This is a genomic window from Streptomyces adelaidensis, assembly GCF_016598475.1.
GTDB classification, from domain to species: Bacteria; Actinomycetota; Actinomycetes; order Streptomycetales; family Streptomycetaceae; genus Streptomyces; species Streptomyces adelaidensis.
Genome location: NZ_JAEMUX010000038.1, coordinates 1 through 57,671 on the forward strand (window position 1 = coordinate 1; position 57,671 = coordinate 57,671).

At 70.4% G+C, this 57,671-nt stretch carries 44 protein-coding genes and 6 pseudogenes (1 of these 50 running past the window's edge); 23 read left to right on the forward strand and 27 right to left on the reverse strand.

Annotated features, from left to right (window positions below; genetic code table 11):
• Nucleotides 1-81 precede the first annotated feature (81 nt).
• On the forward strand, nt 82-1,800 hold the full coding sequence (locus tag I8N67_RS22070) for a hypothetical protein (protein ID WP_307835315.1): 1,719 nt from the start codon (nt 82-84) through the stop codon (nt 1,798-1,800).
• A 36-nt stretch (nt 1,801-1,836) separates the two neighbouring features.
• Here I8N67_RS22070 and I8N67_RS22075 read toward each other — a convergent pair whose 3' ends face one another.
• Nucleotides 1,837-4,347 carry an NB-ARC domain-containing protein gene (locus I8N67_RS22075; protein WP_307835316.1) on the reverse strand — a complete coding sequence of 837 codons (2,511 nt, stop codon included), beginning with the start codon at nt 4,345-4,347 and terminating at the stop codon, nt 1,837-1,839.
• Between the two features lie 223 nt (nt 4,348-4,570).
• Here I8N67_RS22075 and I8N67_RS22080 point away from each other — a divergent pair, with 223 nt between their 5' ends.
• A complete protein-coding gene (locus I8N67_RS22080) occupies nt 4,571-6,562 on the forward strand; it encodes an SGNH/GDSL hydrolase family protein (RefSeq protein WP_200304905.1) in 1,992 nt (663 codons plus the stop codon).
• 140 nt (nt 6,563-6,702) lie between these two features.
• Here the strand turns inward: I8N67_RS22080 and I8N67_RS22085 are convergent.
• A pseudogene (locus tag I8N67_RS22085) lies at nt 6,703-6,828 on the reverse strand (LuxR C-terminal-related transcriptional regulator); the annotation flags it as partial.
• On the opposite strand from I8N67_RS22085, the gene I8N67_RS22090 reads away from it, so the two are divergent.
• From I8N67_RS22090 to I8N67_RS22100, 3 genes and pseudogenes are all read left to right on the forward strand, one after another.
• Complete coding sequence (locus tag I8N67_RS22090) at nt 6,812-7,678, forward strand: SCO6745 family protein (RefSeq protein ID WP_200304906.1); 867 nt, start codon at nt 6,812-6,814, stop codon at nt 7,676-7,678. The pseudogene I8N67_RS22085 and the gene I8N67_RS22090 overlap by 17 nt on opposite strands.
• A gap of 849 nt (nt 7,679-8,527) precedes the next feature.
• Nucleotides 8,528-8,827 (forward strand): annotated as a pseudogene (locus I8N67_RS22095) (DUF1731 domain-containing protein); the annotation flags it as partial.
• A 255-nt stretch (nt 8,828-9,082) separates the two neighbouring features.
• Nucleotides 9,083-9,943, forward strand: a complete 861-nt coding sequence (locus tag I8N67_RS22100) for a glycoside hydrolase family 16 protein (protein WP_234046092.1) — start codon at nt 9,083-9,085, stop codon at nt 9,941-9,943.
• Between the two features lie 35 nt (nt 9,944-9,978).
• Here the strand turns inward: I8N67_RS22100 and I8N67_RS22105 are convergent, their stop codons facing one another.
• The 9 genes from I8N67_RS22105 to I8N67_RS22145 form a co-directional block, all read right to left on the reverse strand.
• On the reverse strand, nt 9,979-11,199 hold the full coding sequence (locus I8N67_RS22105; RefSeq protein WP_200304908.1) for a glycosyltransferase family protein: 1,221 nt from the start codon (nt 11,197-11,199) through the stop codon (nt 9,979-9,981).
• Between the two features lie 494 nt (nt 11,200-11,693).
• On the reverse strand, nt 11,694-12,290 hold the full coding sequence (locus I8N67_RS22110; RefSeq protein ID WP_307835317.1) for a DUF2637 domain-containing protein: 597 nt from the start codon (nt 12,288-12,290) through the stop codon (nt 11,694-11,696).
• A gap of 121 nt (nt 12,291-12,411) precedes the next feature.
• Complete coding sequence (locus I8N67_RS22115) at nt 12,412-12,621, reverse strand: hypothetical protein (protein ID WP_200304910.1); 210 nt, start codon at nt 12,619-12,621, stop codon at nt 12,412-12,414.
• 196 nt (nt 12,622-12,817) lie between these two features.
• A complete protein-coding gene (locus I8N67_RS22120; RefSeq protein WP_200304911.1) occupies nt 12,818-13,453 on the reverse strand; it encodes a DUF4232 domain-containing protein in 636 nt (211 codons plus the stop codon).
• Between the two features lie 233 nt (nt 13,454-13,686).
• Nucleotides 13,687-14,931, reverse strand: a complete 1,245-nt coding sequence (locus I8N67_RS22125) for an ABC transporter substrate-binding protein (protein ID WP_200304912.1) — start codon at nt 14,929-14,931, stop codon at nt 13,687-13,689.
• Entirely contained in the window at nt 14,928-15,845 is a 918-nt protein-coding gene (locus tag I8N67_RS22130; RefSeq protein WP_200304913.1) for a GlnX family signal transduction membrane protein, read from the reverse strand. The genes I8N67_RS22125 and I8N67_RS22130 overlap by 4 nt, the downstream gene beginning before the upstream one ends.
• A complete protein-coding gene (locus tag I8N67_RS22135) occupies nt 15,842-17,302 on the reverse strand; it encodes a vWA domain-containing protein (protein WP_307835318.1) in 1,461 nt (486 codons plus the stop codon). The genes I8N67_RS22130 and I8N67_RS22135 overlap by 4 nt, the downstream gene beginning before the upstream one ends.
• 151 nt (nt 17,303-17,453) lie before the next feature.
• Nucleotides 17,454-19,694 carry a tetratricopeptide repeat protein gene (locus tag I8N67_RS22140; RefSeq protein ID WP_200304915.1) on the reverse strand — a complete coding sequence of 747 codons (2,241 nt, stop codon included), beginning with the start codon at nt 19,692-19,694 and terminating at the stop codon, nt 17,454-17,456.
• A gap of 47 nt (nt 19,695-19,741) precedes the next feature.
• Nucleotides 19,742-21,466 (reverse strand): S1 family peptidase, encoded by a 1,725-nt coding sequence (locus I8N67_RS22145; RefSeq protein ID WP_200304916.1) that lies wholly within the window; start codon nt 21,464-21,466, stop codon nt 19,742-19,744.
• An 85-nt stretch (nt 21,467-21,551) separates the two neighbouring features.
• Here I8N67_RS22145 and I8N67_RS22150 point away from each other — a divergent pair, with 85 nt between their 5' ends.
• Nucleotides 21,552-21,899, forward strand: coding sequence for a trypco2 family protein (locus tag I8N67_RS22150; protein WP_307835320.1), 348 nt, complete (start codon nt 21,552-21,554; stop codon nt 21,897-21,899).
• Between the two features lie 23 nt (nt 21,900-21,922).
• Here the strand turns inward: I8N67_RS22150 and I8N67_RS22155 are convergent, their stop codons facing one another.
• From I8N67_RS22155 to I8N67_RS22190, 8 genes are all read right to left on the reverse strand, one after another.
• On the reverse strand, nt 21,923-22,864 hold the full coding sequence (locus I8N67_RS22155) for an alpha/beta hydrolase (protein ID WP_200304918.1): 942 nt from the start codon (nt 22,862-22,864) through the stop codon (nt 21,923-21,925).
• The gene (locus I8N67_RS22160) at nt 22,861-25,179 is read right to left on the reverse strand and encodes a molybdopterin oxidoreductase family protein (RefSeq protein WP_200304919.1); all 2,319 of its coding nucleotides are present in this window, start codon (nt 25,177-25,179) and stop codon (nt 22,861-22,863) included. Before I8N67_RS22160 ends, I8N67_RS22155 begins: the two co-directional genes overlap by 4 nt.
• 112 nt (nt 25,180-25,291) lie before the next feature.
• Nucleotides 25,292-26,035 carry an SDR family NAD(P)-dependent oxidoreductase gene (locus I8N67_RS22165; protein ID WP_200304920.1) on the reverse strand — a complete coding sequence of 248 codons (744 nt, stop codon included), beginning with the start codon at nt 26,033-26,035 and terminating at the stop codon, nt 25,292-25,294.
• Nucleotides 26,032-27,393, reverse strand: a complete 1,362-nt coding sequence (locus I8N67_RS22170) for a B12-binding domain-containing radical SAM protein (protein WP_200304921.1) — start codon at nt 27,391-27,393, stop codon at nt 26,032-26,034. Before I8N67_RS22170 ends, I8N67_RS22165 begins: the two co-directional genes overlap by 4 nt.
• Nucleotides 27,394-27,420: 27 nt before the next feature.
• On the reverse strand, nt 27,421-27,597 hold the full coding sequence (locus tag I8N67_RS22175) for an acyl carrier protein (RefSeq protein ID WP_200304922.1): 177 nt from the start codon (nt 27,595-27,597) through the stop codon (nt 27,421-27,423).
• 294 nt (nt 27,598-27,891) lie between these two features.
• Complete coding sequence (locus I8N67_RS22180) at nt 27,892-28,824, reverse strand: hypothetical protein (protein ID WP_200304923.1); 933 nt, start codon at nt 28,822-28,824, stop codon at nt 27,892-27,894.
• Between the two features lie 688 nt (nt 28,825-29,512).
• Nucleotides 29,513-30,976 carry a flavin-containing monooxygenase gene (locus I8N67_RS22185; RefSeq protein ID WP_200304924.1) on the reverse strand — a complete coding sequence of 488 codons (1,464 nt, stop codon included), beginning with the start codon at nt 30,974-30,976 and terminating at the stop codon, nt 29,513-29,515.
• A gap of 101 nt (nt 30,977-31,077) precedes the next feature.
• Nucleotides 31,078-31,218: a hypothetical protein gene (locus tag I8N67_RS22190; RefSeq protein WP_200304925.1), complete on the reverse strand. Its 141-nt coding sequence runs from the start codon at nt 31,216-31,218 to the stop codon at nt 31,078-31,080.
• A 457-nt stretch (nt 31,219-31,675) separates the two neighbouring features.
• On the opposite strand from I8N67_RS22190, the gene I8N67_RS22195 reads away from it, so the two are divergent.
• From I8N67_RS22195 to I8N67_RS22215, 5 genes are all read left to right on the forward strand, one after another.
• Nucleotides 31,676-32,653 carry a carbohydrate ABC transporter permease gene (locus I8N67_RS22195; protein ID WP_200304926.1) on the forward strand — a complete coding sequence of 326 codons (978 nt, stop codon included), beginning with the start codon at nt 31,676-31,678 and terminating at the stop codon, nt 32,651-32,653.
• A 1-nt stretch (nt 32,654) separates the two neighbouring features.
• Nucleotides 32,655-33,545 (forward strand): carbohydrate ABC transporter permease, encoded by an 891-nt coding sequence (locus tag I8N67_RS22200; protein WP_307835319.1) that lies wholly within the window; start codon nt 32,655-32,657, stop codon nt 33,543-33,545.
• 64 nt (nt 33,546-33,609) lie between these two features.
• The gene (locus I8N67_RS22205; RefSeq protein WP_200304927.1) at nt 33,610-34,893 is read left to right on the forward strand and encodes an ABC transporter substrate-binding protein; all 1,284 of its coding nucleotides are present in this window, start codon (nt 33,610-33,612) and stop codon (nt 34,891-34,893) included.
• Between the two features lie 182 nt (nt 34,894-35,075).
• On the forward strand, nt 35,076-36,404 hold the full coding sequence (locus I8N67_RS22210) for a Gfo/Idh/MocA family protein (protein WP_200304928.1): 1,329 nt from the start codon (nt 35,076-35,078) through the stop codon (nt 36,402-36,404).
• A gap of 102 nt (nt 36,405-36,506) precedes the next feature.
• Nucleotides 36,507-37,217, forward strand: a complete 711-nt coding sequence (locus I8N67_RS22215; protein WP_200304929.1) for a GntR family transcriptional regulator — start codon at nt 36,507-36,509, stop codon at nt 37,215-37,217.
• An 81-nt stretch (nt 37,218-37,298) separates the two neighbouring features.
• Here I8N67_RS22215 and I8N67_RS22220 read toward each other — a convergent pair whose 3' ends face one another.
• On the reverse strand, nt 37,299-37,553 hold the full coding sequence (locus tag I8N67_RS22220; RefSeq protein WP_372443778.1) for a helix-turn-helix domain-containing protein: 255 nt from the start codon (nt 37,551-37,553) through the stop codon (nt 37,299-37,301).
• 190 nt (nt 37,554-37,743) lie between these two features.
• On the reverse strand, nt 37,744-38,166 hold the full coding sequence (locus I8N67_RS22225; RefSeq protein WP_200304930.1) for a secondary thiamine-phosphate synthase enzyme YjbQ: 423 nt from the start codon (nt 38,164-38,166) through the stop codon (nt 37,744-37,746).
• 136 nt (nt 38,167-38,302) lie between these two features.
• Here I8N67_RS22225 and I8N67_RS44660 point away from each other — a divergent pair, with 136 nt between their 5' ends.
• The 7 genes and pseudogenes from I8N67_RS44660 (at nt 38,303) to I8N67_RS22250 (ending at nt 42,601) form a co-directional block, all read left to right on the forward strand.
• Nucleotides 38,303-38,386: a putative leader peptide gene (locus I8N67_RS44660; RefSeq protein WP_372443779.1), complete on the forward strand. Its 84-nt coding sequence runs from the start codon at nt 38,303-38,305 to the stop codon at nt 38,384-38,386.
• Nucleotides 38,387-38,616: 230 nt separating this feature from the next.
• Nucleotides 38,617-38,910: pseudogene (locus tag I8N67_RS42820) on the forward strand (hypothetical protein); the annotation flags it as partial.
• Nucleotides 38,903-39,139: pseudogene (locus I8N67_RS22230) on the forward strand (ABC transporter ATP-binding protein); the annotation flags it as partial. The pseudogenes I8N67_RS42820 and I8N67_RS22230, both read left to right, overlap by 8 nt.
• A 1-nt stretch (nt 39,140) precedes the next feature.
• Nucleotides 39,141-39,695: pseudogene (locus I8N67_RS22235) on the forward strand (ABC transporter substrate-binding protein); the annotation flags it as partial.
• Nucleotides 39,696-39,826: 131 nt separating this feature from the next.
• Nucleotides 39,827-40,000 (forward strand): annotated as a pseudogene (locus tag I8N67_RS22240) (alkanesulfonate monooxygenase); the annotation flags it as partial.
• 57 nt (nt 40,001-40,057) lie between these two features.
• Nucleotides 40,058-41,137, forward strand: a complete 1,080-nt coding sequence (locus I8N67_RS22245) for an NAD(P)-binding domain-containing protein (RefSeq protein WP_200304931.1) — start codon at nt 40,058-40,060, stop codon at nt 41,135-41,137.
• A 237-nt stretch (nt 41,138-41,374) separates the two neighbouring features.
• Nucleotides 41,375-42,601: an IS110 family RNA-guided transposase gene (locus I8N67_RS22250; protein ID WP_200304932.1), complete on the forward strand. Its 1,227-nt coding sequence runs from the start codon at nt 41,375-41,377 to the stop codon at nt 42,599-42,601.
• A gap of 51 nt (nt 42,602-42,652) precedes the next feature.
• Here I8N67_RS22250 and mltG read toward each other — a convergent pair whose 3' ends face one another.
• Together mltG and I8N67_RS22260 are read right to left on the reverse strand one after the other, a co-directional pair.
• A complete protein-coding gene (gene mltG, locus I8N67_RS22255) occupies nt 42,653-43,537 on the reverse strand; it encodes an endolytic transglycosylase MltG (protein WP_200304933.1) in 885 nt (294 codons plus the stop codon).
• Nucleotides 43,538-43,580: 43 nt separating this feature from the next.
• On the reverse strand, nt 43,581-45,467 hold the full coding sequence (locus I8N67_RS22260) for an ABC transporter ATP-binding protein (RefSeq protein ID WP_200304934.1): 1,887 nt from the start codon (nt 45,465-45,467) through the stop codon (nt 43,581-43,583).
• A gap of 94 nt (nt 45,468-45,561) precedes the next feature.
• Between I8N67_RS22260 and I8N67_RS22265 the strand changes: the two genes are divergently transcribed.
• Nucleotides 45,562-46,020, forward strand: coding sequence for a MarR family winged helix-turn-helix transcriptional regulator (locus I8N67_RS22265; protein WP_200304935.1), 459 nt, complete (start codon nt 45,562-45,564; stop codon nt 46,018-46,020).
• Between the two features lie 148 nt (nt 46,021-46,168).
• On the opposite strand, the gene I8N67_RS22270 is transcribed toward I8N67_RS22265, so the two are convergent.
• The 3 genes from I8N67_RS22270 to I8N67_RS22280 all read right to left on the reverse strand — a co-directional run bounded on the left by I8N67_RS22270 (nt 46,169) and on the right by I8N67_RS22280 (nt 50,208).
• Complete coding sequence (locus tag I8N67_RS22270) at nt 46,169-47,608, reverse strand: cation:dicarboxylate symporter family transporter (RefSeq protein WP_200304936.1); 1,440 nt, start codon at nt 47,606-47,608, stop codon at nt 46,169-46,171.
• A 144-nt stretch (nt 47,609-47,752) separates the two neighbouring features.
• A complete protein-coding gene (locus I8N67_RS22275) occupies nt 47,753-49,414 on the reverse strand; it encodes a peptide-N4-asparagine amidase (RefSeq protein ID WP_200304937.1) in 1,662 nt (553 codons plus the stop codon).
• Between the two features lie 77 nt (nt 49,415-49,491).
• A complete protein-coding gene (locus I8N67_RS22280) occupies nt 49,492-50,208 on the reverse strand; it encodes a hypothetical protein (protein ID WP_200304962.1) in 717 nt (238 codons plus the stop codon).
• 314 nt (nt 50,209-50,522) lie between these two features.
• On the opposite strand from I8N67_RS22280, the gene I8N67_RS22285 reads away from it, so the two are divergent.
• From I8N67_RS22285 to I8N67_RS22295, 3 genes are all read left to right on the forward strand, one after another.
• Nucleotides 50,523-52,343, forward strand: coding sequence for an ABC transporter transmembrane domain-containing protein (locus I8N67_RS22285; RefSeq protein WP_200304938.1), 1,821 nt, complete (start codon nt 50,523-50,525; stop codon nt 52,341-52,343).
• Nucleotides 52,340-54,121: an ABC transporter ATP-binding protein gene (locus I8N67_RS22290; RefSeq protein ID WP_200304939.1), complete on the forward strand. Its 1,782-nt coding sequence runs from the start codon at nt 52,340-52,342 to the stop codon at nt 54,119-54,121. The genes I8N67_RS22285 and I8N67_RS22290 overlap by 4 nt, the downstream gene beginning before the upstream one ends.
• A 746-nt stretch (nt 54,122-54,867) precedes the next feature.
• Nucleotides 54,868-55,338 (forward strand): DUF5709 domain-containing protein, encoded by a 471-nt coding sequence (locus I8N67_RS22295; RefSeq protein WP_200304963.1) that lies wholly within the window; start codon nt 54,868-54,870, stop codon nt 55,336-55,338.
• 140 nt (nt 55,339-55,478) lie between these two features.
• On the opposite strand, the gene I8N67_RS22300 is transcribed toward I8N67_RS22295, so the two are convergent.
• The gene (locus I8N67_RS22300) at nt 55,479-56,273 is read right to left on the reverse strand and encodes a metal-dependent hydrolase (protein ID WP_200304940.1); all 795 of its coding nucleotides are present in this window, start codon (nt 56,271-56,273) and stop codon (nt 55,479-55,481) included.
• Between the two features lie 166 nt (nt 56,274-56,439).
• On the opposite strand from I8N67_RS22300, the gene I8N67_RS22305 reads away from it, so the two are divergent.
• On the forward strand, nt 56,440-57,671 hold the 5' portion of the coding sequence (locus I8N67_RS22305; RefSeq protein ID WP_200304941.1) for a DEAD/DEAH box helicase. 1,282 nt of this gene lie beyond the right edge of the window; the window shows 1,232 of its 2,514 coding nt (coding positions 1-1,232); its start codon is at nt 56,440-56,442; its stop codon lies off the right edge, out of view.

The window sequence follows — 57,671 nt, forward strand, 5'->3', positions numbered from 1 at the left end:
CCGCGAGCCGCGAGCCGCGAGCCGCGAGCCGCGAGCCGCTGACCGGCGCGGGAGGCCGGGTTGTTATCAGGGACGGCTGCCGTGTTCGGTAGTCAGCCGCTCCGGGTGCCGGTAGGGCACGACGCGCATCGGTGGAGCACCTTCCACGGCGAACGAACGCTGGTCGTCGCGGCCCGTACGGTCACCTCGACCGTACGGGTGCTCGAAACGCTGCCCGCCCTGCTCCGGGGCGACGGCCGGGTGACCGTCGTCTTCGCCCACGACCCCACGTCCGCGTTCGACGCCGGCGTGCTCGAACTCCTCCGCGACACGGGCTGCCGGGTCATGCCCTGGGAGCAGCTGGGGGACGTCTCCCCCGATCTGATCCTGTCCGCCAGCGAGAACATCGGCGTACCGGAGGGCGACTGCCCGGTGCTGGTGCTGCCGCACGGCGTGGGCTTCCAGAAGTTCGTCCCGGACTCGCGGAGCGCGCGGGACAGGCTCTCCGGTGTCGTACCGGACTCGCTGCTGGAGACGGGACGTGCCTGGCTGGCCGTCTCGCACCCGGCGCAGGAGGAGCAGTTGCTCACGGCCCATCCGAAGGCCGCGGGACGGACCCTGCTGGTCGGCGACCCATGCTTCGACGAGCTCGTCGGCAGCCGGTCACGCCGGGAGGCGTACCGGCGGGCGCTGGGTGTCGAGGATCATCAGCGGCTGGTCATGGTCAGTTCGACCTGGGGACCCACTTCGCTGCTGGGCAGCCACCCTGACCTACTCCCCCGGCTCCTCGCGCGGTTGCCCTGCGACGAGTACCGGGTCGGCGCGATCCTGCACCCCAATGTGTGGTCGGCCCATGGGGCATGGCAGGTCCGGACACTGCAGGCCGCCGCCCTGGACGCGGGCCTGCTGCTGATGCCGCCGGTGCACGCCTGGCGGCCCGCGCTGGTGGCGGCGGACGTCCTCGTGGGCGACCACGGATCGGTGACGCTGTACGGCGCGTCGGCCGGCACGCCGGTGCTGTTGGCCGCGTTCGGCGAGGACGCGGTGCCGGGAACGGCCGTGCACGACATGGCGGCCGTGACACCCCGGCTCGATCCACGCGGGCCGCTGCCGCAGCAGATCGAGAAGGTCACACGTGAACACACTCCCGAGCGGTACGCGGCGGTCGCCGAGCAGGCCTTCGCCGAACCGGGCCAGGCCCTCGCCCGGCTCCGCACCGCCCTCTACCGCCTGCTGAGGCTCCCGGAGCCGTCGTCCGCGCCACCGCCCACCCTGCTGCTCCCGGCGGCGGACCCGCCCGCCTCGCCGGTGAATTCATGGCACGTCACCACCGATGTCACGCTGGACGGCGGGGAACCGGCCGTCACCGTGCACCGCTTCCCGTCGGCCGTCTCGGCGTACGCCGCGGCACGACCGGACTCGGCCGCCTCCTTCACCCACCTGGCGTGTACGGACGACGAGCGCGACCACCGGCTGTTCGAGAGCGCCTCGGTGGTCGTCCGACGGCAGCCCGCGACCACCTCGGTCGGCGCTCTGCGCTGGATCGGGGACACGCTGGACCGGCTGCCCGGGAGCCTCCTCACGGCGTCGGCCGTGCGTGGTGGCGGCTGGCTGGTCGGGCTCAGGGACGGCCGGGTGGTGGAGGCGACGGCCACGGGCCCGGTGATGGAGCCCGGCCTGCCGTCCGCCGTCGTCTACGCCTGTCTGCTGGCGGGGCATCCGCTGGACGGCGCCAGGGTGGCGCTACGGGTGGGTGAGGCGCGGGACGAGGACGTCGTACTGCGTCTTCGCCCCGCCGCACCGGCGGGTTGGTCGCGCTGAAGCGACCGACCGGCGCACGTGGCGCGTCCGGCGGGATCAGCCGTCGAGGTCTTCCAGCCGACGACGGAGGCTCTCCGCCAGCCGGTTGCCCGTCGCCTCGTGGATCTCGACGGCCCGGCGGAGGGAGTCACGCACGAGAGCCTCGTGTCCTCCCGCGTGTTCCGCGATGTCGGCGAGCTGCACGAGGGCCTGTGCCTCGTAGTGGGTGGCCTCCTGCTCGCGCAGCGCGCGGGTCGCCTCGCGCAGTTCGCGGATGGCGTCCTCGGTCCCGCCGAGATGGCTGTGTACGACGCCGATGGCGGCGGTCACCCGGGCGGCCATCCGCAGGTCCGGCTCCGCGCCGGACGCCAGGTCCTGCCGTGCCCGGCACAGGGTGACCATGGCCTCCGTGTGGTCGCCCCGGGCGTCCAGGGCGCAGCCGAGGAAGTAGGCGGCGATGGCCGCTCCGCGAGGTTCCTCGGCGAGGGCGTTGAGTTCGAGGGAGTACCGGTACGCCTCGGCGGCGCGGGACGGCTCGAAGAGGTCCCGGTACCGTCCGAGGAACTCCTGCACGGAGGCGCGCAGGACGAGGTGACCGGCCGCCTCCGCACGGGCCACGGCGGTCTCCAGTTCCACTCGCGCCCGGTCGTTCTCCCCGAGGTCCAGCAGCGGGCGCGACAACAGGCTGCGGAGCCTGGCCTCGGCCGCGGTGGCCTCCGCGACCTCGCCCGCCGTCTGGGCCGAGCCCGCGGCGGCCGCGGCCGCGTCGGCACCCAGTTCCAGGGATTCCTTCCAGGCCCCGAGGTAGCGACGGTGCAGGAACAGGGCTGTGAACGCCTCGGCCAGTCGCCAGACCAGGGTGTGCAGCCCATGCCGGCCGGCCGTACGCAGTACCGCGAGGATGGCGTGGCGCTCCACGTCGAGCCAGTCCAGCGGGGGCGGGCCACCGACGGCCACGAAAGGGTCGGTGGCGTCCCGCAGCAGGTCGGACAGGTCGGCGATGCGCAACCGGTCCCGCCTGAGCGCCCGGTCGGCGAACGCGGTGAGGACGAGGTAGTGCGTGCCCACCCGTTCCGTGAGGGCCGCCTCCTCGCTCGCCGGCTCCTCCGCCACCGCACACTCCCGGGCGTGCAGGCGTACGAGGTCGTGCATGCGGTACCGGCCGTCGCCCACGGCCTCCACCAGGCTCGCCTTGGCCAGGACGCCCAGCAGGCGTTTCGCGATCCCGGTGTCGATGTCCGCGGCGACGGCGGCCACGCCGGCGTCGAACGTGCCGATCGGCAGCCACCCGAGCAGTCGGTGGAGCCGGGCGGCATCGGGCGGCAGCAGCCGGTAGGCGGAACCCAGCACAGCGGACACCGAGAACTCCTCTCCTTCGAGTGTCATCCGGGCCAGCCGGTCGGCCTCGTCGTCCAGCTCCGCGGTCAGCGCCGCCATGGTCAGGCCGTCCTCGGCGGCCAGCCGCGCCGCCACGATCTGCAGGGCGACGGGCAGTCCGCCGCACAGCTCGACCAGGCGTTCCGCGGCCCGTGGTTCGGCCTCGACCGCCTCCGCGCCGAGACGGTCCGTCAGCAGCGCCAGCCCGCCGTGCGCGTCAAACGGCCTGACCGGGATCAACCGGACCCCGTCCATGGCCAGTTCACCCAGCCGGCCCTGGCTCGTGACCAGTACGGCGCTGCCCGGTCCCTTGGGGATCAGCGCCCGCACCTGTGCGGGCTGGTCGACGTCGTCGAGGACCAGCAGGAAACGCCGGTTCGCCGAGCAGGACCGGTACAGGTTGGTCCGCTCCGCGAGCGAACCCGGAATGCCGTCGTCGCTGCCCAGCATCGTCCTCAGACACATGGCGAGGGCCTCGGACACATCCCCGCCGGCGGCGGCCACCTGCCCGAACTGGGCACGCAGGGCCGCGTAGTCCACGTACAACTGTCCGTCCGGGAACAGCCCCTGGGCCTGGTGCGCCCACTGCCGGGCCATGGTGCGCTTGCCGACGCCCGGAAGCCCGTGCAGTACGCCGACACCGACGGATCCGGAGGCACCGGCTCGCGCACCGAGCGCCCTGTCGAGCACAGCCAGGTCGGCTGTCCGGTTACTGAACGGGGCTGTCACGGAAGGGACTTGGTCGGGTCTGGCGGGAACGCCCGACGAGGACGGCGGTGCCGACGGGACGTTGAAGGTGATGTCACCGTGGATGTGCGATCCGTGGAAGGCCGGGCCGTGGTAGACGCCCCCGGCGACCAGGTTGACGAAGGTGCGGGACGCGTCCGGTGCCAGCTCGGACAGCAGTGCGGCCAGTTCCGCGGCGGCACCGGGATCGTCCCGGAACACCTCCTCCAGCCGCTGCCGCCAGCGGGCTCGGACCTCGGCCTGGGTGCTCGCGTCGCCCGCCGCCCGTGCGCTGCCCAACTCCTCGCTCGACGCCTGGAGTTCTCCCTCGACGCCGTCGCCCGAGGGCCGGCGTCCGAAGAACCGGGCCAGTCCGCGTTTCGCGCCCTCCCACGACTCCGACACCATCAGCCCGACCAGCGTCGTCGCCCCCGATGCGGCAAGTGCCGCCAACTCGGCTTCCACACAGACCCCTTCACGCGTCCAGCCCCGCAGGGCAGCCGGACACCAACCGTAGAGAGATCTTGAACGCTTGCCCAGCCCGGCTCGCTGGGCGTCCGGGGTCCGCTTCCCCCGACAACGGGTCTCGCGTCATGACCATGCCAGACCTCTTGACCGTGAATCGTTTCACTGCTTCTGTGGGAAGGCTGTCTGGGAGCGCTCCCACATCCGGTGAGAAAGGATCCCCATGCAGACCACCCCCCACATGGCCGCACGAGGCATCGCGGCCACCCTCACAGTCGTCCTCGTCGCCTGTCTGCTGTCCCTGGCCGGAGTCACCCGGGCCCATGCCGCGCCGGGCGACGGCTCGGTGTCCGACCCCCACCTCGCCTATGTCGGCCGCTGGGACACGAGTTCGGGCACGACGGCCGTGGCCGGCTGGACCGGCGCGTATGTACAGACCTCCTTCACCGGCACCACGGTGAAGGTGAAGGCCCGGGACGCGGTCAACTTCTACGTGAGCATCGACGGCGGCCCCGACGTGTTCCACGCGGGCGTGCGCGGCACCGTGAACCTCACGCCCCAGCCTCTGCCGTCGGGCACCCACACTCTGCGGATCGCCTACCGCTCCGGGGACACCGTCTTCCAGGGCCTGGTCCTGGACTCCGGTGCCCGAACGGTCGCGCCGAGTGCGGCGTCCGGCCTGATCGAGTTCGTCGGCGACTCCATCACCGCCGGCGCCCTCACCGACCGCCTGGCGCTGGACTCGTACGCCTGGAAGACCGGTGAGCGGCTGGGGATGCGGCACACACAGATCGCCCGGGCCGGCTACTGCCTGGTCGGGCAGTCCGGATGCACCGGTCTGGGCGGCCAGTTCTTCAAGTCGGCCAGCTCCGGTGGCACGGACTGGGACTTCTCCCGCTATCGGGCGAGCGCGGTCGTCGTCAACCTCGGCACCAACGACATCGGACACGGCGTGTCCGGCGCCGCGTTCCAGGCGGCGTACACCGCCTTCCTGCGCGACATCCGCGCCAAGTACCCGGACGCGGTCCTCTTCGCGGTGCAGACCCTCAAGAAGCGGTACGTCACCGAGACCAGGGCCGCCGTCGCCGCGCGCACCGGCGCCGGTGACACACGGGTCCGCTACGTCGACACGACCGGCTGGCTCACCGACGGCACCGACTACGAGGACGGCAACGGGCACCCCAACGAGGCCGGCCACACCAAGTTCGCGGCCCGCCTGGCCCCCGTGATCAGCGCCGCCCTGAACGGCAACACCACCCGTTCCGTCGAGGCCGCGGCCCCCGGCCAGCCCGGCGACCCGAACATCAAGTTCGTCGGACGCTGGGACACGGCCGCCTCCACCACCGCGTACACGCCCTACTGGGCGGGCGCGTACTACCGCGTCGGGTTCACCGGCCGGACGGTCCAGTTGAAGCAGCGCGGCACGATCGACTTCTGGGCGCGGATCGACGACGGGCCCGTGAAGTTCTACGACGACGTCAAGGGGACGGTGAACCTGACTCCGACCGCTCTGTCGGCCGGCCGTCACACGCTCCAGGTCACCTACCAGGTGGTCGCGGGCTCCTACCGTGGCGACGCCGTCTTCCAGGGCCTGGTCCTCGACAGCGGGGCGACCACCTTCGCACCGTCCGCGCCGGGCAGGCTGATCGAGTTCGTCGGCGACTCGATCACCGTGGGCACGACGACCTCGCAGAACGCCCGTACCGCCTACGGGTGGCTGATCGGGGAGCGGCTGGGCACCGAGCACACGCAGATCGCCCAGGGTGGCGCCTGTCTCGTCGCCGCGGCGGACGGCTGTGTGGGCCTGGAGCGGCAGTTCACCAAGCTCAACCCCAACGCGGCGACCCCCGACTGGGACGCCTCCCGCTACCGGGCCGACGCGGTCGTCATCAATCTCGGCACCAACGACGTGGGGCACGGGGTGAGTTCGGCGCAGTTCCAGTCGGCCTACAGCAGCCTGCTGCGCAAGGTCCGTGCCGCCCATCCACAGGCATGGATCTTCGCGTTGGAGACCTTCCGCGGACGGTATGTCCCGCAGACCGAGGCGGCCGTCCGGGTGGCGACCGAGGGCGGTGACTCCCGGGTCTCCTTCGTCGACACCACGGGCTGGCTGGCCTCCGGCGACCTCACCGACTCGGTCCACCCCAACGACCAGGGCCACCGCGCCATCGCCGACCGCCTCGCGCCGGTCATCGCCGCCAGGATCGGGGGCTGACCGGCGGCTGACCGGCGCAGGCACGGGCTCCGACGTCCGTCCCCGGCCCCCGGCTCCGGCTCCGGCTCCGCCCACCATGTGACGACCCGTACATGCGCTGTCCGCACCCACCGCTCGCCGGTCCGGGTGCGGGCAGCCTCTCACGGCAGCAGTCCCGTCCGGCGGGCCGCCGTGACGGCTTCGAAACGGGTGCGGGTGCCGAGCTTGCGCATCACCGAGCGCAGATAGCCCTTCACGGTCTCCAGGCCGATGTCGAGCCGGTCGGAGAGTGACCTCCTTGAGCCGTACCACGCGGTGCTCCATTACGCGCCCCAGGTGCGGGAGGCGTTCGGGGACATCGGCCTCAAGGGCGGCTGGCGCTGCTACTTCGCCGGACGCGCCGCCCCGCTCGGCCGTGTCCCGGCGGCCGTGGTCACCGCTCTCTTCCACCACTTCAAGCCGAGCCTGGTCGCACAGGCGATTCCCTCCGTATGGGAGACGGTGACCCCCGAGGAGGCGGTGGCCGCTCGGCTGGCCGGCGTGGACGCGGCGCTGCGCTCGCTGCTGGGCGACGCGGTCGACGGTCCGGAGCTCGCCGAGGCCGCGTCGCTCGCTGCGACCGCCGCCTCCGCCTGCGGCGCCCCGGGCCGGCCGCTCTGCGCGGCCAACTCCGCTCTGGAGCTCCCGGCGCCGCCCCACCTGGCGCTGTGGCAGGCGGCGACCACCCTGCGCGAGCACCGGGGCGACGGGCACGTCGCCGCCCTGACGCATGCCGGATTCGACGGGGTCGAGGCGCTTGTGACGATCACCGCGGCCGGGGGCGAGGTCCGCGAGAGCATCCAGGCGCGCCGTGGCTGGACGGACGAGGAGTGGGCCGCCGGCCAGCGGCGACTGCGCGAGCGCGGACTGCTGGACCAGGCCGGGGAACTCACGGTCGGGGGCCGCGCGGCCCGCGACCGGGTGGAGGAATACACCGACCGTCTCGCCGCGCCGCCCTGGAACGCCCTCGACGCACACGGCCCACACGGCACCCAGGGCACGGACCGGCTGTACGCGCTGCTCCAGCCGATCAGCGAACGCATCGTCCACGGGCTCGGAATTCCCTTACCCGTGGCCGCGAAGGCCTTCGACGACTGACTCCCGTGCCGCGCAGGAGGACGACACCCCCACCCACCCGCCCGGCGGAACACGTGACCCACCCGAACGACCCGGGCACCCCGGTCCCGTACGCCCTCGGTGCCTCGACCGATCCGTGCCGGCGCCATGCGTCGTCACCACGCACTTCGTCGGCAACCACACGGTCCGGCTGTCCGGAGACGACGCCACGGACAAGGAACGGACCGGGGTCGTCCTGGACACGGCCGCCCTGGCACTCCCGCACACCATGAGCAACCGCGTGCAGCGGCCGGTGCGGCATTCACCACACCGTTCGCCACCCACGCTCGCAGCGACAACGGCACGACTCCCGCACGAAGCCCGCGCAGTTGTCGGGCAGGGGCGCGGACAGGCCCCAGGTACACCAAGGAAGCCGTATGACAGCGAAATCTCCCCCCACTTCGGACGACGACCGCCAGGTCAGGCGTGCGATCACGGCGTTGCGGGACTCCACCGGCGTGGATCTCGCCTTCGGTGGCGTCGTGGTCAGAGGGCGGCACGCGCAGCTCACCGAGTTCACCGGGAACGCCACCGGTGCCCTGTTCGGGCTGACGCTGGGTTTCGGCATGGGGCTCGGCGGCAAAGCGGTCGCCCTGCACCGGCCCATCGCTGTCAATGACTACGCGAACTCCAAGCGGATCAGCCATCACTACGACTTCATGGTCGCCGCGGAGGGTATCCATGCCGTCATAGCGGCACCGGTGGTGGTGAACCGGACGGTGCGGGCGGTCATGTACGGCGCGGTCCGTCAGTCCGTCGGGCTGGGCGACCGGACGGTCGACGCCGTCATGCAGGCCGCCCGCGGACTGGAACAGACCCTGGCGGTGCGGGTTCCTGATCGACCGGGACGATGTCGCCGGCCCGGTGAATCTCGCCGCTCCCGCGCCCCTGCCGCAACGCGAACTCATGCGCGCCCTGCGCGCCGCACGGGGCATCCCCGTCGGGCTGCCCGCGACGAAGTGGATGGCCGAGATCGGCGCCCTCGTCCTGCGCACGGACACCGAGCTGCTCCTGAAAAGCCGCCGCGTCGTCCCCGGCCGCCTGCTCGAGGCCGGCTTCACCTTCGACCACCCCGGCTGGCCGGAAGCCGCTGGCGATCTCGTACGGCGCGTGCGGGACCGACGCGACTGAACCGGCCCGGCCGAGCGGCCGCCGCGTGACCGCGAGAGCGGAGTACTACAGTCCGGCGGAACGCCACAGTCCGACAGGCGACCTGTTCCGGGGATGGTGCCGCACCGGCCGTACGGCAAGGATGCTCCCTCGCACGACACACCACCGTGGATCGGAGGGGTCGTTCCGATGGGTTCGCACGTGGCACCGAACCGTCAGCGCCGCAGACACGCACTGCCCTTGCCCAACCGTCGCAGACGCGCACCGGCGGCGCCCATGGCCATAGGGCTCATGCTTCTGGCCGTGCTCCTCGGCGTCCCCCGCGCCGAGGGGGCGCCCGTGTCGGCCGACGCCTGCGGTGCCACCGGCACCGGACTGCCCCGCGGCGACTGCGGGCCCTTCTGGCAGGTCCTCGCGGAGGACTTCAACGGTGACCGGGTGCCGCTGGGAGCGTTCAGCGACTGCGACCACCGCGTCGATACGTCCGCCGCGTACTGCGGGGGCCTGAGCGGCATGTATCGCGACAACTGGTGGGCTTATCCCACCGGGTGGCGCGACACGGCCAACGACCGGGACCGGGACGTCGTGGGCGTCTACCACCCGGAGGACACCGTGAGCGTGGGCCCTGCGGAGAACGGCGACGGAAGGATGTACATCCGGATGTGGCGGCCCGCCGACGGAGGTCCCGTGCATGCTGCCGCAGTGGTACCCCGTGCCGTCATGCAGATGAAGTACGGCAAGTACAGCGCCCGTATCAAGGTGACGAAGCTGGCTCCGGGCTACAAGTCCGCTTGGCTGCACTACGGCGGGAGCTGCGAGATGGACCATCCCGAGGGCGAGTGGACGGGCGATCTCACCGCCTTCCATCATCCGTGCGGTGGAGGCGAGCAGGGCTACTTCCCGGGGAGCGACGAATGGACCAGGTGGCACACCGTCTCGACGGAGTGGACGCCCGGACACGTGCGGTTCTTCGTGGACGGCCGCCAGACAGGGCACGACACCCGCGATGTGCCGGACCAGCCCCTGTCCTGGGTACTGCAGAACGAAAGCGCCCTACAGGGACCGGGCGCGGCTCCGGGCAGCAGCGCCCAGCTCGACATCACCTGGGTCGCCGTCTACGCGTACGGCTGGAAGTGACGCGCGGCCGGCCGAAACTCAGGCGTCACCCGGATTCAACGAGTGGAACGGGTCGTGCGCAGCAACGAGGTGAGTGTCTCGGCGAAGGCGGTCTCCGAATGCTCCGCGTGGTCGCGTATCCGCGCGGCGACGGCATCCGCTCCGCCGCCTTCCACGAGGGATACGAGCAAATCGGTGCGGCGCTCGTGGGCTTCCCGGGTGTCGGGGAGGGAGGAGAGGTAGAAGTCCGTCGCGTCGTAAGCCATGTGGAACACATGCTTCTTCACATCGCTCAGCGTCAGGTAGTCGTCGTCGGTCGTCGGGACGGGTTCGGGGGCGCCGACACACAGCACCGGGGTACCGGCCCCCCATGCGTTGACACACAGGTGGTACGTGTCCGTGATGACCAGCCGGTATCGGGAGAGGACACTCAACAGGTCGCCGAGGGTGGGGTCACCCGGGCGTGCCGCGATGTGGCCGGCCGGGGAAGGGATGTCCCGGTCGAACCAAGGCAGCCATTCGAGCGGGGCTCCGAAGCGATCGGAAAGGTTGTCGCAGAAGGCTGGCAGCCAGCCGGGGATTTTGGCGCGGGCGCCGAGGAACACACCGATCGCACCGCCGTCCGGGACGTCTTGGAACCACTTTGTGGTCGGGAGGTGGTCGAGGTCGCCCGGGCGGGACAGCAGCGCCGCGTCCGAACCGAAGTATTCGGTCGTACGGTCCCCGCGTAAGTGCGCGACCTTGGCCGCCGAGAGCGGGTCACGCATCCAGACCCGGTGGCTTCCCGTCACGAGGCGTGAGAACAGCGGACCGTATTCCTTGTCCTCATAGTCGGACTGCGTGTTGTGCAGAATCGTTCCCCCGTAGCTGAGGGTCCGCGCGAGAAGCTCGTCCGGCTGATCCGCGAGCAGCAGGGTTCTGTTCAGCACGGCTCGGGCGGCGTCACGGTCCTCGGCCATGCCGAAGTCGAGCAGGCGATTCGTCGCGTCCTGTGCCAGATAGTGCCGGGTGTGAAGGAAATCGCCCCAGAAGACGACCGCGTCATGGTCACGGAGCGCGTCGAGGTGCTCGGCCAGCGGATGGAAGCGGAACGGGAAATCGATGCCCCGCGCACCCTCACGCAGTGGCACGGTCTCCGGCGGATGAAGGGTGTACCAGGTGGGGTCGATCGCGTTCCCCATACGCCGCCGCAGGGATTCGAACGCCAGGTCGACGGTCAACATTCCCGTGTTGCGGTACCCGATGTTCGGCGCGGTGATGACGGCGACGCGTGCCATGTTCGTTTCCCCCGCGCCCAGTTGGCGCCGTCGAAGTGTGGCGATGACCAGGTGTCAACGTACACGCCGACGTGGGCCTGAAGCGGGCCACCCCCTGGCCGACCGCTCCCGCTTCCGCCGCCCGCCCACCTCCGGCGCCACTCCTGCGGACTTCGCGATGACCTCATGGACCGCATGACGGCCGGCGCGCTGACGGCGCCACGACATGCGGGGCCCGGCGTCCGGACGACGCCGGCGGTCATCGGCCTCGACGACAGCCGGGTCGCCGCCGACACCGGCCGCAGCACACCTCGGTCCACGACCGCGTCGAGGAAATGGGCGCGAAGCCGCACGCTCCCGCTTTGCCCGCGGCACTGGCGGAGATCGTTCGTCCTCGGCGATCGGGCGACGTCCCGGCCCCGCCCGTGACGTCTCGCTCAGCTCAGGACCGGCGGTTCGGGCGGTGACGACAAGCCGGAGCACACCCCGCTTCCGCTTCCCATGGCGCCTCGGGTTCACGGGGTGCCGTACGGATTTCGCGGCTTGGAATGCTTCTGCGCGTGCAGGGCATGCCTGGGCCGGATCTTCGACGGGACCTGGCCGACGAGTTCCCAGAAACAGACCAGGGCGGTGATCGGCGGAATCCCGACGATCACCAGCGAAAGCAGAGTGTGTGATGAGTGCGTGACACTCAGGGCCACCGCCATGGCGGAAGCGGCCAGGATGACGCACCAGGACCGCACAGCGGTCCGGTTTTGAACGGTTGCCCTCAGGATGGACAGCGCCGCCACGAACCACGGCCCGTACACGGTGAGCGGCCACCAACCGGCCAACCGCGCGGGAAGCACCGACGAAGCGGCCGTACGCAGTTGGTCATAGGAATAGGCGATGGACCATCCCAGCATGGCGACCGCGCATACCGCGATCATCACGATCAAGATCGTGACATGGGTGATACGACGCCTGTCGTCACCGGAGTGCGATTCCGTGCGGCCCCGCCGTCGACTGCGCCGGCGGGGCGGCCCGTCCAGCGGGTCGGCGTCCGGGACCACTTCGGCGGCGGTGGACAGCAGTTGGGCCAGTTCCTCGGCCGGGTCCCAGCTGTCCGGCACGGTGCGCGGTCCAGGGAGGTCCCAGCCCTGTGGCGCCTCCAGCGATCCGACATCGAAAGGGTGCGTACTCTGCGTGTCGTTTTCGGCTCTCAGGGCGAACTGAAGGTCGTAGAAGTCGGCTTCATCGTGAAACCTGTCCATCCGACAACCCCTCCATACCCTGGTCCAGGACTCCCTCCAGTACGCGATTCCCCGGCCACGCCCCCATGGGGGAGGAGCTGCCGCAGCGCTCCGCCATGGCCCGAAGGTACTCGCCTTCCATCTGACTGATCTTTTTCAGAAAATCATCGAGCAGGTCTGAACAGTGTTCAGCAGGATGATTCTCGATCACGCTTCTTTCCATCCACGTCACAGCCACCTAACGAGCGTCACGGGGGGCGAGGTGTCGGTCATTCAGGGAAATATCCATCACCGAAGGGGGAATTTGAGGCACCGGAGAACAGAGTATGGTCGGCGGAATTATTAATGTGTAGGAAATTAAACTCCGAGAATACTGGAATTAAACACACCACTCGGCGTCATCGCGGCTACAGGCTGAGCGCGTCCTCCGCGTTGGTCACCCACGCCGTCACCGAGTTCTTGTCGGGCGAGACGTACAGACCGGGAGTCGATGCCTTGAGTGGCGTCTGCTCCAGGTCGGACTCGGTGTTCATGGTCATTTCGACCGAGTCGACGGTCTTCCCCGTTCCGTCGTCGACACCGCCCATGAGCCCGGCGTAGGCCGACTCGCCCGGCTCCAGCCTGATCGCGTCCTCGATACCGGGAGCCTTGCCCCGCTCCGTGGCCTGCCCGTCCAGACCGCCGAAGGTCACGACCGGGTGGCCCAGGGCCCTGCACGCCTTGGTTCCCTTGTTGGTGATCTTCAGTAGGTAACTGCTGGTCGTGGATTCCGCCAGGCTCGCGGTGAACTTCACGTCGTAGGTGCTGCAGGGAAAGACGTCGTAGTCGGGGTCGGGCGACGAGGTGTCCCCGCCGCCGGGCGAGCCCTCGCCCGCGGACGCCGACGGCGTCAGCGTCGGCGACTTCGACGGCGCCACGGACTCCGTCGGGCTCTCACTGCCTGTGGCCCCGCCCGCCGTGTCGTCCTCGGCGGGGCCACAGGCAGTGAGAGCCAGGGCGGATACGACGGCGAGGGCGATGACGGCTCCGCGAACAGTACTCATGGCGATGTTCCCCCCGAATGGGCAGCACGGAGTGTGCTGACGAAGCACAAGTTCCCACGGGAGTTTCACAGCCTTGTGACGGAGCCTTGCCGAATCCACCACGGTCGCCGCATGATCCCGGGCCCTCGCAGCCTCGCCGCCTCTGGTCCGGAACACGGCTGCGGAGGTGCCGTTCCAGGCTCATGCCGCTTCACCGGCGAGGTGAAGATCACCAACACACGGTGCCGGAAGGCTCAGCCCCCGCAGACAGGGAGTGTCGGGCCCCGGCCGTCGCGCAGGGCTTCGAGGCCCCGTAACTGGTCCTCCAGTTCGTCGGGCGAGACGAGGAAGTGCAGGACCGCCTGGTGGAAGGCGTTGCGCAGGGCCGGAGGCATGGTGTCCGAGGCGTCCCAGCAGAGCTTCTGCTCCGAGCCGTGCAGGATCGTACCGATCTTCCGCTTCATGGGGTCCTCGTCGCTGTCCGGTGAGGCGGCCTTCTTGTTGGCCGTGAAGTCCGGCAGCCCCGTACCGGGATCGGCCAGGAAGCGGATCAGCTTCCTGGCCTCCTCGGTGGCGTTCAGCATCGCCGCGAGGTCACCGGAGACCTCCCAGTGGTCGGAGTCCGGCCGAGCGCCCGGGATCACCTCGGCGGAGTGCACGAAGTCACCGTCGACGAGCTTCCAGGCGGTGCCGCGGAACGACCCCTGGTGCTCCAGCCGCTGTCGCGAGCAGTCCTGGTCGTAGGCGTCCTCCAGCATGCGCTCGACGCGCTCGCCGTCGCCCGCGCCCACCAGGTCGCCCCAGGTCTCCCATGCCTTCCGTACCCGGTCGTCCGTCCAGCTGAGGTCGCCGGTCGCCCACCGCTCGTAGACCTGCGGGCCGGCCTGCTGCAGGAGGATGTCCTCCACCCAGTCCGTGCCCGGCCAGCCGGAGGTCGCACCGGACTCCATGGCCACGCACCAGCGGCCGGGTTCGCCGGCGATCTCGGTGATGTCAGCGATATCGGTAGCCTCGGACATCTCGTCCTTCGGCAGATCTCCCGCGTGCCACACCATGCTCTTCAGGCCGGTCTTTATCGGCAGCCAGTACGTGCCTTGCCGGCCGTCCTCGCCCGCCACTTTCGGCACCCAGACGCGGTCGTAGTCACCGGCTTCGAACAGGCCGTCCAGCGGCTGGAGTCTGCCCTCGGCCGCGTAGGCCATCAGTTCGCCGGGCCCGGGCAGCACGGCGACGTCGGGTTGCGTACCGGCGGCCACATCGGCGGCCAGTACCTGGCTCAGGGCGGAGCTGCCCTGGTAGACGACGTCGATGCGCTGCTCCTCCTCGAACCGTCGGACGGCCCGCTCGAACTGTTCCCTCTCGCCGCCGCTCCAGTTGGCGAGAACGGTGACCGTTCCCGTCCAGCCCCGCGCCCACCGCACACCCGCGACCACCCCCGCCACGAGCAGGACCAGACAGACACAGACGATGCCGAGGGTCCGGGGTCGTGGTCGTCTCATCGCGGCACCCGGAACCGGTACTCGGAGATACGCGGCCACAGCCCCACCAACGTCAACGTCATCAGCAACACCCCTCCGAAAAGGACCCATTCGGACAGTGACGCCCAGAAACCGGCGTCCGCCAGGTACCGCTCCACGTTCGCTCCGGCTTCGGGGATCTCGTCGGCGCCCCGGGTCTCGCGGAGCTCGGCGAGCGAGTCGCCCATCGCCCTGTGCGCCCGCACGGTGAACCAGCCGAGGACCGCCACCCCGGCGGCGCACAGGACCGTGGCGGCGAGCAGGGGAGGGTGCACGGCGTGGTGGAAGCGGCGACGCGAGAACCACTGCGCCTCCACCAGCGCCGCGCACAGGGCGAGGCCCAACACCAGGGCCGCGCCCCAGCCCAGCCACAGCGGCCAGGGGAAGGACGCCTGCCCCCGGGCGACCTCCAGTTGCTCGTTGCGCAGGTCGTCGAGGCGGTCGAGGATGTCGTTCCGGCCCTGTTCCGCGTAGTGCAGATAGGCCCCGCGCAGCACCGCTTTCGGCTCCTGCCCGGCCCGCTCCACCCAGGCCGAGTAGACGGTGATCAGACCGGTGACGGTCTGCAGGGTGTGACGGTCCGCCGGGCCGGTGACGTTCTCCGAGGCCGCGACGGCGATGCTCTGGTGGGCGACCGAGATCTGGGTGTGGAACTCACCGGTCGTGTCACCCGTCGTATCGCCTGTCGGGCCGCTCCCGTCGACGACCCTGTGCGCCTGTTGCAGCGCGTTCTTCGCGGTGTCCACGGCCAGGATCCCCGGCGTGCTGGACGACGCCAGCGGGACGGTGTCGTCGTGCACACCCCGGTAGGCGACGAACAGTACGAGGGTGGCGGCTGCCCCGAGAGCCAGCAGCAGCCCCAGTCTGCGGGTCAGGTCCCGTCCGGTGGTGCTCACGGCCCCTCCCGGAGGCGGTGACCGCATTCGGGACGGTTGCAGAAGCGCGCGTCCGCCGGTATTTCCTCGTGACAGGCCGGGCACGGCCTGGTGGCCGTGGCCGCTCCGCCGATGTGCGTGCCGTCGGCGGAGCCCGACTCGGGGCCGTACGTGCTGTGGCTGCCGGCGGCGATCAGATGCTCGAAGTCGACCGCCGCCACGCCGGGACGGATCCTGACCCGTCCGGCTGCGGCGTCGACGATCTCCACGAGCTCTTCCAGTCGGCCGAGCAACTGGTCGGCGCCGATGGCATGGGCGAGGTGCGCGGCCCGGCCCAGGTGTTGTTCCGCCAGGTCACGGTCGCCGCGGCGGTGGGCGTCGGTGGCGGCGGCGACGGCTTCGCCGAGCCTGCGGTACTGCTCGAAGTGCTCGACCTGGATGTCGGTGTGGCGGGACAGGGCCGGGTCGTCGGTCCAGTGCACGACGCACGGCTGGGGCGACGGCAGCCGTACGCGGCCGTCGCCCGGCACGTCGAGGTCCACCACCGCGAGTTGCATGTCCTCGCCGCGAGGCCGCCCGGTGGGGTCGGCGGACAGGCACAGCTGGTAGCGGCGGGTCTCGTCGCCCCACGCGCGGGTGACGAACCGCCGCGCCCCGGCGCTCCGCCGTACCTCGTCGCTCCGCCCCGCGTCGTCGGGAGCGAGTTCCACCTCGGTCGGGAAGACCTGCTTGAGGTAGCGCACCTCGGCCCCGGCCATGGGGGTCACCGAGATCGCCAGCTCGGGAATGCTCTTGGCGAGGAGGCGTCGCATCACCTGCTCGTACTCCTGCGCAAGCGCCGTCTCCTCCTTGACCGAGGAGGTCTCGCCGTGCAGGCGGCTGGTGACGCGCAGAAGCTCCCGGGCGTCCCAGCCGTCGCCGATGCCCCAGGCGTCGCACACGAAACGGCCGGCACACGCCTCCAGCACGTCCGAGAGCGGCATCATCTCGTCGTGCTGGTTCTTCCCGTCGGTCAGCAGGAGGACGTGCCCGATGGGCTCGTCCTGCTCCGTCAGCAGCCGCCGGGACAGGTCGAGCCAGCTGCCGATGCAGGTGCCGCCTCCCGCGATCAGACGGTGCACGGCCTGCTCGGCGGCCGCCCGATGACGAGCGTCCGCGCGGGCCATGGTCTCGGTCCTCGGATAGACCATGGTCGCCGACTGGGTGCCCCGGACCACCGCGAAAGGGGTGCCGTCGGGCAGCATCCGCAGCGCCGCCACGGCCGCCTGGTGGGCGGCACGGAGCTTCTCCTGCGGATAGGCCATCGAGCTGGAGCAGTCCACGACCAGGATCTGGGCGAGCACCGGGCCCGCACGGCCGCCGCCGTTCGCCGTGCCGTCGGCCCGGACGGTCAGGATGGCGTGCATCTGCGGCTCACGCGCCTCGGCGGACAGGTACTTCCACTGGCTGATCTCCAGGTCGACCGCGGCGTTCCCCACCGCCCCACCTCCCGTCGCGTGCATGCCCTGTGCGTGACCGTTCACGGATGCCCCTGTGTCCCTGTCCACGGTGTCCGTGCTCCTCGCCCTAGTCAGCGGGCCCTCGGCCCGTTCACGGCCCGCCGGCGTCCCGCCCGCGGGCCCCGCACGTTCACGCCGTCCGCCGCCATCCCCGGAGCAGGTCCCGTAGGCCGACCGCCTCGGGGAGGACCGCGTAGGCCCGGTCGAGCAGGTCACCGCGCTCGGTGGCACTGCCGGCCTGGTCCGCGAGTCTCTTCAGCGAGCGGGACAGCAGTTCGCTCTGTGCCTTCGAGGTGTCCGCCGGCCCGAACAGCTCACCGGCCGGGAAGTCCGGTCCCCACCCGTCGGGTGGGCGGCAGGCGAACGCGCTCTCCCGGACCTCGGTGACCAGCCGTTCCCAGGCCGCGCCGCCCACGAGGTGCTGCGCGGGCCTCCTGAGCCGTGCCAGCCGCCGGTCCGCTTCGGCCAGCCGGTCCGCCGTGGGCCCGGAGTGGGGCAGCCGGGCGGTGAGCACCCGGATCGCCGCGATGCGCGCGGCGTCGTAGTGCCGTGAGGTGGTCGGCACCTCGTCGAGTACGGCGACGGCTCGCGGCCGGTCCTCCCGGCGCAGGTGGAGCCGGGCGAGCCCGAAGGCCGCGCTGCCCTGGGTCCTGTCCCGTCGCCAGACGGCCTCGTAGTACGCCTCGGTCTGCCGTTCCTCGGCGGAGAGGTATTCGGCGCAGTAGCCGAGGGCCAGTTTCGGCGCCGACTCTCCGGGCAGCGCGGCGTAGGCGGCGGCGAACTCGCCCTCCGCCTCCTGCACCCGGCCGTGCGTCAGCCACACCAGACCTTGGTGCCAGAAGATCCGCCAGTCGTACTCACGGCTCTGCGCGCGCGCCCTGCCGAGCCAGTGGTCGGCCTTGTCCGCGTCCCCCGCGTCGAGGTAGGCACGGCAGAGCCACAACGCGGTCTCCACCGTGCGCAGCACCGGGTCCCGTTCGGCCTGCTCCGCGATGCGCTCGGGATTGCCGGACGCGAGGCCGCCGAGCAGTACGGCGGCGTCGTCGTGGGGGTCGGGGATCGGGACGGGCAGTGCCGGTGCCGTGTCCCGGGGGTCCGGCGCCCCGATGGGCAGGTCCGGCATCTCGGCGCCGGCGCGCCCGGTCCAGTGGTCCAGGGACGGCACCGTGCCGAGTTCCGAGCCGAACACCGCCGCCGTCGGTTCGAACCGGGTGGAGCGCTCCGGGTACGGCTCGTGCCCGCTGAGGGCCTGGTGCTCGCGCAGTACCTCCCACAGCTGGCGTGACATCTCGGCGGCGGAGGTGAACCTGGCCGCCGGCTCCGGGTGGGTGGCGCGTCTGATCAGCGCGTCGAAGGAGCGGGCGGCGAGTCCGGCGGCCGGTTCGGCGCGGGCGGCGAGGGTCTCCAGGGTGCGGCCGACGGTGAACAGGTCGGTGTCGATGTGGAAGCCGCGCTGGTCGCGTTCCTGCTTGGGCGGCGCGTAGCCCGAGGTGTAGACGAGGCTGGAGGAGCGGTCGTCGGTCCGGCGGATGGCGCCGAGGTCGATGACCTTGATGTCGTTCCCGTAGTGGATGACGTTGTCGGGCTTCATGTCGCAGTACAGCAGGCCCTGGCCGTGCAGGTACTCCAGGGCGCCGAGGATCTTGCAGCCGTAGGTGATCACATGGCCGATGCCGAAGGAGCCGCCGAAGAGCTGGGTCAGTTCCTGGTCGGGGGCCCGCCGGATCCAGGCGAGCGAGCGGCCGCCGACGTACTCCATCACGATGTACCCGGTGGGTTCCGTCTCGCCGGGCTCCTCGTGCTGCTCGAAGGTGACGATGCGGACGATGTCCCGGTGGTGGAGCGTGGTGAGCGAGCGGCGTTCCTCGACGGCCGACCGCCGGGCGACGGCGTCGCCGGTGTTGATCAGCCCTTTGAGGACGACGTGGAGGTCCGGCACCCGGGTGTCCTCCGCGAGGTAGACCCAGCCGAGACCGCCGACCGCGAGGTAGCCGAGCACCCGGTAGTGGCCGCCGACCCGGTCGCCGGGGCGCAGCTTCGGCTGGAAGGAGTACGCCCGGCCGCACCGGGGGCAGAACCCGTGGTCGAGGGCGGGGCCTGCGACGTAGGCGACGCCGATGGTGCCGGTGCAGTTGTCGACGCCGCAGCGTCGGCCCCCGGTGGGTGGACTGGCGGTGGTGCTCGCGGCTTCCGACGGATCCGGGGAGGCGATGTGCGGGAGGATCAGCAGGCCGTCGTTGTCGAGCGCGTCGGCGGCCGGCGCGGGTGGTCGGCGCGGGGGCGGCACGGGCTCGACGGCGAGCCGTACGGGCACCGCCCGGGCCACGTCGGGGGCCTTGCGGTGGCAGGTGTCGCAGAAGTCGGTGGCCATGATGCGGCCGTCGCAACGGGGTCTCGGGCACGGCGTCGGTAAGGACGTCATGACGGGGAGGCACCCCCCTGCCCCTGTCTCTCGGGGTCCCGGCCGTCGACGCGGAGGGTGTAGGCGTGGACCGCGGCCTCGGCGGCCCGCACGTCGCACGGCCTGGCCTGCAGAAGGTCGTACGCGTGGAGATGGAGGGCGTCCAATGTCAGGTCCTCCTCCTTGCCTCGTAAGGAGTTCTGGTGGAGTAGGTGGTAGCTGCGCAGCCTGCCTTCCAGTTCGTCGCGCCGGTCGCGGAGCCTGTCGAGCGTGCCGACGGCCCTGGTCATCCGGCCGGTCACGCGTTCGACGAGCTGTTCGTACCGCGCCAGGTCCGGGCTCGGGCCGGGGCTGGGGCCGCCGTCAGCGGCGGCGCCCTCCGCGCGGTTGAGGTCCGCCAGCGCGGCATGGGCTCTCATCAGGTCCGCGTCGGCGGGGCGCAGGCCTTCGGCCCGCACGGCGGCCATGCGCCGGTACAGCGCGGTGGCGAGCGGGCCGGTGATCTTCTCCAGCCGCTCGACGAGTCGTGCGCGGCGTTCCCGCTCCGGCTCGGCCACCAGTTGGTGCCGGGCACGGTGGTAGGAGGCGTCCGCGGTGCGGAAGACCAGCAGCAGCCGGTTGCCCTTGGCGCGCAGGGTCTCCAGAAGGTCCAGGAGGGCCGGCGGGTCGGTGGCCTCGTCTACACCGACGACGACCAGGGTGAGCGTGATGTCGGCGGCCCTGATCCGCTCGGCCACCGGGTCGGCCGGGTGCTGCCACAGGCCCATGCGCTCGGCGATCCGCTCCGCGATCTCGGCTGAGGTGAGCCCGGTGGCGTCCACGGCGAGGTCGTGGCCTCCGGCCGACGGGACCGTGCCGGGCGGGTCGAGGGAGGCTCGGTCGACGGAGGCCGGGGTGCGTAACTCCCGGTCTGCCAGGGTGATGGCGCGGCGCAGCGTGGCGGCCCGCACCGCGTCGCCGGTGGGGACGAGGCTGATCTTCACCTGCTGTCCGTCGTCCTGGAGCCAGTCGGCGAGGCGCTGTGCGAACGGCTCGTCGAGCAGGGCTTCCGCGGCGTCGTCGCCCGTGGACCTGAGGCCGTGGTCGACGGCTGTCCGTCCCCGGGTCCATCGGGCGACCTCGCCGAGGTGGCGGACGATGGTCTCGGCCGGGGTCATGAAGGAGAACAGGTTTCCGTGACGGTCCCGGAGGCCGCTGAGGACCATCCCGATGACCTTGCCGGTCAGTGTGTCCACCACACCCGCGCCGCTGCATCCCGGGGTGGCGAGCTCCCCGGGGCTCGTCGGGCTCAGTTGTACCTGCCCGTCGCGTCCGCAGCCGCCGACGATGGTGGCGCGGAACCAGATGCCGCCGTTGTGGTCGTACGGGAAGCCGTACATCTGCACCGCGCGGTTCGGCGCGGAGAGCCGGTGCAGCGGGACCGTTTCTCCCACGGGCCTCGGGTGTTCGAGTCTCAGCAGTGCCACATCACCGCAGGGATCGCCGTCCGCGTCCCGGGTGTCCGGCACATAGGCGTCCCCGGCGACCCGGGCCGCCACCGAGGGCACCGCGAGGCCGGGCGCTCCGACGAATTCCGCGGTGACCCTGGCTCCCCTGTCCACCACATGGGCGCAGGTGAGAACCCGGTCGGGGCTCAGCAGAATGCCGGCGCCCGCGATCTCCCCGTCCGCCCGCCGGATACGCACCGCCCAGCAAGGCGTCCCCATCGACGAACCACCATGGACACCCCCGTGTGCCGCCATAGCACAACTATACGAGGGCCGGGTGCCGTCGCATACTGGGGCGACAACAGATCAACGGGCTTACGGGGGTATCGAGTTGACGGATGTGCCGGGGTTCGTGGGGCTGGCCGAGGTGATCCACCAGATCCGGGGCGAACTGGAAGAGGCGCGGGAGGAGGCGCGGGGCCGTGCCCTGGGCTTCACCGTGGAGAACGTGAGCCTGACCTTCACGGTGCAGGTCCACCACTCCGGCACCGGCCGCGGCGGGGTACGCATCGGCGTGGTGACGGCCGAACTCGGGGGGACGGTCGACCGCCAGACGACCCATCAGGTCCAGGTCGACCTGAAACCGGAGACGCGGGGAGGCGAACGGGTCATGGTCGGCCGAGGCGAGGCGTCCCGCGCCCCCGCGCCGCCGAACGACGGCCGGTCCGGTACGAATCGCGGGAAGTGACTCCGAGGGAGACGGGGCTCGGGTCAGGCCCCGTGGCTCCCCGCCTCGGCCTGTTCCCCGCGGGGCAGTGGGACGCCGTAGGCCTTCGCCAGAAAGTCGCTCACGCGCCGGGCGTACTCCCGCGGTGCCACCACGTGGTTGGCCAGATGCCGGCCCCTCGGCACCCGCCAGATCTCGGCGGGGCCCGCCCAGTGGTCCTCGACGAATCGTCGGCTGTCCCGCGCGTCGAACAGCGACTCCCGCTCGCCCACGATGTACAGCAGCGCCACCCCGGACTGCTGCCGGGCCGACCGGCGCGCGTGCCGGTACAGCGCCGGGGACCTCGTCCACGCCGATACGGCGGACGCCATCGCCCGGTCGGCCGCCGCGCGCGGCACGCGCCACCGCGCGCCCTGACGCTCCCGGCGCAACTGCTCGCCGAGCATGTCCTGCCAGCGCACCAGGGGCGTGGAGTCGAGGACCAGGGCGGGGTACCGCGCCTCGCCGGACGTCCTGCCCAGGTGGGCGAGGGCCATGTTGCCGCCGAAGGAGCAGCCGAGCAGCGCCACCCGTCCGGCCGGCGGCGTGTCCGCGAAGCGCCTGCGCACCTGGGCCGATACGGCCTCCAGGTCGGCCAGCGGGTCCCACAGATTGCCGCGCGGCCCGCGGCGGGAGGCGTCGCTCTCGCCGCAGCCCCTGAAGTCGAATCCGACGACGGCCAGTCCCTGGTCGTACAGCAGTCTGGTCTGCTTCAGCGTGCGGGACTTGCCCGTGCTGCGGGAGTGGCAGACGATCACCACTCCCCAGGCCTCGGGCGGTACGAAGGTCCAGCCGGCGATGCGCAGCCCGTCGCCGGTGACCACGGTGAACGGCTCCGCCGTCAGCCCGTAGTCGGCGGGGCGTTCGAAGTCCGCGCCCGGGTCGGGCGCGGCCAGTCGGCGGAAGGTCCGCACCAGGTAGGTGAGCGGGGCCGGCGGTCCGGTCACCGCTCCGCCCCCGTGATGGCCGCCGGGGTCGCCGTCGCCGCGGGGACCCCGGCGATGTCGACGTAAGTGTCTTTGAGCAGGGGCTGCCAGGTGTGCGGGTCGATGTTGTCCGAGCTGGTCAGGACGTTGGGGTGGGTTCCGGCCCGGTCCGGATGGAACGAGAGGTACACATGCCCGGCCGGGACGTCCTCGCTGATGGCCACGGGGCAGGTGAGCTCGCCCAGTTCGTTGCGCAGCACCGCCTCGGCCCCCGGGGCGAGTCCGAGCCGGCCGGCGTCGGCCGGGTTGACGTAGACGTGGTTGCGCTCGGGCCAGTCCTCGGCGCCCGTGGCGGTCGAGGAGTTGAACATCGCGGTGTTGTGGCGGCGCACGGCGTTGCCGGCGCCCATAGCGCCGCGCCCGGTGATCAGTACGAAGCCCCGGCCCCGCTCCTGGAAGGGCACCAGCCGTTCGGGGGCCGGCAGATGGAAGCGGGCTCGGCGCCGGTCGGCGCTGAACACCCCTGAGAACAGCGGGACTTCGTTGTCGGTCCCCTGGTCACCGTCGGGCACGCCGTCTCCGTCACTGTCGGCCGGGAGCGGCACATAGCGGCGTTCGCCCTGCCACTGGACGCCCTCGCCCGAGCGGATGCGGTCCCAGGTGATCGGCTCGCCGTCGGCGTCGGTGAACTCGTTGTAGAAGCCTCGCGAGGCCTGCTGGATCTCCTGCCAGACCGCCTCGCCCGAGGGTTCGCCGTCGGGCCCGGCCGGGTACCGGAAGGCCGTGTCCAGCGCGGGTCCGGACAGGTCGCGGTTGCCCTCGGCGACCCACGACTCGACGTCCTCGGCGGACGGGTCGCCCTCGGTCGCGGGCGGCTGTTGGTCCCCGAGCCGGTCGGCGATCCGCCGGGCGACCGAGCAGACGATGCGGACATCGCCCCATGCCTCGAACGGCGGCTCTTCCACCGGTTCCATGGACTGCAGCCGGCGTTCGCCGTTGAGGAAGATCCCCGACGTCTCGTGCTTGGTCCGGCACGGCAGGATGATGTCCGCGTACTCCAGGATCTCCGGGTTGTAGTAGGAGTCCACGTACACGATGCACAGGTCCATCATCTTCTCGCGCCAGCGCCGGAGGTTGGGGAAGTTCCGCGCCGGGTTGGTGCCGAAGACGACGAGGGTGCGCAGCCGTTCCGAGGTGGCGAACGAGGCCACGGGAAGCCCCGGCCGGGGGCTGATCCGCCACGGCGGCAGGTCCCACGCGTCCGCCATGACGGCCCGGTGGTCGGGGTTGTCGACCCGCATGCGGAACGGCAGCATGCGGCCGGAGAAGCCGAGCGCCAGTTCGCTGGAGGCGTTGGACTGGCCCGCCAGCCGGACGTGACCGCGTCCCGGCTCGCCGATCGCGCCGGTCAGCACGTGCAGGTTGAGAATGGACGCCACTCCGGCACTGCCGACGGTCTGGTTGATGCCCACCGAACTCGTGGACACCACCCGGCGCCGGGCCCACAGATCGCCGGCCCGCTCGACCCTGGCGCGCATCTCGGCGGGGTCCATGCCGGCGGGGGTGATCCGCGGCACGACCTCGTCGACGCTGAACGGTCCCTGCCCGAGGAAGTCGAGGAAGCTCTTGGCGCTGTCCGGATCGACGTGCCGTTCGACGTAACTCCGGTTCCACGCCCCGGTGTCGAGGAGCCGACGGGCGAACATCAGGTTCAGCAGGACGTCGCTGCCGCTGCGCACCGGCAGATGGATGTTGTCCGGGTTGTCGGCCAGCAGCTGCGTGACGGTGTCGGTGCGCCGCGGGTCGACGACCACCTTCACGGCGTCGCGATTGCGGCGGATGTAACGCTGGAACACGGTCGGATGGTTGACGGCCGGGTTGTGGCCGTAGAAGAACATGGCCTCGGCCGACCGGTAGTCGTCGTAGCAGGAGAACGGCCCCTCGTTGCCGAACACCAGCTCGTGTCCGCCCGCGTTGTTGGCCAGGCACTGCTCGGCGTTGGAGCAGATGTTGTTGGTGCCCAGATGCCCCTGGAAGAACTTCTTGGTGACCCACAGCGCTTCCATGGTCATCTGGCCGACGCCGTAGAACGCCAGGGCGTCACGCCCGAAGTCCTGCCGGTCGGCGAGGATGCTGTCGGCGACCATGTCGATGGCGTAGTCCCAGGAGACGCGCTCCCAGCCGTACGGGGACCTGAGCATCGGGCTGGTGAACCGGGCGACCTGCTTGGGGTCCGCTCCCAGATGCTTCTGGAAGTAGTGCGCGCCCTTGACGCACACGCCGAGGCTGCCGGTGGCGCGCACCTTGCGGTCCTCGGTGACGGTGACCTGGTCCACGACACCGCAGAAGGTGCACAGGGTCTGCCTGGCCCGTCCGGGGGAAGTGGGGGAACCGGGCGAACTGGGGGAACTGGGGGAACTGGGGGAACTGGGGGTAGCCTGCGCGGGATCAGCCACTGCCGGCCTCCATCAGGTCCCTGGCCAGGGCCGGGCTGCCCAGCGTCCAGCCGCCGTCCACGACGAACTCCTGGCCGGTGATGTAGCGGCTCTCGGGCGAGGCGAGATGGGCGGCGAGCGCGGCCACCTCCGCCGCCGTGCCCAGCCTCCCGAGCGGGACGTGCCGGGCCACGGCGGCCTTCCACTGGGCGGACCGCTCGGCCGTGGAGCCGCAGTCGACGAAGCCGGGCAGCACGGTGTTGCAGGTGATGCGGTACCGGGCGAGTTCGGCCGCCATGGCCCGCCCGAAGCTCGCCAGCGCGCCCTTGGCCGCCGCGTACCCCGACAGGCCGGGCACGCCGACCCGCGAGGCGGCCGAGCCGATGTTGACGACCGCGCCGCCGCCGGCCTTCATCATCCGGAAGGACACCGCACGGCAGACGTTCATGACGCCCACCAGATTGGTGTCGAGCAGCCGGTCCACGGCCTTCGGGTCCGCGGTCAGCAGCGGTCCCTCCTCCACGGTGCCGAAGCAGTTGACCACCGCCGTGCACGGGCCCTCGGTGCGCCATGCCCACGCGAAGAACTCCTTGCACGACTCGGGCTCCGTCGCGTCGACCAACGCCCCCGGCACACCCAGGCGTGTCGCCGCGTCCGTGGACCCGTGGCAGCCCACGACCACCTCGTGCCCGCGGGAGCGCAGGGCCCGCACCACCTCGGACCCGATGCCGCCGGGGCCGATGACCGCCGCCCTCACACCATGCTCCGGCCGGTGGTGGCCAGCGCTTCGTCGCGCTCGGCCTTCTTGCGGACGAGGTTGCGGTAGATGGACTTGAAGTGCCTGGTCTTGCGCAGGGAGAACTCCCGGTTGTAGAAGCTGCGATAGATACCGATGGTGCCCTCCTCCAGTTCCTCGGGCGTCATGTGCTTGGGCTGGTAGACCGCGTCGAAGACGGTGTAGTGCGACCAGGGGCGGTCGGTGAGGATCCGGCCCTCCCGCTCCATGTCGCCCCGCAGCGGTGTGCCGGGGAACAGGGTGACGCAGGAGGCCTGGATGCCGGCCAGGTAGTTGTCCTTCATGAAGGCGGCGGTCTCCTCGAAGGAGTCCTTGGTGTCGGTGTCCAGACCGAGGGTGAAGGCGCCGTACACGCCGATTCCGTGGTCCTGGATGGCCTTCGTGGCGTCCACGTACGTGCTGAGCGCGCGCAGCTTCCAGTTGCGCTCGTCGATGCCGGTCAGGGTCTCCGTCGAGACGCTCTCGAAGCCGATCAGCATCATCATGCAGCCGCTGTCATGCATCAGTTCGAGGATCTCGGGGTCCTTGTAGAAGGACACGTCGGACTGGCCGCTCCACTTGATGCCGAGGGGGATCAGGCGCTTGAGCAGTTCCCGGGTGCGGCCCCGGTCGACCACGAAGTTGTCGTCGGAGAAGAGGACGTAGGGGTTGTCGAAGCGTTCCCGGACGAGTTCGACCTCGGCGATGACCTGGTCGACGCTCTTGAGGCCGAGCTTGTCGCGGTAGCGGATGGTGGCCGCGCAGAACCGGCAGGTGTGCGGGCAGCCGCGTGAGGTCTCCACCCATACGCTCGGGTAGTAGCGCTGCTGTGCCAGCTCCCAGCGGGGGCGCGGCGCCTGTGTGAGGTCGGCCCGGCCGCGCTGGCGGTACATCGGCTTCAGCTCGCCCTGTTCGAAGTCGTGCAGCACCTGGGGCCACAGCGCCTCCGCCTCGCCCACGCACACGGCGTCGACGTGCCGCGCCACCTCCTTGGGGAGCAGGTTGGCGTGCAGCCCGCCCGCCACCACGGGCACACCGCGCGCGCGGAAGGCGGCGGCGATCTCGTACATCCGGTCGGCCTGGGCGGTCATCCCGGTGACCGCCACCAGGTCCGCCTCGGCGTCGAAGTCGACCGGCTCGATGTTCTCGTCGACGTACCGGACGTCGTACTCGGGCGGGGTGAGCGATCCGACGATGATCAGCCCGGTGGCGAAGCCGGTCCAGGTGTAGTCGAAGAACTGGAACTCGCGGGATTCCCGCTTGAACTGCTGGTGCTTCGGGTTCCGTCCGAAGAACGTGGCCCGCGGTGATATGAGCAGGAGTTTCTTGGCACGCGGCATGGCTGGCTGGTCCCTTTCGGTCGTTCCTCAGGGCGCGGCGACAAGCCGTCGGCACACGGCCACGAACTCACCGACGGTGTCGATGTCGAACAGCTCCGCCTCGTCGATCTCGATGCCGAGTTCGTTCTCGACCGTGACGATGATTTCGAGCAGGACGATCGAGTCGACGTTCTGCAGTCCGCTGACGGGTGCGTCGGCACGCACCGTCTAGACAGCAGAGTGAGGGCGAACTCCCGGATGTCCGTGGCGGCCAGCACCACCCGGTCACCCGGCCGCACCCCGAGCCCGGCCCAGCGGCGGGCCAGGTCCTCGGTGGTGCGGGCCAGTTCGGCGAAGGAGAGCGGTTCGGGGCCGGAGTCGAGAAAGGTCAGGCCCCGGCCGGGACTGTCGAGTCCGGCCAGTACCTCCGACATGGTGCGCGGTTCGGTCACGGAGCTGCCTCCCTGGGGCGCGGTCCGGGTCCGGTGCGGGAATGCCTTCGGTCGCGGGGCGTACGCCCTACGGCTGCGCGGGCGGTGTACGGCCCTCGACGCGGCCGAGGACTGCGGGGCGGGGGTCGGTGCCCTCGGGGGTGCGGCGGTGCAGGCCTATGACGGCGACGGTGGAGGGGGCGTCCGGGGTGCCCGACCGGTGGAGGGCGGAACGGACGACGTACTCGTCGCCGGCGCTGAAGGGGGCCTTGAACAACACCGTCACCCGTTCGGTGAGGTGGGCGCCGGCGGCGATGCCCGCGTCGCGCAGCAGCAGCGTCTGGTGGCTCTCCATCAGGGCGACGTATTCGCCGGTGTAGACGAACTGGTTGACGTCGGTGTGGTGCAGCCCGAAGACACCTTCGTGTTCGGCGTCCGTGCGGACCGCGTCCTCGGGTACGGCGTTCAGCGACTCCGCGGTGGGATGCGGTTCGCTCAGCGGCTGGACGGGCAGGTGCCGCAGCTCCTCCAGCGGTTCGGAGACCAGCCGTGCGGCGGGTGCCGCCTTCGGGCGCAGCATGGCGAAGACGATCCGCGCGCTCGCGCAGGGCACGGGGTCGGGCTCCGCGATTTCCCGGTAGCGGCGTACGTCGCCGGTCCCGGGGGGTGAGGAGAAGGTGTGCAGCGATTCGTACCCGAGCCGGGTGAGCCGTGAGCCCAGGCCGTGGCCGGACAGTTCGCAGTGGCTCAATTCCACTCGGTGGTGCAGAGGTCCGGCCACGGCGAGCGGTAAGGATTTACGCCGGAAGTCGACGGAGGACACCACGGTGATGACCCCCCGGGCCCGCACCGCGGCCACGTCGATACCGCGGGCGAACTCCTCGTAGCTCAGCCGCATGCATGAGGCGAGGACCGTCGCGGTCTTCAGACGGAATCGCGCGTCCAGGTCGGGAAAGTCGAGAGGCGTGACACTTTCCGCCACCAGATTCTGCGACTCCAGGGACTGTTCGGAGACGGGCATGGTGCTCCTTGGACACGGGTCTGGAGGTAGCCGAAAACATGCGGTGCGGGCCGGTAAGGCCCCGCCGCCGCCTCATTCTGCTGACCCGTCAGGTTGTTGGCTACCCCCTCGCAAGCACAGCGGAAAATCCACCCCACAAGGAAAGAAAAACGGAATCCCCATTCCCGTTACCGTGGGTAATGTCCACCAGGCAGACGCAGATGACATACAGGGCGCTCGATCACGACCTGCAATCGGGCGCCGGCCCGGCACTCGCACAACACGGGAAAGCCGCCCCCCACACGTCTCAGATCGCGAGACGAACCCCCGACCTCGACTGTGAGCACGCTGTGCACGGGCGGGATCGTCGCCACCAACACCCCTGCGGCGCGACCCAAATAGAGACAGAAATGCAGCGTGCACTCATCCGCGTCGATGAAAAATACCGACGAAATCATTTCGAGATTTCAAAATTCCCGGCGGACCGCCCCATAAGGGCGGGTTCCCCTCCGAAGCGACGACTCCACGTTCTTTCAGAGCACCGACGGCAACGGGTACGCCGACGGTGCACAGCACGGCTTCGCCCTGGTGGGGACGGTCTCCCGACCTCTCCCAACGGGCTCCCCGAGCTGGATGACCAACGAGATCCAGCGCTGTCGGGTGATCACCTGCCGCCGATCACGCCATCGTGGCCGCTCATGCCCCGCTTTCATTTCGCCGAACTCGATCGAGTCAGGCCCGCATAGCGGTGTGCGAGTCCGCCGGGAAGCAGGTATTCGGCCAGTAGGTTGCCGGCACGGTGGGACGGCAGTCCCATGTCGTGCAGGAGTTCGTCCGCGCAGTGGATGTCGTAGGGGCCGAAGTCGTAGCCGCCGGAGCCCGGCAGCACCTGTTCCTGCCAGGCCAGGCGAGCGTCGATGGCCTCCCGCATTTCCCGCTCGCTCGGGGTGGTGCGCAGCGTCGCCCGGAAATGGCAGGTCAGCCAGTGCGCGGTGAGTTCCACGCCCATGATGTTGTTGAAGACCTGGCGGAAACCGACGAACCCGAGCCGGTCGGCGCCGGGAGGCACGATGCCTCGGTAGAGCCGCAGCCGCCCGGCGGAATCGTGCACTCCTACTCTCGGATCCAGGAACGGGAAGACTTTGTGGTGCCCCGTGGCGAACACGATGACGTCCGCCGCCACTTCCTCGCCGGTCGCCAGTCGCAGCCCCATGTCGGTGTACGCCTCGACAGCACTGATCCTGGGGGCGATCAGACCACGGCGGACGGCCCGCACATAGCCGCGTGGCATCACTCCAGCGTGAGCCAGGTGGAAGGGAAGCGCGTGAGCGGGCCGCAGGTCTTTCGGCAGCCGGTACAGCCCGGTGGACAACAGCGTGTCGCGGGTGATGAGCCACCACAGGGCTCGTTTGGCCCGCTCGTCGAGGCGGTCGACCGGACGGACGCAGGCCGGATCGTGGTAGCGGGGCAGGAGCGCCTCACCGAGCCGGGTGAACAGGATCCACTTGTAGCCGACCAGACCGAGCAGGAACCGCTCGGGGACCATCCAGTTCACCTTGCGCTGTACGAGGGTGACCGAGGCCGCCTCGTGTGCGGCGCGCGTGGCCAGGTCCAACGCGGACTTGCCGCCGCCCACGACGACCACGCGCCGGTCGGCGAACGCCCCCGCCCGCACCTCGTTGGAGTGCAGCACGGTCCCGCGGAACGATTCACGCCCTGGCAGCTCGGGCAACTGGGCATGATGATGAGCCCCGGTGGCGACAACGACGTAGTCGAATGTCTCGCGATGAACCTCCGCCGCCTTGTCCCCAGCGGGCCGAGAGTCGATCGACCAGCCGGAGGCGCCCATCCGCCCGGGACCGTCCACCGGCCTGATGGAGATCACCTCGGTGCCGTGGCGAACGCGGTCCAGCACGCCGAAGGTCTCGGCGTAGTCCTCCAGATAGCGTTGCGTGTCCGCCACGCCGGCGAAGTGCAGGCGGTTGGGCAGGTCCGCGAACTCGAAGATGCGCAGCGCGGACTGGTTGGCCAGCCCGTCGTAGCAGCCGCCTGATGACCAGATTCCGCCGACCTGCTGGTACTTGTCGTAGACCGTGACGTCGAAGCCGTTCTCCAGCAGCACCTTGGCGGTGGCGATTCCCCCGGGGCCGGCCCCGACCACACACGCTCTCATCAACTGCCACTCCCCCTTGGGCGACCGACGCAGTCAGCTCGCTCATCATCCCGGTCGCGGACCCCTGTGCCCAGCGCATGGGCGGATGCACCACGACCCCTTCACTCAGATCTCGGATCCCGGCGCTCGCCGAGACGCTGCTGGAGGACGAAGGTCTCCAGATCTACGGGGCCGAGACCTGGGCGGAGTTCACCGGCGCCGGCGACCACGACCAGGACCTGCACCGCGACCACCTGCGCCATACCCTCCTGGTCCCCAGCAGCGCGCCAGGTTGCGACGGCAGCGGCAGCCCATCGACCTCACGCCCTGGCGCCCTGGCGCGAGCCCCACTGACGGGCCGAGGTCCGTGACGCCATCGACGGCTTCGACCCGCGCATCTCATTGTGCTCCCGTACACGGCATGTCATATATGACGTACGAAGTGGCACCGCTGAACATAGAAAGCACCCCGGGCGTGTCAAGACGCCGACCAGACCAATCTCCGGGACCCGGAGGAGAGGCCACAACTCCCCATAGAAGTGCGATGAATCGCGCGCGCAGCGTTGACGGCTTACCCGGACGGCTCTACGTTGCCACGCCATACGACGTACTCCATACGCCATATATGACATGCCGTTGAGCCATCCGACCCACCCACGGGCAGCGCTCCACGGGCGGTGCGGACGGGCGGGCCGCCAGCACGATGTCAGGAGGCTGCGCATGACCGGTACTCAGGTGCGTCCACGCCCGGAGGGGGCGCCGCCCGACAGCCGACGCTCCGCGAGTGCGCAGGAGGCCGACCGGGCACGCAGGAGGCGACGGCGCAGAGAGGCGCTCACCGCGTACCTCTTCCTGGCGCCGTGGTTCGGCGGGCTGCTGTTCATCACCGCGGGGCCGTTGCTGGCCTCGCTGTACCTGTCGTTCACCGACTACAGCCTCATCGGAGGCTCCGACTGGATCGGCCTGAGCAACTACACCCGGATGTTCACCGACGACCCGCGGTTCCTGAAGGCGCTGCAGAACACCACGGTCTACGTCTTCGTCTCGGTGCCCCTGCAACTGGCCTTCGCGCTGCTGCTGGCGCTGCTGCTGGACCGGGGCGTACGGGGCCTCGCCGTCTACCGCTCGGTGTATTACCTGCCCTCGCTGCTCGGCAGCAGCGTGGCCATCGCCATTCTGTGGCGGAAGGTCTTCGGGGACGACGGCCTCTTCAACCACTTCCTGGGCCTGTTCGGCGTCGACGGGCGCAGCTGGATCGGCGATCCGTCCACCGCGCTGGGGACGCTCATCGTGCTGAACGTGTGGACCTTCGGCTCACCCATGGTGATCTTCCTGGCCGGTCTGCGGCAGATCCCGGTCAACTACTACGAGGCGGCCGGCATCGACGGGGCGGGCAAGGTACGGCAGTTCTTCCACATCACGGTGCCGCTGCTGACCCCCGTCATCTTCTTCAACCTGATCCTGCAACTGATCGGCGCCTTCCAGTCCTTCACCCAGGCGTTCGTGGTCAGCGGCGGAAACGGAAGCCCTTCGGACTCGACGCTCTTCTACACGATGTACGTGTACACCAAGGGCTTCAACTCCTTCGAGATGGGCTACGCCTCGGCGATGGCCTGGTTCCTGGTGATCATCATCGCCTGCCTGACCGCACTGAACTTCCTGCTGTCGAAGTATTGGGTGTTCTACGGTGACAACTGAGGTGAGAACCGACAACGCCGCCCGGGCCGGGCTGAACGACACGCGGCTGGCCAGGGCTCTGCTCGCGCTGCGGGGGAAGAAGCTCCTGATCCACCTCGGCCTGATCCTCTTCGGCCTGGTGATGCTCTACCCGCTGCTGTGGATGATCTCCAGCTCCCTCAAACCGGAGGGGCTCATCTTCCGCGAGCAGGGGCTGATCCCCACCAGCGTCACCGGGCAGAACTTCGTCGACGGCTGGAACGCGCTGAGCAGCCCCTTCAGCCACTACCTGGTCAACTCACTGATCATCACGGGCGGCGCCGTGCTGGGGAATCTGACGGCCTGTTCCCTGGCCGCGTACGCCTTCGCGCGCATGGAGTTCCCGCTGAAGCGCTTCTGGTTCGCGCTCATGCTGGGCTCCATCATGCTGCCGTTGCAGGTGGTGATCGTGCCGCAGTACATCCTCTTCAAGCAGTTGGACTGGATCAACACGTTCTATCCGTTGATCGTCCCGAAGTTCCTCGCCACCGACGCCTTCTTCGTCTTCCTGATGGTGCAGTTCATCCGGACGCTGCCGCGCGATCTGGACGAGGCGGCGCGGATCGACGGGGCCGGCCACTGGCGGATCTTCAGCCGGATCATCATTCCGCTGTCGCTGCCGGCGCTGGCCACCACCGCCATCTTCACCTTCATCTGGACCTGGAACGACTTCCTCAGCCAGCTGATCTTCCTGACCGACCCGGACAAACACACCGTGCCGGTGGCCCTGCGCACCTTCCTCGACTCGACGGGCCAGTCGGCCTGGGGGCCGATGTTCGCGATGTCGGTGCTCTCCCTCGGCCCCATCTTCGGCTTCTTCCTGGCGGGCCAGAAGTACCTGGTCCGCGGGGTCGCCGTCACCGGCCTGAAATAGCACTGGAGCAGCCCGCCTTCCCAATGATCTCGACCCAACGGAACGTACCGAAGGAGAGATTTCCGTGCCGCATCGACAGAGAACGGCAAGGCTCTGCGTGGCGCTCGCCGCCACAGGTGCCCTCGTCACCACCGCTGCCTGCGGAGGCGACTCGGGGTCCGGCGACGACGGCAAGGTCACGCTCAAGGTCAGCTGGTGGGGCGAGGCCAGCCGGCACAAGATCACTGAGCAGGCCATCGACCTCTTCGAGAAGCAGAATCCGGATGTCACGGTCGAGTCGTCGTACTCCACCTGGGACTCCTACTACGACCAGCTGACCACCAAGGTCGCCGCCGGGGACGCCCCGGACGTCTTCGCCATCGAGATCCGCAAGCTCGGCGAGTTCGGGCGCAAGAACACGCTCGCCGATCTGAAAGGGCGGGTGAACACCGGCGATCTGGATCCGAAGCTGCTCTCCAGCGGCAAGGTGGACGGCACCCAGTACGCCATCCCCACCGGCGCCAACGCCTGGGCCGTGATGGCCAACACCGCCGTCTTCGAGAAGGCCGGGGTGGACCTCCCCGATGACTCGTCCTGGACCTGGAAGGACTACGAGGACGTCAGCACCCAGCTCACCGAGGCCGGCGGCAGCGGCATCTACGGAACCCAGATCAACTTCAACGACGCCTTCCTGAACGTCTTCGCCGCCCAGCGCGGCGAATCGCTCTACGACAACGGCAAGATAGGCATCTCGACCGGCACCCTCGCCGACTGGTACCAGCTCAGCGCGGACATGATCAAGACCAAGGGCTCCCCCGACGCCGCCCTGAGCAACGAGCTGGACGCCAACAGCATCGAGCAGTCCCTCATCGGCACCAACAAGGGCGGCATGGGGATGTGGTGGACCAACCAGCTCAGCGCCGCCGGCACCGCCTCCGGCGAGAAGATCGAGCTGCTGCAGATGCCGCAGGCACCGGGGGCGACGAGCAGCGGCATGTTCCTCCAGCCGGCGATGTTCTGGGCCGTCGGCGCACACAGCAAGCAGCAGCAGGCGGCGGGCAAGCTCATCGACTTCCTCGTCAACGACCCGCAGGCGGGCAAGATCCTGGGCAGCGACCGCGGCCTGCCGATGAACAGCAAGGTCCTCAAGGAGATCCGCAGCGACCTGCCCCCAGCCGACCAGGCGTCGCTCGACTACGTCGACAAGGTCCGCGACAAGCTGGCCGATCCGCCCGCCGCCTATCCGGACGGCGCCGCCGACATCCCGGACATGCTGAAGCGCTACGGCCAGGACGTCGTCTCCGGCAACAAGAGCCCAGACGCCGCCGCCGAGGGGTTCCTGAAGGAAGCGAACAGCACGCTCGGCTGAGTCCCGTCCCGCTGACGCCCGGCGTGCCGTGCCCGGCCCGACCGGCCCGACCGGCCCGACCGGCCGGGCCGGCCGGGCCGCTGACGGCCCCGGCACGCCGTCGCGCGCAGGGTGAACCGCCTGAATCCGAAGAGCCGCATCCGAAGACCCGCATACGAAGACCCACTTTCGAGGAGCCGCCTGTGGAATCGCGTGGGAAACGCCGCTACGCCGTCGTCGGGCTCGGCCACCGCGCGCAGATGTACGTCGACGCGCTGCTCGGTGACTGGAGCGACACCGGAGAGATCGTCGCGCTGTGCGACACCAACCGGACGCGGATGGACTTCTACAACCAGCGCATCGCCGCGACGGGCCGGGGGCCCGTGCCGTGCTTCGGCCCGGACGGCTTCACCGCGATGCTCAAGGGCGCCGACGCGGTGGTGGTGACCTCGGTGGACGCCACCCACGCCCCCTACGTGTGCGCCGCCCTGGACGCCGGCGTGGACGTCGTGGTGGAGAAGCCGCTCACCACCGACGCGGAGGGCTGCGCGGCGATCGCGGCCGCGGCCGAGCGCGGCACCGCCGGGATCATCGTCACCTTCAACTACCGCTATTCGCCCCGGAACACGGCGCTGCGGCGGCTCCTCGCCGACGGCGCCGTCGGCGAGGTGACCTCCGTGCACTTCGAGTGGATGCTGGACACCATCCACGGCGCGGACTACTTCCGACGCTGGCACCGGGACCGGACGCGCTCCGGCGGGCTGCTGGTGCACAAGTCCACCCACCACTTCGACCTGGTGAACTGGTGGCTGGACGCCGGCCCCGAGCTGGTCTTCGCCCAGGCGGACCTGCTCTTCTACGGCGGTGAGAACGCCCGCCGACACGGCCTGGGCCCGCGGCCCGCACGCGGCACCGGCGCGCCCTCGGCCGGCACCGACCCCTTCCTGCTGGACATGTCCCGCGACGAACGGCTCGCGCGGCTCTACCTCGACGCCGAGCATGAGGACGGCTACCAGCGGGACCAGGACGTGTTCGGCGACGGAGTGACCATCGACGACACGATGGCGGTGCTGGTCCGCTACGACAACCGCGCGATGCTGACCTACTCGCTGCACGCCCACGCACCCTTCGAGGGGTACCGCGTGGCGGTGAACGGCACCGAGGGCCGGGCCGAGCTGGAGGTCTGCGAACGTGCCTGGACGCCGCCACACGCCGCCGTCGACCCCTCGGCGCGCGGCAAGGAGCACGCCGAGGGAGCGTGGGAACGACTGACCCTGCAACGGCACTGGTCCCCGCGGGAGGAGATCGCCCTCCATGACGGAGGTGACGGCGGGCAGGTGGGCGGCGGGCACGGCGGTGGGGACCGGCTGCTGCTCGACGACGTCTTCCGCGGCCCCATCCGGGACCCCCTGAGTCGGCAGGCGGGATACCGCGACGGCATCCGCAGCGTGCTCGTGGGCGTCGCGGCGAGCACCTCGGCCGACACCAACCGACCGGTGAGGCTGGTGGAGAACGGCACCCGCCTCGGATGACCACCCGATGCGCCGGTGGACAGCCGAACGTCCAGCAGGCCCTGTCCATACGAGTACGTCACATACGACCTACGGTAGACGAGACTTGAGAGCTGTTGCCGCATGAATGCGCCCGTGCCCGGCACCGAACCGGCCGTCCCCATCCCCTCCAGGACCCAGTTCGTCCTCGAACACCTGACGCAGGCCATCCTCACCGGCCGGCTGCCGCCGGGACAGCCGCTCATCGAGATCGAGCTGGCCGGGCGGTTCGGGGTGTCCAAGACCCCTGTGCGCGAAGCACTCAAGACGCTGGCCGGACGCGGACTGGTGGTGATGAACGAGTACCGGGGCGCGGCAGTGCGCGCCGTGGACGCGACCATGGCCCGCTCCGTCTACGACGTGCGGCTGATGCTCGAACCGGAGGCGCTGCGCCGCGGCGTTCTCGCGCACTCGGGCTTCCACGGCGCCCAGGAGGCCCTGGACCGCGCCGACGCCGCCGAGGACCGAGCCGACCGCTCCCTGGCCAACCGGGATTTCCACCGCGCGCTCTACCGCCCATGCGGCAACCCGCTCCTGGTGCGCATACTCGACGATCTGCGCGACCAGGCGGCGCTGGTCTCGGTGGTGGCCTGGGAGTCCACCCCCAGCTGGGAGCGGGAGGCGGAGGAGCACCGGCGGATCCTCACCCGCGCTCTGGAGGGCGACGCGAGCGGCGCCGCACACCTGCTGTACGACCACATCGCGGAGTTCGTACGCCGGGCCTTCCCGCGGTCCGCGACGGGCGAGAGACGGGAGCCGGACATCGCAACCGGATCTGAGTCGGCCGATCGGTAGCGGGCCCGTTCGCAGAGGCCTCGCGCGAGCCGTCGTCGACGCGGACAGGGAAGAGCCTGCCGGGCGGCGAGTGGGTGCGGGTCAGGAGCTTGTGGTCGCGGGCCGGGAGGTCGCCGGTCGAAGGCGGACGCAGCAGTGGCCGGGGCCGGGCTCCAGGCATGCCTGGAGCCCGTCTTCTTCGAACCCCAGCAGGACGCCGCGAAGCAGGTGGAGGTTCATGCCGCAGACCGTCTGGGTGTGCAGGCGGGCCAGCGCATGGAAGGGGCAGTTGCCCAGCACGATGGCGTCACCGTCGTGGCGGGGCTCGAACCCGTACCGCTCAAGCAGGTCGAACACACCTGTCGCGCCTGGGCTGTTCTCGCCCGCGAGCTGTTCGCCGAGATCATTTACGGGACATCCCTTAGCAGGCACCTGCCGCAACCGTCATAGGGGCGCTCGATCATGTTCAGGTCCGTACCGCGCAGGCTTCTCCGTTTCGAGCACGCAGAGTACGGAGATTTCGCGGCCACCCCCAGGACGATCTTGCTCAGCCCAGGAAGCTCAGTCGAACCTCACGGTCGACATTAGAGATATTGGTGTCCACCAGGCAGACCGACTGCCAGGTCCCCAGCTCCAGCCGCCCGTCGATGACCGGCAGGGTGGCGTGGGGCGGGACGAGGGCGGGGAGGACGTGGTCGCGGCCGTGGCCGGAGGGGCCGTGGCGGTGCTGCCAGCGGTCGTCGGCCGGGAGGAGGGTGCGCAGGGCGGCGAGGAGGTCGTCGTCGCTGCCGGCGCCGGTCTCGATGATCGCGACTCCGGCTGTGGCGTGCGGGACGAAGACGTTGAGGAGACCGTCCCGGCCGGCGGCGGCCTCGCGGAGGAACGCCTCGCAGTCTTGGGTGAGGTCGACGACCCGCTCGCGGGAGCCGGAGGCGACGTTCAGGACTCGGGTGGTGAAGGCATCGGACATGGTTCCATCGTCGCGCACCACGAGTCCGCCGTGCGGGAGCGACCGCCCGCACTACCAGCGGCCCACTCGGTGATACGCGGCGTCCACTGCGCGAGACACCTTGACCGTGCGCGGATCAGCTGGCTAACTTCGCCGCATGTTGCGTTCAGTCCTGCTCACTTCGCGCGGTCATATCGACCTGCTGCGGGTGGCCTCCGCCGCGTGTTGTCGCGGCTGCTGACGCCCTTTCACTCTTCTTCGGCCCACTGCGCGCCGCCCCACCCGCACGTCTGAGCCCTGTCCTCAGTCCCGGTCTCCACTCCTCTCCGGTTCTCGCTCACCGTCCGCACCTGTGAGCCTGCTTCCCTGAACCGGCTTCGCCGAGCGATCCGTTGACCGGCGTGCGACGCGGTGGTGCCGTACGGCCGCCCCCCTTCACCTCACCAGCGCTCTTCTCCCCATGGAGCTCTCATGAGCATCAGCCATGCCCCGCCCGGCTCCTCCGAAGCTGATATTCCGGGTACACCCAAGGGCGGAAACGGTTCTCCCGAATCTCCCGAACGCGAAGGCGAACCCCAACACGACCCCCGACCCGACCCTCAACCCGAACCCCACCGCGAACCCGAGCAAGCACCCGCCGCCGATCTCGATCTCGAACCCATCGTCCCCACTTCCTCCCGCCGCACCCGCCTCCCCCGCTGGCTGCGGCGCACCTCCGGCCCCGTCCTCCTGCTCGTGCTGTGGCAGATCCTGAGCGCGCCTGGTGGGGGAGTTGTGGCAGCGGCGCGGCTGCGCCGTGCTGCTCGTCACGCACGACGTCGAGGAGGCCGTGCTGCTCGCCGACCGCGTCCTGGTGATGGACGAGGGCGTCATCGCCTACGAGACACGAGTCGACCTGGACCGCCCCCGGGACATCACCGACCCCCGCTTCGCCGAACTGCGCGGCCGACTCCTCGCACGACTGGGCGTCGACACCACGGCCGAAGCCGCCTGACCAGCAGGCCGGGCTGTCGCTCGGTGATGTCGAGGTCAAGTACCTCCAGCCGGCCGACGCGCTGGCCGCGTTCACGTCCGGCAAGGTCGACGCGTGGGCGGAGTGGGACCCGTACACCTCGCAGGTGCTCAAGGCCGGGCAGGGGCGGGTGCTGACCACCGGGGACGGGGTCACCAACGGGCTCACCTTCCAGGTGGCGGCGCCGACCGCGCTCGAGGACGCGAAGAAGTCGGCGGCCGTCAAGGACTACCTGGAGCGGCTGCGGCGGGCCTACACGTGGGTGTACTCGCACGAGGACGAGTGGGCGAAGGTCTGGGCGAAGGAGACCGGGCTGCCCGAGGATGTGGCGCTGGCCGCGGTGAAGCGTACGTACACCACCCGGATCCCGGTCGCCGTGGACGAGCCGATCATCGCCTCCGAGCAGGAGATCGCCGACACCTTCACCGAGCTGAAGCTCATCCCGGACAAGGTCGACTTCGGCGACTTCACCGACTCCCGGTTCAACTGCGACCTCCCGCCCTCGACCACCGCACCCTGCCTCTCGGAAGGGTCCTGACATGACTGTCCGTCTCCACTGGTTCCTGCCGACGGGCGGCGACGTCCGTACGCTCGTCGACCGGCACGCGTACGCGCCCGACAACGTGCGCGGCGGCCGGTCGCCGCCCGGTGTGCGGCCGCCGGAACCTGATCGAGGAGTACCACGCGCGCGGCGTCGGGCACTTCGCGCTCTCCGGCTATCCGCATCTGGCGGAGGCGTACTGGTTCGGGGAGGGCGTGATCCCGGAGCTGGCGGCGCGCGGCCTGCCGGCGGGCGCGGCCCGCGCGACCGGGGCGCCGCTCCTCGTGGCGAGTGGGCGATGACGATCGCCGGCCCGGGCTCTCGGGAAGATCCAGGACCCGCCTTCCGTTAGTAGAAACGTGAACAACACGCGCGAGGTCGAGGTACTCGTCATAGGCGCTGGTCAGGCCGGCCTGTCCAGCGCCTATCACCTGCGGCGCGCCGGTTTCGAACCGGGGCGTGACTTCGTGGTGCTGGACCACTCCCCCGGGCCGGGCGGCGCCTGGCAGTTCCGCTGGCCGTCGCTGACGTACGGCAAGGTGCACGGGATGCACGCGCTCCCGGGTATGGAGCTGACGGGCGCCGATCCTGCGCGGCCGTCCTCCGAGGTCGTCAGGGATTACTTCGAGGCCTACGAAAGCACCTTCGACCTGCGAGTACGGCGTCCGGTCGAGGTCCTCGCGGTGCGTGCGGGCGAGGGCGGACGGCTGCTCGTGGAGACCTCGGACGGTATGTGGTCGACGCGGGCACTGATCAACGCGACGGGCACCTGGGACCGGCCGTTCTGGCCGCGCTACCCCGGTCAGGAGACGTTCCGGGGGCGGCAGTTGCACACCGCCCAGTACGCCGGGCCGGAGGAGTTCGCGGGGCTGCGGGTGGTCGTGGTGGGCGGGGGCGCGTCCGGCACGCAGCATCTGCTGGAGATCGCCCCGTACGCGGCCGCGACCACGTGGGTGACGAGGCGTCCGCCCGTCTTCCGCGAGGGGCCGTTCGACCAGGAGGTGGGACGGGAAGCCGTCGCCCTCGTGGAGGAGCGGGTCCGGCAGGGGCTGCCGCCGAAGAGCGTGGTGTCGGTGACCGGGCTGCCGCTCAACGACGCCATCCGGCAGGGCATTGCGGACGGCGTCCTGGACCGGCTGCCGATGTTCGACCGGATCACACCCGACGGGGTGGAGTGGGCCGACGGCCGCCACGTGGACGCCGACGTCGTCCTCTGGGCGAACGGCTTCCGCGCCGCCATCGACCATCTGGCCCCGCTGCGGCTGCGCGAACCCGGCGGCGGCATCCGCGTCGACGGCACCCGCGCGGTCACTGATCCGCGCATCCACCTGGTCGGCTACGGCCCGTCGGCAAGCACCATCGGCGCCAATCGCGCCGGACGCTCGGCGGTGCGGGACATCAGGCGGTTGTTGGCGGACGAACCGGTCGCCGCCGCCTAATGGGAGCTGTCGGGTCGTAGAGACTCGTGCCGTAGCCGCCAGTAGGTGAGCACTTTCGCCGCCGGAAGCATCCGACTTCTGAGGTCAGACCGTGCCCCTGCTGGTCGGCCGGGAGGCCAGACCGTTGATGGGGTGGCGTGCCCGCCGGGCAGTGGGGCGTGAGCACTGGATCCATTAGGCCGCGTGCCGTGCCTTCCGCAGGCTGCAAGGAGCGAAGTACCTGACCAGGAGGACGAGTTGTTGCTGATCGGTGATGACTGGGCCGAAGACCACCATGACGTCGAGGTCCAGGACGAGGCGGGCCGGAAACTGGCCGCGGCGAGGCTGCCCGAGGGCGTGGAGGGGATCGCGAAGCTGCACGAGCTCGTCGCGAAGCACGGCGGCGAGGAGCTGGATCCGGCCGGGGTGGTGGTCGGGATCGAGACCGACCGCGGCTCATGGGTGCAGGCTTTGATCGCCTCCGGCTACCAGGTCTACGCCATCAACCCGCGGCAGGTCGCCCGGTTCAAGGAACGCTATGCCTCCTCCGGCGCCAAGAGCGACAAGGGCGACGCGCACGCGCTGGCCGACATGGTCCGCATCGACCGGCCCCAGCTGCGGCCCGTGGCCGGGGACAGTGAGCAGGCGCAGGCCGTCAAGGTCGTCGCCCGCGCCCACCAGACCTTGATCTGGGAACGCACCCGCACCTTCCAGCGGCTGCGCAGCACCCTGCGCGAGTACTTCCCCGCCGCCCTGAACGCCTACGCGGATCTCACGCTGACCAGCACGGACGCGCTGGAACTGCTGATCAAGGCGCCCACCCCGCAGTCCGGGGCGAAGCTGACCCGCACCCAGATCACCGCCGTCCTGACCCGCGCCTGCCGGCACAACCGGGACGCCAAAGCAGCCACGATCCAGACCGCGCTGCGCGAGACGCAGCTCGGCCTGCCCGAACCGGTCACCGCCGCCTACGCGGCCACCACCACCGCCCACGCCCGGCTGCTGATCGCGCTGAACGAGCAGATAGCCGAGCTGGAAGGACAGGTGAAGACCCATTTTCTGAAGCACCCGGACGCTGAGATCTACCTCTCGATGCCCGGCATCGCGCACGTCACCGGCGCCCGGGTGCTCGCCGAGTTCGGAGACGACCCCACCCGCTACACCAGCGCGAAGGCCCGCAAGAACTACGCCGGCACCAGTCCCATCACGCGGGCCTCCGGCAAGAGCCACACCGTCCAGGCCCGCTACGTCCGCAACAACCGGCTTGCCGACGCGCTGCAGACCCAGGCGTTCTCCGCCCTGCGCGCCTCGCCCGGCGCCCGCCGTTACTACGACAAACAACGCGCCCGCGAGGCCGGCTACAACCCGGCCCTCCGCCAGGTCGGCAACCGCCTCGTCGGCATCATTCACGGCTGCCTCAAGACCCGCACCCTCTACGACGAAGCGACCGCCTGGTCGCACCACGCCCACACCCCTGCTCCTTGACCTCAAACGACATGGGGTGTCTGACCTCTCGTACGCGAACGTGCTGCTACCTCAGCCGACAGCGGCCCGCGAAGGTGACGCGCTGCTCGCGCTCGCCGCCGCCGACGGCTTCTTCCGGTTCTGGTTGAACTCCGCGACATTGCGCAGATGCTCCTCGTAGCTCGCCGTGAAGCGGGTGTCGCCCGGCTTGACCGTGACGAAGTACAGCCAGTCGCCCGGCGCCGGATTGACCGCGGCGCGCATCGCCTCCTCGCCCGGATTGGCGATCGGTGTGGGCGGCAGCCCCATGCGCTGGTACGAGTTGTAGGGGCTGTTGATCTTCGTGTCGTCGGCGGTGGTGTCCAGCGTGGAGCGGTTCAGCGCGTAGTTGATGGTGGAGTCCATCTGCAGCGGCATGCCGCGTTCCAGCCGGTTGAAGACGACCCGGGCGACCCTGCCCATGTCCGCCTTGGTGGCCGCCTCGGCCTGGATGATGCTCGCGATGGTGACCGCCTGGTAGACGTTCATCGCGTTGCGCTGGGCCCCCGCCGTGACCTGACCGCCGTTGAACTTCTTGTGCGCCGTCTCGACCATGAACGTCAGCAGGGACTCCGGGGTCGCCTTCTCCGCCAAGGGGTACGTCGCTGGGAAGAGGTACCCCTCCGGGTTGCCCTCGGCATCGGCCGGGAGGATCAGCTTGGCCTTGACCAGGGACTTCTTGGTGGATCCGGCGGGCAGGTCGAGGGCTTTGTCGACGGCTTCGTAGACCTGGGCAGAGCGCCAGCCCTCCGGGATCACCAGTGACGTGGGGCGCTCGGCCGCGCCGTCACCGCTCTCCACGCTCAGCAGCGGCACCGCCACGGCGGTGGCCGCCACGACGGCCCCGGCCGCGATGAGGGCGGCCCGGCCCCGGCGCGTCAGTCGAATCGTGCTCCGTGGCGGAGTGTTCATCTGCATGCGGGCACGGTAACCCGCATATCACCTCAAACCCGGCATATCTTCATCTTGTCGGTTCCAGTTTCGGCTCCGGCTCCGGCTTCGACATCTGGACCACCTCCCGGCCCGGTTTCAGCCGCGCGTCCCGCCGTACGAGCTCCGCGTAGCGGCCGTCCCGTCCGAGCAGTTCCTCGTGCGTGCCGCGCTCGACCGCGCGGCCGGAGTCGAGGACCACGATCTGGTCGGCGTCCCGGACGGTGGAGAGCCGGTGGGCGATGGTGACGGTGGTGCGGTTGGCGGAGAGCGCGTCGATGGCCTCCTGCACAGCCTGCTCGGTACGGGTGTCCAGGGCGCTGGTCGCCTCGTCGAGGATGAGGACCGGCGGGTCGCGCAGGATGGTGCGGGCGATGGCGAGGCGCTGCTTCTCACCACCGGAGAACCGGTGGCCGCGTTCGCCGACGACCGTGTCGTAGCCGTCGGGCAGGGCCGCGATGTGGTCGTGGATCTGGGCCGCCCGCGCCGCCCCGTACAGCTCCTCGTCGGTGGCGTCCGGCTTGGCGAAGCGCAGGTTGTCGGCGACCGAGGCGTGGAAGAGGTACGTCTCCTGCGAGACGACGCCGATGCCACGGGCCAGCGTGTCGAAGTCCAGGTCGCGCACGTCGACCCCGTCGAGCGTGACCCGGCCACCGGTGACGTCGTACAGCCTCGGCACCAGGCAGCCGAGGGTGGACTTACCGGCGCCGGTCGGGCCGACGACGGCGAGGCTGCCGCCGGCCGGGACGGTGAGATCGATGGCGTCGAGGATCGGGTGCCCCGTGCCGGCGCCGGCGTCGCCATCGGCGTCGTCACCGTCGTAGCGGAACTCGACGTTCTCGAAGCGGACTTCGCCCTTCACCTCATCGAGGTGGACCGGGTCGTCGGGCTCGGTGATGTCGATGGGCAGGTCGAGGTACTCGAAGATGCGCTGGAAGAGGGCGAGCGAGGCCTGTATCTGGACTCCGGTGGACAGCAGGCTCACGGTCGGCCGGAACAGGCCCTGCTGGAGCGAGACGAAGGCGACGAGCGTGCCGATGGATACGGACGGGCCGCCGAACTGGAGTGCGAGCCCGGCGGTCCAGTAGATGATGGCGGGCATGGCGGCCATGACGACGGTGATGACGGCCATCCGCCAGCGCCCCGCCATGTTCGCCCTGACCTCCAGTTCGACGAGTTCCTCGGACTCCTCGGCGAAGGACTGGGTGAGGGAGTCGGAGCGGCCCATCGTGCGGCCGAGCAGGATGCCGCTGACGGAGAGCGACTCCGTGACCGTGGCGGCCATCGCTGCCATCTGCATCTGACGCCGGGTGGTGATCCTCTTGCGTTCGGCGCCGACCCGCCGACTGATCCACACGAACAGCGGCAGCAGGAGCAGCGAGACCGCGGTGAGCCGCCAGTCCAGGGCGACCATGGCGACGATCGTGGCGACCACACCGGTGAGGTTGGAGACCAGGGAGGTGGCCGTCGAGGTGACGGTCGCCTGCATGCCGCCGATGTCGTTGGCGATGCGGGACTGGACCTCGCCGGTGCGGGTCCGGGTGAAGAAGGCGAGCGACATGCGCTGGAGCCGGTCGTACACGGCGGTGCGCAGGTCATGCATGACGCGCTGGCCGACGGTCGTGGAGATCAGCGTCTGCAGGACGCCGAAGATGCTGGTGAGCACCGCGCTGAGGATCATGCCGAGCGCCAGCAGGCTCAGCAGGCCGGTGCGGCCCTCCGGAATCGCGGTGTCGAGGATCTCCTTGAGGAGGAACGGCGTGGCCACCGACGCCAGCGACGCGGCGCCGACGAGCAGGCCGACGATCGCGAGCCGGCCGCGATAGGGCCGGAAGAGCTTCAGGATGCGGCGCACCTGCCGGGGCTGTTCCTGCGCGTCGTCGGCCGATGCCCAGGTGGGGTCATGATCGGGATGCATGGGCTCCTACGGGAGGTGAGGTGAGAGGGACTGACGGAGCCTAGCTCATTGTTACCTATACTCACAATGCACATGGTCCTGATATTGTTCCCATATGACCAGCCCTGACGCCGACGGCCTGCTCGCCGAGCAGTTGCTGCGGCTCACCCGCCGTGTGCACCGCATCCAGAAGCACCACCTCCAGCAGAGCGGGCTGGAGATCACTCCGGCCCAGTCCCGGCTGCTGCGTACGGTCGCGCACTACGACTCGCCGCCACGCATGGCCGATCTGGCGGAGCGGCTGGAGGTCGTGCCCCGGGCCGTGACGACCCTGGTCGACGGACTGGAGGCGAGCGGCCGAGTGCGCCGGGTGCCCGATCCCACCAACCGGCGGGTGATCCGCATCGAGGTCACGGACGAGGGCCGGAAGGTGCTGCGGGAGCTGCACCACGCGCGACGGTCGGCAGCCGAGGAGATCCTGGCGCCGTTGTCGGAGGAGCAGCGGGGGGTGCTGGGCGGGTTGCTCGACACGTTGGTCGACGGGACGGCGCCGGGGGCGGAGCGGCGCTGCTGAATCGATTCCCTTGGGCACATCGATTCGTTCCCTTGGGCACGCGAAGAGGCTCGGCCCTTTGGGCACGCGAAAAGGCTCGCACGCGGGCACGCGGAAGGGGCCCGGCGCATTCAGCTGCGCCGGGCCCCTTCGTGTCAGGTCGTGCCGGTCAACTCACCTCGGAAGCAGGCTCCTTGACCTCGGCCTCGAACCGCGGGGGAACGTCCGCCTTCGCGGGAGTCCCGGCGGCCTTGGGCCCGCCCACGCCGGGCTTGCTCTCACCCTCGGCCTCGTCGCCTTCGTCTTCCTCAACGAACTGGATCTCCCCGTCCAGCATCTTCTTGGCCCGGTCGGTGTCCAGCGCGCCTTCCCACTTCGACACCGCGAAGACGGCGACGCAGTTGCCGAGCAGGTTCGTGACGACGCGCATCGAGTCCATGATGCGGTCGACGCCGAGCAGCAGGGCGACGGCGCCGGCGGGGATGGCGCCGAGCGAGGAGGCGGTCGCCGAGAGGGCGAGGAAGGCGGAGCCGGGGATGCCGGCCATGCCCTTGCTGGTCAGCATGAGGACCAGGACGACGGTGATCTGCTGGCTGAGGCTGAGGTCCACGCCCACGGCCTGCGCGATGAACAGCGTGCCGATGGAGAGGTAGATGGACGCGCCGTCGAGGTTGAAGGAGTAGCCGGTGGGCAGCACCAGTCCCACGGCGTCGTCACGGGCGCCCGCCTGGCGCAGCTTCTGCATCATGCGAGGCAGGACGCTCTCGCTGGAGGCGGTGCCCAGCGCGAGCAGCAACTCCTCACGGGTGTAGCGGACGAACTTCCACAGGCTCAGGCCGGTCACCAGCTTCAGCGCGACGCTCAGCAGCACCAGGAACACTATGGCCACGGCGTAGCAGAGGATGATCAGCTTGGCGTAGGTCTTCATGACGCCGAGGCCGTACTCGCCCACCAGGTGGACCATCGCGCCGAACACGGCGAGCGGGGCCAGCTTCATGACGAAGCCGACGATGGCGAAGATGACTTCCTGCGCCTGCTCGATGGCGGGCAGGATCTTGGGCACCTTGGTGTGGCCGAGGTGCAGCAGCGCGGCGCCGGTGAGGCAGGCGAGCACGAGGACCTGGAGCAGCGAGTTCTCGGCGAACGCGCCGATCGCGCTCTGCGGCAGCGCGTTCAGGATGAACTCGCTGGTCGAGGGCAGCGAGCCGCCGGCGGTCTTCGCCTCGACCGCCGAGGTGTCGAGCTTCGAGGGGTCGACGTTCATGCCCGAGCCGGGGCCGAACACGTTGGCGGCTATCAGGCCGATGAGCAGCGCTGCCGTTGAGGCGACCTCGAACCAGATCAGGGCCTTGAGCCCGATCCGGCCGAAGGCCTTCAGGTTGCCGGCCTTGGCGATGCCGACGACGACCACGCAGAACACCAGGGGCGAGATGACTGTCTTGATGAGACGAATGAAACCGTCGCCGAGCGGTTGGAAGGTCGTGGCCGTGTCCGGCCACAACCTTCCGACGACGATTCCGAGTACGAGCGCAACACCGACTTGCGCGAAAAGTGAGGTACGCAGCATGCGTGCGACGCGTCGCGGCAGGGACGGTACGGACTGCGGCACGGGCACTCCTCCGAAGGAACTTTCTGATATGCGGAAAAGCGCTTCCGCGCCGATCACTATCGGGGAGATGTCGCTCGTGGGGAAGACCGCCGTGTTTCAGCGATGTAAATCATCGAACAGACGGCACATCGTGCGCATATGACGTCAACAGCCGCTTCGGTCCTCCGTCAGCACTCCCTGTACGGCGACCAGCGAACGGTCGTAGCAGCCGTCCGATCCACGCACCCGATAGCGCTCACTCGTCGTCCCGACCGCATGCCGCTGGTCACGCGGCACATTCGCTGTGTACGTGGCGTCACCCGTGTATGTGTCGTCCAGCCGGGACCACGCGACGCGCCGTCCGCCGCGCGACTCGGTGACCGCCTCCCGGTCACCGAGCGTGAGCACGGTCCGCAACCGGTCGCCCGCACCGATCGCCGTCGTCCCGTCCATCGTGTACGACCGCTGGGTGCGCGTCGTCCGCGCCGGTCCGTGCCCGTCGACGGCGACCGTCTCGTCGTCGCCCCATGTCGCCTTGAGCGCATCGGGGTTCTCGCCGTCCGACCAGGCGTGTACGGAGGTGTTGGCAAGGCTCCTGTGGACGGTGGTCGTCACCCGGCCGTGCGAGGTGTCGACATAGCCGGCGACCGTCAGCCGGTGACCGCCCTCGGTGTCGAGCCGGCGCTCCGTACCGGGCGTGTACGTGGACGAGTTGGTGAGGTCACCCGCATCGGCCTTCGTCAGACCGCCGGTGACGTGCTCGCTCTTCTCGTCCTGCCAGACCAGGACGTTGACCGGGGCGCTCCAGCCCGTCTGCCCCTCGGGCACCCCGACGACGGAGATCTCGATCCGGTGCGGGCGGCCGTCGTTGAGGAGGCCCGCGAAGGGGGTGAGGTCGTAGCGGATGGGCTGGATGTCGAAGGCGCGGGGTCCCGGAACCACGTACCAGAGGAAGGGGTTGGACCAGCCGCCCGTCCACACGGTCGGGAACGGCGCGGCGATTCCGGCCAGTTGCCCGTCCACCTCGATCCGCACCTCGCGGTAGGGCCCGTCGTCCGCCTTGCAGGAATACGGCGCCGCCTCGGGCACCGTCAGATACCAGTACTCCTCGCAGCCGCCGCCCGATCCGGTGGCGTACACCTCGGCGATGACGCGCTCGCTGTTGCGCGGAGTGGTGAGGATGTTGCCGTCCTGGAGGGTGAGGACGCGGTCGGGGGTGCTCTTGGCCGTCTTCGCGTCGGTCCTGCCCGCGTAGAAGGTCAGCGTGACCCTGACGTCGAGGATGCCGGTGTACGTGTCGTCGACGACGTTGCCGATCAGCATCTCCACGGGCTGCGCGGTGCGGAAGGTGTCGCTGTAGCGCGTGACATCCTTCTCGACGGACCACTCGATGCCGTCGGGCGAGGGCTGCGGGGTGGACGTACGGAACACCTCGACGCCACCGATGTGCAGATACCCGAGGCGGTCGAACTGACGGCCCTTCACCTTTCCGTCGAGGCGCAGGACGACCTTGCTCCAGTTCCCGCCGCAGCCTCCCGGGGGCGCGTAAGTGCCCTTGTACGGCGCGAAGTCCCTGAACTGCGCCTCGGCGACCTTCACTTCACACGACTTGGTGTGCTCGGGCCTGGTGACGGGTGGGGCGGCGGTGATCGGGTCGTGCCAGTCGGTACCGAACTCGGCTGGGACGTCGGCGGATCGGGTGGGCTGGGCGGGGGTGGCGGCCGATGGGGCGGGGGTGGCTGCGGATTGGGCGGGAGTGGCCCCGAGGAGGGTGCTCACCAGGAGGGCCGCCCCGGTGAGCATGGACATGATGATCCGGCTTCTCATGGGCGGTGTTCTACGGGGAGTCGGCGCCCACCGCAATAGGTCTCCGGCCACAAGAGTGCGCGGGAGTATCTGGCGCCTCAGGCCTTCAACTCCGCCTTGTCCCCCATGACGATCACCGGGTGCTGGTCCGGGTCCAGGGTCCGCAGCAGATACTCCATGCCCGATTTGGACAGGCTGACGCAGGCCGAGGTACCGCTGCCGTGGTCCATGTGCAGCCAGATGCTGCCGCCCTTGGACTGCCCCTCGGGACGGGTCGGGTCGATCGGCGAGGTGCCCTTGACCCGGTTGTAGTCGATGGCGATGACGTAGTCGAAGTCGTGCCAGTGCGACTTGGCCCAGTAGTGCGGCGCCTGGAACGACGCCGACTCGCTGTACGGGAGCTTGGCGCCCGGGTCGGCGAGGACGCCTCCCGTGTCGGTGAGCGTGAACACGCCGACGGGACTGCGCTTGTCGCCCTCCCGATGGTCGGTGGTCCAGCCCTTCTTGCCGTTGTGACCCTGCCAGCTGCGGGTCTTCTTCCAGGTGGAACCGCTCTTCGTGTACAGCACGATCGTGGCGTCGGCGTCGTTCCTGCCTTCGCCGTAGACGGCCACCACCTGGCGGGACTCGGCGGGGATCTGCTTCTGGAGGCGGTCGCCGACGTCCGGGACACGGGTCGGGTCGACAGTCCGCGCATCGGCGCCCCCGGCCTCGCCCCCGGAGTTCGTACCGCTCGCCTCGGCCTCGGCTCCGTTGTCCGAGCCGCCCGAACCGCCGCACGCCGCCAGGGACATCACCAGGGCACCGCACACCATCGTCGCGAGCCGGACACGCACCGCGCCCCTCACCTTGTCCGCGCCGCTCGTGCCACCGGTTCGCCCCCACCTCGTACCGCCTATTCGCATGCGGTCCATCGTCGCACCGCCCACCGGGTCCACACGCCGGCCATCCCGTCCGCACGGCCCCGCACACGTGGTCCAGGCCGAAACTTTGCCCGGCGACGGAAAACCGTTTGCCTCCGACCACGCTGCGACGCGAACCTTTCACGGCCGGTCGCCGGGCTTCACCGCCCCTTTTCTCCCCACTTTCCCCACTTCTCCCCCACCCTGACACAAGCCGCTGGGACGTCATGCAGATTCAAGACCTTCCGTACCAAGACCCTGGTGTGCCGGATGTGCGCTCGGGTCCGAGATTCCTGTGGTGGCTCGGCCGGAATCAGCTCGGCGGGCAGTTCAAGGCCCTGGCCTGGGGGCTGTTGCACTTCACGTCCGTGGCCGGACTGCCGTTCTGCGTCGGCTTCGCGATCCAGGCCGTGGTCGACCGCTCCGGCGCCCGGCTCGCCCTCGCGGGCGGGCTGCTGGCGCTGTGCGGCTTCACCATCGCGCTGGGCGACACCTTCCTGCACCGGTCCGCGGTCACCAACTGGATCACCGCGGCCGCGCGCGTCCAGCAGCTGCTGGCCCGCAAGACGGCCCAGCTCGGCTCGGCGCTGACCCGGCGGGTGGCGGCCGGTGAGGTCGTCGCGGTGTCCACGGGCGACGTCGAGAAGATCGGCTGGTTCGTGGAGGCCGTCTCCCGGTTCACCGCGGCGGCCCTCACGGTGGTGCTGGTCTGTATCAGCCTGGTCGTGTACCAGCCGGCCCTCGGCATCATCGTCGCCGTGGGCGTGCCGGTCCTCGCCCTCGCCGTACTTCCCCTGCTGCCCCGGGCGACCCGTCGCGCCGACTTCCAGCGCGAGAAGGCGGGCCGCGCCACCGAACTGGCCTCCGACACCGTCGCGGGCCTGCGCGTCCTGCGCGGCATCGGCGGCGAGGACCTCTTCCTGGACCGCTACCGCCGGGCCTCCCAGGAGGTCCGCCACGCCGCCGTACGCAGCGCCCGAATGTGGGCGCTGATCTCCGGTATCCAGGTGCTGCTGCCGGGGCTGCTGATGATCGCGGTGGTCTGGCACGGCGTGGGTCTCGCCCGCGAGGGCCGGATCACGGTCGGCGAGCTGGTCACCGTGTACAGCGCGGTCATGCTGCTGACGTATCCCCTCAGGCACTTCGAGGAGATCGCGATGGCGTACTCCTTCTCCCGTCCGTCCGCCAAGCGGGCCGCCGGGGTGCTGTCGCTGGAACGGGCCACGGACACCGAGGGCTCCCGCGAGGCCGCCGTACCCGCCGGGGACCTGTACGACCCGGCGACCGGGCTGCTCGCGCCCGCCGGATGTCTCACCGCGGTGGTGTGCGGCGACCCGGACGCGGCCGGGCGGCTGGCGGAACGGCTGGGCGGCCACGCCGCCGAGGAGGGCACCGCCGTGCTCCTCGACGGCGTACCGCTCGACGAACTGCCGCTCGACTCCGCCCGCACGGCCGTCCTCGTCCAGGACAAGGACCCGGTGCTGCTCTCCGGGACGCTGCGCGAACTCCTCGATGTACCCGCCTCGGGCGAGGTCACCGCCGAGGAGGCGCTGGCCGCCGCCCAGTGCGGTGACGTGCTGGAGGCGCTGGTGCAGGGGTCGCTGGACGCCGAGGACCCGCTGGACGCGCGGATCACCGAACGCGGCCGGTCCCTGTCCGGCGGCCAGCGCCAGCGGCTCGCACTGGCCCGGTCCCTGATCACCGACCCGGGCGTGCTGGTCCTGGACGAGCCGACCTCCGCGGTCGACTCGCACACCGAGGCCCGGGTCGCCGACGGCATCCGGTCCCTGCGGTCGGGCCGCACCACGGTCGTCCTCACCTCCTCGCCCCTCCTGCTGGATCTGGCCGAGCGGGTCGTGCTGGTGCACGAGGGCGAGGTCGCGGCGGTCGGCGTGCACCGCGACCTGATCCACAAGGACCTCCGGTACCGGGCCGTCGTCACCCGCGAGACCGACGAGGAGGCCGCCCTGGCCGACGGGTCGCACTCCCGCAAGACCGCCCTGGACGACGTGCTGGACGAACTGGAAGAAATCGAGGAGACCGCATGATCGGCGTGGCGCCACCGGCGTACGACCCGGCCACCCCGACGACGGCGAACACCCTGCCCGTCGGCGCCCCCGCGACCGTACGCGCCTACGTGGCCGAACTGTTCCGCCGGCACCGCCGGGCCTTCGTCCTGCTCATCGTGGTCAACACGGTCGCCGTGGTCGCCTCGATGGCCGGCCCCTACCTGCTGGGCGCACTCGTCGAGCGGGTCTCGGACGAGGCCCGCGAACTCCATCTGGAACTCACAGCGGCGGTGTTCGTCGTCGCCCTCGTCGTCCAGGCCGTCTTCGTACGGGAGGTGCGGCTTCGCGGCGCCATGCTCGGCGAGCGGATGCTGGCCGACCTGCGCGAGGACTTCCTCGTACGGTCGGTCGGGCTGCCGCCGGGCGTCCTGGAGCGCGCCGGAACGGGTGACCTGCTCTCCCGCATCACCACCGACATCGACCGGCTCGCCAACGCGATGCGCGAGGCCGTGCCGCAGCTGGCGATCGGTGTGGTGTGGGTGGTGCTGCTCATCGGCGGGCTCGCCGTGACCGCGCCCCCGCTGGCCCTCACCGTACTGCTGGCCCTGCCCCTGCTGGTGGCCGGCTGCCGCTGGTACTTCAAGCGCGCGCCCTCCGCCTACCGCTCGGAGTCCGCCGGTTACGCCGCTGTCGCCGCCGCGCTCGCGGAGACCGTGGACGCCGGCCGCACCGTCGAGGCCTACCGCCTCGGCGAGCGCCGCATCGACCTGTCGAACCAGCGGGTACAGGAGTGGACCGCGTGGGAGCGGTACACGCTTTGGCTGCGGTCGGTGCTCTTCCCGGTCCTCAACCTCACGCACACCACGGTCCTCGGCTCCGTCCTGATCCTCGGCGGGGTGTTCGTCCTGCAGGGCTGGATCGGGCTCGGCCAGCTGACCACGGGCGCGCTCATCGCCCAGATGCTCGTCGACCCGATCAACCTGATCCTGCGCTGGTACGACGAGCTGCAGGTCGCCGAGGTGTCGCTGGCCCGCCTGGTCGGCGTACGGGACATAGAGCCGGACGCGGGCGACCCGACCGTGGCCCCCGACGGTCGCCACGTCCACGCCGACCAGGTGCGGTTCGGGTACCGCGAGGGTGTCGACGTCCTGCGCGAGGTCTCCCTGGAGGTCGCGCCAGGCACCCGCCTCGCCCTCGTCGGCCCGTCCGGCGCGGGCAAGTCGACCCTGGGCAGGCTCCTCGCCGGGATCTACGCGCCCCGCGACGGCCGGGTCACCCTGGGGGGCGCCGAGCTGTCGCGGATGCCCGCGGAGGACGTCCGCTCCCATGTGGCGCTCGTCAACCAGGAGCACCATGTGTTCGTCGGCTCCCTGCGCGACAACCTGCTCCTCGCCCGTACGGGTGCGCAGGACGCCGAGCTGTGGGCGGCGCTGGGCGCGGTGGACGCCGATGCCTGGGCGCGGGCGCTGGACGGTGGCCTGGACACCGAGGTCGGCTCCGGCGGGCTCGCGCTCACCCCGGCGCAGGCCCAGCAGATCGCGCTGGCCCGGCTGGTCCTCGCCGACCCGCACACGCTGGTCCTGGACGAGGCGACCTCGCTCCTCGACCCCCGTGCCGCCCGCCATCTGGAGCGCTCCCTCGCCCGTGTCCTCGACGGCCGCACCGTCGTCGCCATCGCCCACCGGCTGCACACCGCCCACGACGCGGACGTCATCGCCGTCGTCGAGAACGGCCGGATCAGCGAACTCGGCAGCCACGACCAACTGGTCGAGGCCGACGGCGCCTACGCCGCCCTGTGGAGGTCCTGGCACAGCTGACCGAGACGGGCCCGCGGCGGGCACCACCGGCCGGCATGACGCCACCGCCGTCCTGAGCACCGCCGACCGGCACGGGGCGCCCGCCGGGCGGGCGGCTGACCGGGGCGGATCCGTTCCCTCCGGGGGCGGCCCCGCCCCCGGCATCAGTCCGCCGGTGCCCGGGGCACCCCGACCGGCACGAGATGCCCGCCGGGCGGGCGGCTGACCGAGGCGAACCCGGTCCCTGGGGGGCGCCGCCTGACGGCACGGGACCGCCGACGCCCGAGACACCGCCGACCAGCACCGGGCCACCGTTGAGTGGGCAGCGGACCCAGGCGGAGCCGGCAACGGCGCGGGCGCCGCGCCGGACGGCACGAGACCGCCGACGTCCTGGTCACCGCCGACCGGCACCGGCCCACCGTCGCATCCGTGGCTGACCGACGTGGGGTCGCCGCCGCCGCATGCTCGGCGGCGGTCGCCGGTGCGGCCCCGGCCGACGCCATGGGCACCGGGGCGGGGGAAGCAGCCGGTGTCCTGCCGATGGGCGGGGATCGCGCCCGGCCCGGAGGACGGGCGCCGACGGGATCGGGCGGCCGGGTCCCTGCCGTTGCGCGGTGCCGAACGTGAGTGGAAGGCTGGAGGTGGGCAGTGATTCGGGGGACGCCCGTGAGCCGCCCGGTTCGCGGGGTTCGGGCCGCCGCCCAGCGGTCCGCGCGCCCACCGTCGCCGAGCGGTGGCAGCGGCCCGTCCCACCACTGGAGGTACCCGTGGACACAGCCGGCGGCTGGGGAGACGACGTCTACCAGCCAGACGGATCCGAGATCCAGGACGACGCGGGGCTGCTGGACGCCGAGGACACCCTGGTCACCGACGGTGTCGCCGACCCCCTCGACCGGGGTTGGTCGCCACCGGAGCGGCCATGGGCGGTGGAGCACACCGGTGTGACCGCCGCGGAGCGCCTGCGTGGCGAATCCCTGGACCAACGCCTCGGCGAGGAACTCCCGGACATCGGCTACCCCGCCGGGGACGGCATCGGCGACTCCCAGGACACCGACGGCGAGCCCCTGGACAACGAGGTCGGCGCCCTGCGCTCCGGCCGCCTTGTCGCCCCCGACGAGGGCGCGCACGATGACGAGGAGAGCGGGCTGATCGCCACCGACGTCGGCATCGACGGAGCCGCCTCGTCCGCCGAGGAGGCGGCGATGCACATCGTGGACGAGGACTCGCTGTCCGGTTGACCCGGCGGTGTTCCGTGCCGGGTTGCCGCCACGCCTCGGCGGACTCCCTGCCGGGCCTGACGCCACAGGAGGAGTGGTCACGCCCGAGGCCGGTGGACTCCACGTCGGCCCGAGCCCGGCGGCCGGGGTCGAGTGCCGCGTCAGATGAAGTTGAGCGCGGCCGCGGCGCCCACTCCCCCGAGCACCATGAACACCGGCATCAGTACCCTCAGCTCCACCCAGCTGCCGGCCCGGAACCGCATCGCCTTCGGCGGGCCCAAGGGATACCACCGCTTGCGCCCGATCGGTATCGGCCACAGGACCGGGCAGCCGGACACGGTAAGCGAGTCCCCGACGTCGTGCACCAGCGCGCCCAGGACGATCGGCAACCCGAGCCACAGGTACTCCTGGCCCGGCTGTGTGAACAGCCAGTCCGCCCCGTTGCCCGGCTTGTCCAGGACACCCGCGAGGATCCAGGCGCTGGTCGCCGCCAGCAGCCACACCAGCACATCGCTGCTCGAACCGCGGGCCGCCCGCCACAGCAGACCCTCGATGGCCAGCACCATGTGCACGAAGAGGATGGCCAGCACCGCCCAGCGGCCACCCGTGATCGCGATGACGGAGGCGCCTGCGCCGAGCAGCACCGCCCACAGCCAGGTGTGCGTCAGTGTGCGGTGCCCACCCGAGCGGCGCGGGTCGCCCTGCTTCTTCGTCGCCTTGTAGACAGCGTACGAGAGCTTGTCGACGATCTCGCAGACCCAGCGCGACAGGGGACCGAAGGACCGCGAGATCGTGGCCGCCTTGTGGTCCAGGTCCGGGGCGAGCGCGGCGCCCGCGCAGATCAGCGCGCCGACCAGGAGGACCGGCCAGGGCATCGTGTGCCCGGCGGCGGCCGCTGCCGCCCCTACGCCGAGCCAGGCCGCGGCTCCCGACAGTGAGTGTGCTGGTCCCATCATGGCGGTGCCCCGTCCCATTCCGTCCGTGCCGCTGTCCAGTCGCCTTGTGCCGCTGTCCAGTTGTCCAGGTGCGCTGACGCTCCGTCGGCGCCACAGCGTAGCGTTCGCGATCTTCGGTCCGGCATCCGATTCCCCCCTCAGGCACACGGGCAGGCAAGATGGGGGCGTGACCCTCATCGATCAGCTGCCGCGGACCGCCGACCCCGACGCCCTCTACGAAGCCTTCGAGTCGTGGGCCCAGGAACGCGGTCTCACCCTCTATCCGCACCAGGAGGAGGCGCTTATCGAGGTGGTCTCCGGCGCGAACGTGATCGTCTCGACGCCCACCGGCTCCGGCAAGAGCATGATCGCGGCGGGCGCGCACTTCGCGGCCCTCGCCCGGGACGAGGTCACCTTCTACACGGCCCCGATCAAGGCACTGGTCTCGGAGAAGTTCTTCGAGCTGTGCAAGATCTTCGGCACCGAGAACGTCGGCATGCTCACCGGCGACGCGTCCGTGAACTCCGACGCCCCCATCATCTGCTGCACCGCCGAGGTGCTCGCGTCCATCGCGCTGCGCGACGGCAAGCACGCCGACGTCGGCCAGGTCGTCATGGACGAGTTCCACTTCTACGCGGAGGCGGACCGCGGCTGGGCCTGGCAGATTCCGATCCTGGAGCTGCCGCAGGCCCAGTTCATCCTGATGTCGGCGACCCTCGGCGACGTCTCGATGTTCGAGAAGGACCTCACGCGGCGCACCGGCCGCCCCACCTCCGTGGTCCGCTCGGCGACCCGCCCGGTGCCGCTCTCCTACGAATACGTGCTGACGCCGCTGACGGAGACGCTCACGGAGCTGCTCGCCACCAAGCAGGCTCCTGTCTACATCGTGCACTTCACTCAGGCGCAGGCCGTGGAGCGCGCGCAGGCGCTGATGAGCATCAACATGTGTACGCGGGAGGAGAAGGACCAGATCGCCGAGCTGATCGGCAGCTTCCGCTTCACCACCAAGTTCGGCCGCAACCTCTCGCGTTACGTGCGACACGGCATCGGTGTGCATCACGCCGGCATGCTGCCCAAGTACCGGCGTCTGGTGGAGAAGCTGGCCCAGGCCGGTCTGCTGAAGGTCATCTGCGGCACGGACACGCTCGGCGTCGGCGTCAACGTCCCCATTCGCACGGTGTTGTTCACCGCTCTCACGAAGTACGACGGCACCCGGGTGCGGACGCTGCGGGCCCGCGAGTTCCACCAGATCGCGGGCCGCGCCGGGCGGGCAGGCTTCGACACGGCGGGCTTCGTGGTGGCGCAGGCGCCCGAGCATGTCATCGAGAACGAGAAGTCGCTCGCCAAGGCGGGCGACGATCCGAAGAAGCGCCGCAAGGTGGTCCGCAAGAAGGCGCCGGAGGGATTCGTCGGCTGGAC

What these genes read in the sequence shown, in the direction of transcription:
- I8N67_RS22280 (WP_200304962.1), bottom strand. Translation starts at nt 50,208, where the DNA reads ATGGTGTGCGGTGCCCTGGTGATGTCCCTGGCGGCGTGCGGCGGTTCG.
- I8N67_RS22140 (WP_200304915.1), bottom strand. Translation starts at nt 19,694, where the DNA reads ATGGCCACCGACTTCTGCGACACCTGCCACCGCAAGGCCCCCGACGTG.
- I8N67_RS22225 (WP_200304930.1), bottom strand. Translation starts at nt 38,166, where the DNA reads ATGTCCGATGCCTTCACCACCCGAGTCCTGAACGTCGCCTCCGGCTCC.
- I8N67_RS22185 (WP_200304924.1), bottom strand. Translation starts at nt 30,976, where the DNA reads ATGAGAGCGTGTGTGGTCGGGGCCGGCCCCGGGGGAATCGCCACCGCC.
- I8N67_RS22105 (WP_200304908.1), bottom strand. Translation starts at nt 11,199, where the DNA reads ATGGCACGCGTCGCCGTCATCACCGCGCCGAACATCGGGTACCGCAAC.
- I8N67_RS22145 (WP_200304916.1), bottom strand. Translation starts at nt 21,466, where the DNA reads ATGGCGGCACACGGGGGTGTCCATGGTGGTTCGTCGATGGGGACGCCT.
- I8N67_RS44660 (WP_372443779.1), top strand. Translation starts at nt 38,303, where the DNA reads ATGTTGCGTTCAGTCCTGCTCACTTCGCGCGGTCATATCGACCTGCTG.
- I8N67_RS22180 (WP_200304923.1), bottom strand. Translation starts at nt 28,824, where the DNA reads ATGCCCGTCTCCGAACAGTCCCTGGAGTCGCAGAATCTGGTGGCGGAA.
- I8N67_RS22100 (WP_234046092.1), top strand. Translation starts at nt 9,083, where the DNA reads ATGGCCATAGGGCTCATGCTTCTGGCCGTGCTCCTCGGCGTCCCCCGC.
- I8N67_RS22080 (WP_200304905.1), top strand. Translation starts at nt 4,571, where the DNA reads ATGCAGACCACCCCCCACATGGCCGCACGAGGCATCGCGGCCACCCTC.
- I8N67_RS22300 (WP_200304940.1), bottom strand. Translation starts at nt 56,273, where the DNA reads ATGATGGGACCAGCACACTCACTGTCGGGAGCCGCGGCCTGGCTCGGC.
- I8N67_RS22190 (WP_200304925.1), bottom strand. Translation starts at nt 31,218, where the DNA reads ATGGCGCAGGTGGTCGCGGTGCAGGTCCTGGTCGTGGTCGCCGGCGCC.
- I8N67_RS22275 (WP_200304937.1), bottom strand. Translation starts at nt 49,414, where the DNA reads ATGAGAAGCCGGATCATCATGTCCATGCTCACCGGGGCGGCCCTCCTG.
- I8N67_RS22215 (WP_200304929.1), top strand. Translation starts at nt 36,507, where the DNA reads ATGAATGCGCCCGTGCCCGGCACCGAACCGGCCGTCCCCATCCCCTCC.
- I8N67_RS22090 (WP_200304906.1), top strand. Translation starts at nt 6,812, where the DNA reads ATGTCGAGCCGGTCGGAGAGTGACCTCCTTGAGCCGTACCACGCGGTG.
- I8N67_RS22290 (WP_200304939.1), top strand. Translation starts at nt 52,340, where the DNA reads ATGATCGGCGTGGCGCCACCGGCGTACGACCCGGCCACCCCGACGACG.
- I8N67_RS22285 (WP_200304938.1), top strand. Translation starts at nt 50,523, where the DNA reads ATGCAGATTCAAGACCTTCCGTACCAAGACCCTGGTGTGCCGGATGTG.
- I8N67_RS22170 (WP_200304921.1), bottom strand. Translation starts at nt 27,393, where the DNA reads ATGCCGCGTGCCAAGAAACTCCTGCTCATATCACCGCGGGCCACGTTC.
- I8N67_RS22195 (WP_200304926.1), top strand. Translation starts at nt 31,676, where the DNA reads ATGACCGGTACTCAGGTGCGTCCACGCCCGGAGGGGGCGCCGCCCGAC.
- I8N67_RS22125 (WP_200304912.1), bottom strand. Translation starts at nt 14,931, where the DNA reads ATGAGACGACCACGACCCCGGACCCTCGGCATCGTCTGTGTCTGTCTG.
- I8N67_RS22265 (WP_200304935.1), top strand. Translation starts at nt 45,562, where the DNA reads ATGACCAGCCCTGACGCCGACGGCCTGCTCGCCGAGCAGTTGCTGCGG.
- mltG (WP_200304933.1), bottom strand. Translation starts at nt 43,537, where the DNA reads ATGCAGATGAACACTCCGCCACGGAGCACGATTCGACTGACGCGCCGG.
- I8N67_RS22120 (WP_200304911.1), bottom strand. Translation starts at nt 13,453, where the DNA reads ATGAGTACTGTTCGCGGAGCCGTCATCGCCCTCGCCGTCGTATCCGCC.
- I8N67_RS22260 (WP_200304934.1), bottom strand. Translation starts at nt 45,467, where the DNA reads ATGCATCCCGATCATGACCCCACCTGGGCATCGGCCGACGACGCGCAG.